The sequence below is a fragment of the Curvibacter lanceolatus ATCC 14669 genome (genome assembly GCF_000381265.1).
GTDB classification, from domain to species: domain Bacteria; phylum Pseudomonadota; class Gammaproteobacteria; order Burkholderiales; family Burkholderiaceae_C; genus Curvibacter; species Curvibacter lanceolatus.
Genome location: NZ_KB906274.1, coordinates 1 through 56,324, shown reverse-complemented (window position 1 = coordinate 56,324; position 56,324 = coordinate 1). Strand labels below are relative to the sequence as shown.

General features: G+C 65.4%; 52 protein-coding genes and 1 pseudogene. 20 read left to right on the top strand and 33 right to left on the bottom strand.

Translation table 11 applies throughout. From position 1 onward, the window contains the following. Positions 1–285 precede the first annotated feature (285 nt). Positions 286–1,383 (bottom strand): GGDEF domain-containing protein, encoded by a 1,098-nt coding sequence (locus F624_RS0125960; protein ID WP_019577307.1) that lies wholly within the window; start codon positions 1,381–1,383, stop codon positions 286–288. A 378-nt stretch (positions 1,384–1,761) separates the two neighbouring features. On the opposite strand from F624_RS0125960, the gene F624_RS0125955 reads away from it, so the two are divergent. After that, entirely contained in the window at positions 1,762–2,313 is a 552-nt protein-coding gene (locus F624_RS0125955; RefSeq protein WP_051107520.1) for a hemerythrin domain-containing protein, read from the top strand. Between the two features lie 152 nt (positions 2,314–2,465). Here the strand turns inward: F624_RS0125955 and F624_RS0125950 are convergent, their stop codons facing one another. Then, positions 2,466–3,164, bottom strand: coding sequence for a PepSY-associated TM helix domain-containing protein (locus F624_RS0125950; protein WP_019577305.1), 699 nt, complete (start codon positions 3,162–3,164; stop codon positions 2,466–2,468). A 318-nt stretch (positions 3,165–3,482) separates the two neighbouring features. On the opposite strand from F624_RS0125950, the gene F624_RS0125945 reads away from it, so the two are divergent. The 8 genes from F624_RS0125945 (at position 3,483) to F624_RS33685 (ending at position 11,714) form a co-directional block, all read left to right on the top strand. Continuing rightward, positions 3,483–5,672 carry a TonB-dependent hemoglobin/transferrin/lactoferrin family receptor gene (locus F624_RS0125945; RefSeq protein WP_019577304.1) on the top strand — a complete coding sequence of 730 codons (2,190 nt, stop codon included), beginning with the start codon at positions 3,483–3,485 and terminating at the stop codon, positions 5,670–5,672. Positions 5,673–5,686: 14 nt separating this feature from the next. Then, positions 5,687–6,250, top strand: coding sequence for a HugZ family pyridoxamine 5'-phosphate oxidase (locus F624_RS0125940; RefSeq protein ID WP_211224182.1), 564 nt, complete (start codon positions 5,687–5,689; stop codon positions 6,248–6,250). 100 nt (positions 6,251–6,350) lie between these two features. Beyond that, positions 6,351–7,433, top strand: coding sequence for a hemin-degrading factor (locus tag F624_RS0125935; protein ID WP_019577302.1), 1,083 nt, complete (start codon positions 6,351–6,353; stop codon positions 7,431–7,433). Further along, positions 7,421–8,329 (top strand): heme/hemin ABC transporter substrate-binding protein, encoded by a 909-nt coding sequence (locus F624_RS0125930; RefSeq protein ID WP_157443644.1) that lies wholly within the window; start codon positions 7,421–7,423, stop codon positions 8,327–8,329. Before F624_RS0125935 ends, F624_RS0125930 begins: the two co-directional genes overlap by 13 nt. Then, the gene (locus F624_RS0125925; protein ID WP_019577300.1) at positions 8,326–9,414 is read left to right on the top strand and encodes a FecCD family ABC transporter permease; all 1,089 of its coding nucleotides are present in this window, start codon (positions 8,326–8,328) and stop codon (positions 9,412–9,414) included. The genes F624_RS0125930 and F624_RS0125925 overlap by 4 nt, the downstream gene beginning before the upstream one ends. After that, complete coding sequence (locus F624_RS0125920) at positions 9,411–10,229, top strand: ABC transporter ATP-binding protein (protein ID WP_019577299.1); 819 nt, start codon at positions 9,411–9,413, stop codon at positions 10,227–10,229. The genes F624_RS0125925 and F624_RS0125920 overlap by 4 nt, the downstream gene beginning before the upstream one ends. After that, positions 10,226–10,954 carry an energy transducer TonB gene (locus F624_RS33690; protein WP_157443643.1) on the top strand — a complete coding sequence of 243 codons (729 nt, stop codon included), beginning with the start codon at positions 10,226–10,228 and terminating at the stop codon, positions 10,952–10,954. The genes F624_RS0125920 and F624_RS33690 overlap by 4 nt, the downstream gene beginning before the upstream one ends. A 124-nt stretch (positions 10,955–11,078) precedes the next feature. After that, entirely contained in the window at positions 11,079–11,714 is a 636-nt protein-coding gene (locus F624_RS33685; RefSeq protein ID WP_019577297.1) for a Spy/CpxP family protein refolding chaperone, read from the top strand. Between the two features lie 29 nt (positions 11,715–11,743). Here F624_RS33685 and ccoG read toward each other — a convergent pair whose 3' ends face one another. Beyond that, positions 11,744–13,204, bottom strand: a complete 1,461-nt coding sequence (ccoG, locus tag F624_RS0125905; protein ID WP_019577296.1) for a cytochrome c oxidase accessory protein CcoG — start codon at positions 13,202–13,204, stop codon at positions 11,744–11,746. 71 nt (positions 13,205–13,275) lie between these two features. Beyond that, positions 13,276–13,716: a MarR family winged helix-turn-helix transcriptional regulator gene (locus F624_RS0125900; protein WP_019577295.1), complete on the bottom strand. Its 441-nt coding sequence runs from the start codon at positions 13,714–13,716 to the stop codon at positions 13,276–13,278. Positions 13,717–13,807: 91 nt separating this feature from the next. Between F624_RS0125900 and F624_RS0125895 the strand changes: the two genes are divergently transcribed. Next, complete coding sequence (locus tag F624_RS0125895) at positions 13,808–15,004, top strand: HPP family protein (protein ID WP_019577294.1); 1,197 nt, start codon at positions 13,808–13,810, stop codon at positions 15,002–15,004. Positions 15,005–15,028: 24 nt separating this feature from the next. Here F624_RS0125895 and F624_RS0125890 read toward each other — a convergent pair whose 3' ends face one another. Then, positions 15,029–15,934 carry a LysR family transcriptional regulator gene (locus F624_RS0125890; protein WP_019577293.1) on the bottom strand — a complete coding sequence of 302 codons (906 nt, stop codon included), beginning with the start codon at positions 15,932–15,934 and terminating at the stop codon, positions 15,029–15,031. 159 nt (positions 15,935–16,093) lie between these two features. On the opposite strand from F624_RS0125890, the gene F624_RS0125885 reads away from it, so the two are divergent. Continuing rightward, positions 16,094–16,996: an amino acid ABC transporter substrate-binding protein gene (locus F624_RS0125885; protein WP_019577292.1), complete on the top strand. Its 903-nt coding sequence runs from the start codon at positions 16,094–16,096 to the stop codon at positions 16,994–16,996. A 2-nt stretch (positions 16,997–16,998) separates the two neighbouring features. Continuing rightward, positions 16,999–18,336, top strand: coding sequence for an aminotransferase class V-fold PLP-dependent enzyme (locus tag F624_RS0125880; protein ID WP_019577291.1), 1,338 nt, complete (start codon positions 16,999–17,001; stop codon positions 18,334–18,336). A 70-nt stretch (positions 18,337–18,406) separates the two neighbouring features. Here F624_RS0125880 and F624_RS0125875 read toward each other — a convergent pair whose 3' ends face one another. The 4 genes from F624_RS0125875 to F624_RS0125860 all read right to left on the bottom strand — a co-directional run bounded on the left by F624_RS0125875 (position 18,407) and on the right by F624_RS0125860 (position 22,231). After that, positions 18,407–19,399 (bottom strand): Bug family tripartite tricarboxylate transporter substrate binding protein, encoded by a 993-nt coding sequence (locus F624_RS0125875; RefSeq protein ID WP_019577290.1) that lies wholly within the window; start codon positions 19,397–19,399, stop codon positions 18,407–18,409. A gap of 39 nt (positions 19,400–19,438) precedes the next feature. Beyond that, on the bottom strand, positions 19,439–20,332 hold the full coding sequence (locus F624_RS32855; RefSeq protein ID WP_019577289.1) for an isocitrate lyase/PEP mutase family protein: 894 nt from the start codon (positions 20,330–20,332) through the stop codon (positions 19,439–19,441). Positions 20,333–20,396: 64 nt separating this feature from the next. Then, entirely contained in the window at positions 20,397–20,954 is a 558-nt protein-coding gene (locus tag F624_RS0125865; protein WP_019577288.1) for a LeuD/DmdB family oxidoreductase small subunit, read from the bottom strand. Next, the gene (locus F624_RS0125860; protein WP_245573740.1) at positions 20,951–22,231 is read right to left on the bottom strand and encodes a 3-isopropylmalate dehydratase large subunit; all 1,281 of its coding nucleotides are present in this window, start codon (positions 22,229–22,231) and stop codon (positions 20,951–20,953) included. The genes F624_RS0125865 and F624_RS0125860 overlap by 4 nt, the downstream gene beginning before the upstream one ends. Before the next feature lie 130 nt (positions 22,232–22,361). On the opposite strand from F624_RS0125860, the gene F624_RS0125855 reads away from it, so the two are divergent. From F624_RS0125855 to F624_RS0125840, 3 genes are all read left to right on the top strand, one after another. Continuing rightward, positions 22,362–23,219 carry an IclR family transcriptional regulator gene (locus tag F624_RS0125855; protein WP_019577286.1) on the top strand — a complete coding sequence of 286 codons (858 nt, stop codon included), beginning with the start codon at positions 22,362–22,364 and terminating at the stop codon, positions 23,217–23,219. Between the two features lie 307 nt (positions 23,220–23,526). Then, complete coding sequence (locus F624_RS0125845) at positions 23,527–25,056, top strand: methyl-accepting chemotaxis protein (RefSeq protein WP_019577284.1); 1,530 nt, start codon at positions 23,527–23,529, stop codon at positions 25,054–25,056. A gap of 43 nt (positions 25,057–25,099) precedes the next feature. After that, the gene (locus F624_RS0125840; protein WP_019577283.1) at positions 25,100–25,507 is read left to right on the top strand and encodes a bacteriohemerythrin; all 408 of its coding nucleotides are present in this window, start codon (positions 25,100–25,102) and stop codon (positions 25,505–25,507) included. A gap of 71 nt (positions 25,508–25,578) precedes the next feature. On the opposite strand, the pseudogene F624_RS34400 reads toward F624_RS0125840, so the two are convergent. The 16 genes and pseudogenes from F624_RS34400 to F624_RS0125765 all read right to left on the bottom strand — a co-directional run. Continuing rightward, positions 25,579–25,836 (bottom strand): annotated as a pseudogene (locus F624_RS34400) (HigA family addiction module antitoxin); the annotation flags it as partial. 79 nt (positions 25,837–25,915) lie between these two features. Further along, on the bottom strand, positions 25,916–26,245 hold the full coding sequence (locus tag F624_RS32850; RefSeq protein ID WP_043426743.1) for a type II toxin-antitoxin system YafQ family toxin: 330 nt from the start codon (positions 26,243–26,245) through the stop codon (positions 25,916–25,918). After that, positions 26,217–26,498 (bottom strand): type II toxin-antitoxin system RelB/DinJ family antitoxin, encoded by a 282-nt coding sequence (locus tag F624_RS0125830; protein WP_019577281.1) that lies wholly within the window; start codon positions 26,496–26,498, stop codon positions 26,217–26,219. The genes F624_RS32850 and F624_RS0125830 overlap by 29 nt, the downstream gene beginning before the upstream one ends. 122 nt (positions 26,499–26,620) lie before the next feature. Then, positions 26,621–27,418 carry a peptidylprolyl isomerase gene (locus F624_RS0125825; RefSeq protein WP_019577280.1) on the bottom strand — a complete coding sequence of 266 codons (798 nt, stop codon included), beginning with the start codon at positions 27,416–27,418 and terminating at the stop codon, positions 26,621–26,623. A gap of 30 nt (positions 27,419–27,448) precedes the next feature. Beyond that, positions 27,449–28,144 (bottom strand): respiratory nitrate reductase subunit gamma, encoded by a 696-nt coding sequence (narI, locus tag F624_RS0125820; RefSeq protein WP_019577279.1) that lies wholly within the window; start codon positions 28,142–28,144, stop codon positions 27,449–27,451. Next, on the bottom strand, positions 28,141–28,854 hold the full coding sequence (narJ, locus tag F624_RS0125815; protein ID WP_019577278.1) for a nitrate reductase molybdenum cofactor assembly chaperone: 714 nt from the start codon (positions 28,852–28,854) through the stop codon (positions 28,141–28,143). The genes narI and narJ overlap by 4 nt, the downstream gene beginning before the upstream one ends. After that, entirely contained in the window at positions 28,851–30,374 is a 1,524-nt protein-coding gene (gene narH, locus F624_RS0125810) for a nitrate reductase subunit beta (protein WP_031256300.1), read from the bottom strand. The genes narJ and narH overlap by 4 nt, the downstream gene beginning before the upstream one ends. After that, positions 30,371–34,261 (bottom strand): nitrate reductase subunit alpha, encoded by a 3,891-nt coding sequence (locus tag F624_RS0125805; protein WP_019577276.1) that lies wholly within the window; start codon positions 34,259–34,261, stop codon positions 30,371–30,373. The genes narH and F624_RS0125805 overlap by 4 nt, the downstream gene beginning before the upstream one ends. Before the next feature lie 46 nt (positions 34,262–34,307). Beyond that, positions 34,308–35,756 (bottom strand): NarK family nitrate/nitrite MFS transporter, encoded by a 1,449-nt coding sequence (locus F624_RS0125800; RefSeq protein ID WP_019577275.1) that lies wholly within the window; start codon positions 35,754–35,756, stop codon positions 34,308–34,310. A gap of 38 nt (positions 35,757–35,794) precedes the next feature. Further along, positions 35,795–37,033, bottom strand: a complete 1,239-nt coding sequence (locus tag F624_RS0125795; protein WP_019577274.1) for an MFS transporter — start codon at positions 37,031–37,033, stop codon at positions 35,795–35,797. A gap of 103 nt (positions 37,034–37,136) precedes the next feature. Further along, positions 37,137–37,871: a response regulator gene (locus F624_RS0125790; RefSeq protein WP_031256299.1), complete on the bottom strand. Its 735-nt coding sequence runs from the start codon at positions 37,869–37,871 to the stop codon at positions 37,137–37,139. Further along, on the bottom strand, positions 37,868–39,922 hold the full coding sequence (locus F624_RS0125785; RefSeq protein WP_245573739.1) for a type IV pili methyl-accepting chemotaxis transducer N-terminal domain-containing protein: 2,055 nt from the start codon (positions 39,920–39,922) through the stop codon (positions 37,868–37,870). The genes F624_RS0125790 and F624_RS0125785 overlap by 4 nt, the downstream gene beginning before the upstream one ends. 58 nt (positions 39,923–39,980) lie before the next feature. Further along, positions 39,981–40,979: a GTP 3',8-cyclase MoaA gene (gene moaA / locus F624_RS0125780; protein WP_031256298.1), complete on the bottom strand. Its 999-nt coding sequence runs from the start codon at positions 40,977–40,979 to the stop codon at positions 39,981–39,983. Positions 40,980–41,157: 178 nt separating this feature from the next. After that, positions 41,158–41,904, bottom strand: coding sequence for a Crp/Fnr family transcriptional regulator (locus F624_RS0125775; RefSeq protein ID WP_019577270.1), 747 nt, complete (start codon positions 41,902–41,904; stop codon positions 41,158–41,160). 122 nt (positions 41,905–42,026) lie between these two features. Then, entirely contained in the window at positions 42,027–42,377 is a 351-nt protein-coding gene (locus tag F624_RS0125770; RefSeq protein ID WP_027474359.1) for an RNA recognition motif domain-containing protein, read from the bottom strand. A gap of 119 nt (positions 42,378–42,496) precedes the next feature. Then, positions 42,497–42,736 carry a hypothetical protein gene (locus F624_RS0125765; RefSeq protein ID WP_019577268.1) on the bottom strand — a complete coding sequence of 80 codons (240 nt, stop codon included), beginning with the start codon at positions 42,734–42,736 and terminating at the stop codon, positions 42,497–42,499. Positions 42,737–43,123: 387 nt separating this feature from the next. Between F624_RS0125765 and F624_RS0125760 the strand changes: the two genes are divergently transcribed. Together F624_RS0125760 and F624_RS0125755 are read left to right on the top strand one after the other, a co-directional pair. Then, positions 43,124–43,534 carry a PRC-barrel domain-containing protein gene (locus F624_RS0125760; RefSeq protein WP_211224181.1) on the top strand — a complete coding sequence of 137 codons (411 nt, stop codon included), beginning with the start codon at positions 43,124–43,126 and terminating at the stop codon, positions 43,532–43,534. 235 nt (positions 43,535–43,769) lie between these two features. Beyond that, positions 43,770–44,792 carry an extracellular catalytic domain type 1 short-chain-length polyhydroxyalkanoate depolymerase gene (locus tag F624_RS0125755; RefSeq protein WP_019577266.1) on the top strand — a complete coding sequence of 341 codons (1,023 nt, stop codon included), beginning with the start codon at positions 43,770–43,772 and terminating at the stop codon, positions 44,790–44,792. Between the two features lie 35 nt (positions 44,793–44,827). On the opposite strand, the gene F624_RS0125750 is transcribed toward F624_RS0125755, so the two are convergent. Genes F624_RS0125750 through F624_RS0125740 form a run of 3 tightly spaced genes read right to left on the bottom strand, consistent with a single transcriptional unit; the run spans position 44,828 to position 47,948 of the window. Further along, the gene (locus F624_RS0125750) at positions 44,828–45,880 is read right to left on the bottom strand and encodes a Bug family tripartite tricarboxylate transporter substrate binding protein (RefSeq protein ID WP_019577265.1); all 1,053 of its coding nucleotides are present in this window, start codon (positions 45,878–45,880) and stop codon (positions 44,828–44,830) included. A gap of 42 nt (positions 45,881–45,922) precedes the next feature. Continuing rightward, positions 45,923–46,879, bottom strand: a complete 957-nt coding sequence (locus F624_RS0125745; protein WP_019577264.1) for a PDR/VanB family oxidoreductase — start codon at positions 46,877–46,879, stop codon at positions 45,923–45,925. Between the two features lie 7 nt (positions 46,880–46,886). Continuing rightward, positions 46,887–47,948, bottom strand: a complete 1,062-nt coding sequence (locus F624_RS0125740; protein WP_019577263.1) for an aromatic ring-hydroxylating dioxygenase subunit alpha — start codon at positions 47,946–47,948, stop codon at positions 46,887–46,889. 99 nt (positions 47,949–48,047) lie between these two features. Between F624_RS0125740 and F624_RS0125735 the strand changes: the two genes are divergently transcribed. Both F624_RS0125735 and F624_RS0125730 read left to right on the top strand, forming a co-directional pair. Then, a complete protein-coding gene (locus tag F624_RS0125735; RefSeq protein ID WP_031256296.1) occupies positions 48,048–49,031 on the top strand; it encodes a LysR family transcriptional regulator in 984 nt (327 codons plus the stop codon). Positions 49,032–49,104: 73 nt separating this feature from the next. Next, positions 49,105–49,578, top strand: coding sequence for a GNAT family N-acetyltransferase (locus tag F624_RS0125730; protein ID WP_019577261.1), 474 nt, complete (start codon positions 49,105–49,107; stop codon positions 49,576–49,578). Between the two features lie 318 nt (positions 49,579–49,896). Here the strand turns inward: F624_RS0125730 and F624_RS0125725 are convergent, their stop codons facing one another. The 5 genes from F624_RS0125725 to F624_RS0125700 form a co-directional block, all read right to left on the bottom strand. Continuing rightward, the gene (locus F624_RS0125725) at positions 49,897–51,759 is read right to left on the bottom strand and encodes a DUF262 domain-containing protein (RefSeq protein ID WP_019577260.1); all 1,863 of its coding nucleotides are present in this window, start codon (positions 51,757–51,759) and stop codon (positions 49,897–49,899) included. Between the two features lie 935 nt (positions 51,760–52,694). Continuing rightward, the gene (locus tag F624_RS34395) at positions 52,695–53,105 is read right to left on the bottom strand and encodes a hypothetical protein (RefSeq protein WP_084679681.1); all 411 of its coding nucleotides are present in this window, start codon (positions 53,103–53,105) and stop codon (positions 52,695–52,697) included. A 3-nt stretch (positions 53,106–53,108) separates the two neighbouring features. Then, positions 53,109–53,828 carry an HNH endonuclease gene (locus F624_RS34390; protein ID WP_245573738.1) on the bottom strand — a complete coding sequence of 240 codons (720 nt, stop codon included), beginning with the start codon at positions 53,826–53,828 and terminating at the stop codon, positions 53,109–53,111. Positions 53,829–54,225: 397 nt separating this feature from the next. Further along, positions 54,226–55,017: a hypothetical protein gene (locus F624_RS0125710; protein ID WP_019577257.1), complete on the bottom strand. Its 792-nt coding sequence runs from the start codon at positions 55,015–55,017 to the stop codon at positions 54,226–54,228. Positions 55,018–55,484: 467 nt separating this feature from the next. Then, complete coding sequence (locus F624_RS0125700; RefSeq protein ID WP_281170955.1) at positions 55,485–56,030, bottom strand: GTPase domain-containing protein; 546 nt, start codon at positions 56,028–56,030, stop codon at positions 55,485–55,487. Between the two features lie 61 nt (positions 56,031–56,091). On the opposite strand from F624_RS0125700, the gene F624_RS0125695 reads away from it, so the two are divergent. Then, a partial coding sequence (locus tag F624_RS0125695) for a DUF1153 domain-containing protein (protein ID WP_019577254.1) occupies positions 56,092–56,324 on the top strand: 233 nt, incomplete at its 3' end.

Below are 56,324 nucleotides of genomic sequence, written 5' to 3'. Positions count from 1 at the left end.
GGGGCGGAAATCCCTGTCGACCAGGCCGCACCCAGCCCACGCCCGGCCACCCGTTGAAGGGGGCGCTGCGCGAATCGGGTCAGTTCTTGTCTCCAGGAAATTCAGGGCCACGCCAGGCGCAGCCGCCTTCTGTTTTGCACGGAGCGTGCCAGTCCTTGCCGGGCCCAAGAGGCTTGATTTGAAAGGGGAATTTCAGACCCAGTCAGCGATGGCGGTCGGATTTCCGAATCCGCTGCCCCGGGAGCGTTCGGAAATCCGAATGCTGCCAGCCCTGCAGGTTCAGGCTCAGGGCAGACTGGTGACCCTGTTTCGACCCGCGGCCTTGGCCTGGTACATGGCACTGTCGGCGCGTTGCTGGAGGGTTTGCAGGTCGACATGGCCGTCAGGGCTGTGGGCCACGCCGATGCTGGCCGTGATCAGCAGCGAACGGCCGCCCACGTCGATCGACAACTGCTCGATGCTGCGTCGCAGGTGCTCGGCCACCCGCAAGGCCTGGCTCAGGTCGGTCTGCGGCAACAGCACGCCGAACTCCTCACCGCCAATGCGGCCCACGATGTCGTTGTGCCTGACGCCCATTTGCAATGTCTTGGCCGCGGCCTGCAGCACCTTGTCGCCTGCCGCGTGGCCATGTTCATCGTTGACGCGCTTGAAATGGTCCAGATCCACGAAAAGCACGGAGTAGCCATGCCCGGCCCCGGCACCGCCCTGGATCGTGGCCTCACTCTGGGCCAGGTAGGCGCGGGCGTTGTACACGCCCGTCAGCGCGTCGCGGGAGGCGATCCTGAGCAGCTTGATGTTGTACTTGCGCATGCGCGAAAAGTACGACACCGAGCGATCGCCAAACACATGGAACATCACACTCATATACAGCACCGCCAGCAGCAAGGTGGCTTGTGCGATGCCGGAATAGGGGCGGGCCAGCCAGGGGTTCAAGCCCAGCACAATCACAAGCGAGAGCCCCGTCATGGCCCAGCCGCTGCGCGGCCCCAGCAAAATGAAGACGCCCGGGATGTTCACCATGAACCACAGCAGGCGCAACTCATCAGCAGGCACGAAAACCAAGGCCGAGGTGTATTCCAGCATGCAGATCGCCTCATAGGTCCAGGCCACGGCGAGAAAACGCTCGGGCCGTGAGCGCAATGCGCCCCAGCAAGCCAGGGCCAGCACGGTGAAAACCGTCATCGAATAGACGTGGGGGCCTTCCAGCGGGTTGATTCTGAGCCCATGGGCTGCCACCAGCGCGGCGGTGAACGCCGCCGCCGTCAGCATCAGCGCCAGCAGAAATTTGTACTGGAACTCGCGCAGCTCCTCACTTTCCTGGAACTGGACACGACCAAAGACAAAGCGGGCGAGCGCGGATTTCAGAGCGGTCAAGTCAGTCATGGTGCAGGGCTGTGTGGGGTGTTCGCGCTGAACGGTTGCGTGTACAGGAGACCTTTGAAGGGATCGCGGACCGGACTCAGGCGCCGCGCGCCACGTCCAGCCGCGTGAGCAGCCCGGACCCTGTCGGCGGCTTGTTCTGCAGGGGGACCGTCAATCGGAACAGCGTCGGGAGCGTCTTTGCTTTGTCACGGAAGTGGCCGTCGGGGAGATGGGGATGATTATCCGATGGCGCGCCAATCCAGGCCTCGCGTTGGGTCCGCCCCGGGGCGGTATCGCCCCGAGAGCGACCGCGTGCTCAGGGGGGGGCACTGCATCAGCGCTGTCTGTCGGCCCGTGTTTGCCGCATGATGAGCCCTCTTGTTGCATGATCTGCCTGCCATGAGCTCCTCTGTCCGACTCGCCAACCCCTCTTTGCTGCCCGGCCGCCCCGGGCCAGACGCCGGCTTTGCCGCCCCTTACGAGATGCTGGCCGCCTGCCATGACAAGGTGCAGCGCATGCTCGACCTGCTGGAGCGCCTGCAGGCCCACCTGCGTGAGCAGGGGCCTGACAGCCAGGCTGCGCAGGCGGCACGCGACGTGATGCGCTACTTTGACCTGGCCGCGCCGCTGCACCATGAAGACGAGGAGCGGCATGTGTTCCCGCTGCTGTTGCACAGCGGCAACCCGGCCTGGGTGGCTCTGGCTGGGCGATTGCAGCAGGAGCACCGCGACATGGCCCCGGCCTGGGCGGCGCTGCGCCAACAGCTTGAACGGGTGGCTGCGGGTCAGGGCCAGTCGCTGCAGGCTGAGGGCTTTGCCAGCCTGTACCGCGCCCACCTGCGGGCCGAAGACGAACTGGCCTACCCGGCCGCTCTCCGCCTGGGCAACGCGGTATTGAGCGCTGAAATGGGCCGCGACATGATGCAGCGGCGGGGCTGGCCTGGGGTTTGAGACACCCGGTCATCCCGGTCACGTGGGTGAATAAAAACAGGCCCGCCTCGCGTGGGTGGAGTCATGTCTGTCAGCTTTTGAGAAACTGAAAGAAGAGGCTGTCAGGCATGAGACGAGGCAGGCCCCTGAAACTGGGCCGAGCGCGTGCCGGCTTACAGGCGGGCCAGGACCATGCCCAGCGCCGTCAGCACCGAGACGCTGAAGATGCCCACCCCCACAGCCCGCCGGCGGTTCATCTGCACCCACAGGATCACGCCCGAGATCGACAGAAAGACCATGCTGCCCGCGATCGTGTCGACCAGCAGGATCCAGGGCACGGTCATGCCCGTGCCCTTGTGCAGATTGGTCAGCGCAGCGATGAAGCCGTGCTGTGTGGTGTTGATGCCGACCGAGCGGTTGCCCTTCCAGTACTCGACCTGCACGGTCTCGTGCGGGCCGCCGAAGTTGAACACCCAGCGCTCCGGCTGGCGCGGTGTCTCACCCTGGTTGGCGCCTTTTTCGGCCCAGGGCAGGGCTTTGGCGGGGTCGATGCGCACGCTATTGGGCGGGCCCGATAAGCCCAGCGCGGGGGCCAGCCATTGGCCCATGGCCTCGGGGGTGTTGGGGGGCGGGTCGGCCAGCGCCATCTGGGCATGGCTTTTCTGCTGGTTCAAGGGCAGCTTGAGCACGGCCCGGTGGTTCAGCCAGATGCCGCTCAGGCCAAAGACCAGGCCCAGCAAGGCGCCCCACAGCCCTATCCAGCCGTGGGTCTTGCGCACCCAATGCACAAAGCGCGAGTAGGTCTGGTGGCGGCGTTTGGCGCGGGCGGCGTCTGTCGGCGGGTTCTTGGCGCTGGCTTCTTGGGTTGTCATGGCAACAGGGCGTGGGTGGGGTGGGGCCTGGCTCGGTGCGTTCCTGTCAAGGGGGCAGAGTACCGTTCAAGCATCAAATGATAACTATTATCATCTAATGAAAAGACCCATGAGAGAGAAGTGTCCTTTTTGAATGTGTCGCAAATAAGAATAAATCTCATCTAGAATGCAAACAACGCCGCTGCAAAAGCCCGGCGCCAAGCCCCTCGCACCTGCGCCCGCCCGGCCGTTGTGAGCCACCGGGGCTTTGAATCGTCACACCCTCTGCACCAGCAAGCGCTTGCCAGCCAGTGCCTAAATTCAGTTTTAGGAACCACCATGCTGCGCAAGAAGAAGATCGCGCTGGCGCTGGGCCTGGTCTGGGGCTCGGCCCCGACCCTGCTGCTGGCCCAGTCCACTCCGCCGACACCGGCCGAGACCACCCGCCTCGATGAGGTCACCGTCAGTGCCACCCGCTCGGAGCGCCGGGTGGACAAGGTGCCCGCCACCGTGACCGTCACCCCGGCCGCCCAGATCGAGCAGAGCGGCGCCCGCGACATCAAGGATGTGTTCCGTGATGAGCTCGATGTGTCCGTGCGGGCCGCGCCCACCCGCTTCACCGCCGCAGGGGCTTCCACCGGGCGGGCCGGCAACGAGGGCATCAACATCCGGGGGCTGGAGGGCAACCAGGTGCTGATGCTGGTCGATGGCATCCGCGTGCCCAACAGCTTCTCCTTCGGCTCGTTTGCCTCCGGCCGGGGTGACTACCTCGATGTGGATGGCATCAAGACCGTCGAAGTGCTGCGGGGCCCGGCGTCCACCCAGTTCGGCAGCGATGGACTGGCCGGTGCGGTCAGCTTTCGCACCCTCGACCCGGGCGATCTGCTCAAGCCGGGGCAGGCCGTGGGGGGCTTTGCGCGCTCCAGCTATGCGTCGGTGGACCGGTCCTGGTCCAACACGCTGGGCGTGGCCGGCGCCGATGAGCGTTGGCAGGGCATGCTGCTGGGCAGCTACCGCCAGGGCCACGAGGTGGGCAACCAGGGCAGCAACGGTGCCTTGAACGCCAACCGCACCACCCCCAACCCGGTGGACTACAACAACCGCTACCTGCTGGGCAAGGCGTCTCTGAAGATCGACCCGACCCAGCAACTGGGCTTCACCTTCGAAACCCAGAAGCGCAAGCAGGACACCGAGGTCTACTCGGCCCGGGCCGTGCCGCCGCTGAGCTCGACCAGCGTCATCGATCTGGACGCGCGCGACCACATCGAACGCAACCGCCTCTCGCTGGAGCACAGCTTCAACGACCTCAACGCCCTGGGCATTCAGCGCGCCGAAACCCGCCTCTACTGGCAAGACGCCAAGGTCAGCCAGTACGGCGCCGAAGACCGCTACACCGCAGCCGACCGAACCCGTGACACCCGCTACCGCAGCAAGGTGGCCGGCTTCTCGACCCTGCTCGAAAGCAATCTCACGGGCTGGCTCAACCAGCGCCTCACCTATGGTGCGGATTGGAGCCGCAGCAAGATCAGCGGCGTGCGCGATGGCACGGTGCCGCCCTTTGGCGAAAGCTTTCCGACCAAGCCCTTCCCGGACACCGACCACGTGCTGGCCGGCGCCTTTGTGCAAAGCGAGATCCAGGCCGGGGCGTTCAGCATCGTCCCGGGCCTGCGCTTCGATCACTACAAGCTCTCTCCGTCCACCGCGGGCTACAGCGGCACGGCGGTCAGCCTGTCCGGCCAGGCCGTCACGCCGCGCCTGGGGGTGGTGTGGCAATGGGCGCCTGCCTTCGCGCCTTATGGCCAGTGGGCCAAAGGCTTTCGGGCCCCCACGCCAGACCAGGTCAACAACGGTTTCAGCAACCTGGCGTCGGGCTACACCACTGTCGGCAATGCGAATCTGAAAGCCGAGCACGCCGACAGCCTGGAGCTGGGCTTTCGCGGGCGGCTGGAGCGGGTGCGCTACTCGGTGGCGGCCTTTGACAACCGCTACCGCGACTTCATCAGCCAGCAGGCTGTGGGGGGCGCCGGCACGGCGGCCAACCCGACGGTGTTCCAGTACATCAACCTGGCCAATGCCCGCATCCATGGGCTGGAGGCGCGCTCGGAGTGGGCCCTGGACCGGGGCTGGACGGCCACCGCCGGCTTCGCCTACGCCAAGGGCCACAGCGAAGCCAAGGGCGTGAAGACCCCGCTGGACACGGTGCAGCCCTTCAAACTGGCCCTGGGGCTGCGCCACGAGCAGGCCACCTGGGGGGCGCGTGCCCAACTGGTGCACAGCGCCGGCAAGGCCAGCAGCGACATCTCCACCGGTGCAGCGCAGTTCTCCCCACCGGCCTACAACGTGCTGGACCTGGGCTGGCACTGGAAGCTGCGGCCCCAGGTGACCCTGAACGCCAACCTCAACAACGTCTTCAACGCGAAGTACTGGCGCTGGTCCGATGCCAGCGGCCTGGCCGCCAGCAGCACGGTGGCCGATGCCTACACCGCACCCGGGCGCAATGCCCAGGTCTCCGTTCGTTACGACTTCTGAAGAAAGGACGCGCCGTGTCTCAAACCATGCCTCAGCCCACCGACCTTTTGGCCGTGATGGACGAATGCCGCCGTTTCCCCGGCCTGTTCCAGAGCCTGCACCTGGCCACCTGCAACGCCGACGGCGAGCCCGAAGCCAGCTACGCGGCCTATGTGGAGCACCAGGGCTGTTACTACGTCTACACCAGCGAGCTTTCGGCCCACACCGCCAACCTGGCGGCCCGTGGCCGCTGTTCGGTGCTGTTCATCGAGAGCGAGGCCCAGGCCAAGCACCTGTTCGCTCGGCGTCGCCTGACCCTGCAGTGCGCCGCCGCTGAGTGCCCACGGGGCAGCGCCGAGTTCGACCTGATCCTGGACCGGTTTGTGCAGCAGTTCGGCGGTTTCATGGCGATGCTGCGCAAGCTGAGCGACTTCCACCTGTACCGCTTGCGGCCACTCAGTGGCGCGTATGTCGCGGGCTTTGCCCAGGCCTACACCCTGGGGGGCGAAGGCCTGAGCGAGATCCGGCACCGGCGCGAGCAAGGCCACCGCAGCCCCGATCAGGCCACGGCCGTGGCCCTGGACGCAGCGGCGCAGTGACGCCCGCAGCCCTTGCATCTCTGGCATCCCCCGCATTCCTCCCATTCCTCCCATTCGGCACTGCATTCACAGCACCTCGGCCCACTCTTCAGGAGCTTTCATGAACGCTTCCCCCCAGTCCCTCCGGGATTCATTTCACCTGCTGCGCGGCGACGGCAAGGCCCGACACCGCGACATCGCCCAGCAACTGCGGGTGTCCGAGGGCGCGTTGATCGCGGCGCACACCGGCACGCCGCCCGACGACCCGCAGACCCTGCTTCAGGCCACGCGCCTGCGCCCCCAGTGGCCCGCCATCGTGCAGGCCTTGCCGAGCCTGGGCGAGGTCATGGCCCTGACCCGCAACGCCTCTTGCGTGCATGAGAAGACCGGCTGCTACCGGCAGCCGAGCTTGCATGAGCAGGTGGGCCTGGTGTTGGGCCCTGACATCGACCTGCGCCTGTTCTACTCGGCCTGGGCCCACGGCTTTGCCGTGCAGGAGCGCACGGGCCAGGGCCTGCAGCGCAGCCTGCAATTCTTTGATGCCACCGGCATGGCCCTGCACAAGGTGTTTCTGCGGCCTGCCAGCGATGTGGCGGCCTACGCCGAGCTGGTGCAGGCCTGGGCCGACCCCGACCAGACGGCCCGCCTGGGCATGCAGGCATCGGCGCCACGCGAGCCCGAGCGGGCCGATGCCGACATCGACGTGACCGGCCTGCGCCAGGCTTGGGGCGCCTTGCGCGACACCCACGATTTTGCGGGCCTGCTCAAGGCCTTCGGCACCACCCGCACCCAGGCCCTGCGCCTGGCCGAGCCTCGCTTCGCCCAGGCCGTGCAGCCCGAAGACTGCCAGGGCCTGCTGCAAGCCGCGGCGGCACAAGGCGTGGCGATCATGGTCTTTGTGGGCAATCCGGGGGCCATTCAGATCCACACCGGCCCGGTGCGCCAGGTGGCGGTCATGGGCCCCTGGCTCAATGTGCTCGACCCGGGCTTCAACCTGCACCTGCGCGAAGACCACATTGCCAGCGCCTGGGTGGTCAGAAAGCCCACTGTCGACGGGCTGGTGAGCTCGCTGGAGCTGTTCGACAGCCAGGGCGACACCCTCGCCATGCTGTTCGGTGCCCGCAAGCCTGGGCAGCCCGAGGCCTGCGACTGGCGCGCCCTGCTCGACACACTGACTGAGGAGCGCCGCCCATGTCTGGTGTGATGTTGCCGAATGCAGGTGCTGGTGTGGACGCGGCCCGGCGCCGCCATGGCCTGCAAGCGGGCCTGCTCGCGGCGGCCTGGCTGACGTGGCCCGCGCACGCAGCCCCGGCCCGGCAGCGCATCGTCAGTGTGGGCGGGGCGCTGACCGAGATCGTGTATGCCCTGCAGGCCCAGGCCGATCTGGTGGGGGTGGACACCACCTCGCTGTTCCCGGAGGCGGCACAAAAGCTGCCCAGCGTGGGCTATGCCCGCACGCTGTCGGCCGAGGGGGTGCTGGCGCTGGCGCCCACCCGGGTCATCGCCACCGAAGATGCAGGCCCCCCGGGCGTGATCCGCCAGCTGGCGAGTGCCGGCGTCGAGGTGTCGGTGCTGCCAGCCAGGCACCGCTTCGAGGGCCTGTGCGAGCGCGTCCAGCGCGTGGGCGAGCTGACCGGCCGGGTGGCCGAAGCCCGGGCGCTGCAGCAAAGCCTGGTGCAGCAGTGGGCCCGCGCGCAGGCACAGGTGGCCGGGCGGGCCGGCAAGCCGCCCCGGGTCTTGTTTGTGCTGGCCCATGCGCCCAACCAGATCATGGTGGCCGGGGCCGACACCAGTGCCCAGGCCATGCTCGACTACGTGGGCGCGCGCAACGTCATCAGCGGCTTCAGTGGCTACAAGCCCCTGACGCCCGAGGCGGTCATCGCGGCGCAACCCGAGCTGGTGCTGTTGACCGATCAGGGTCTGAGTGCCGCGGGCGGGGTGGACGGCATTCTCCGGCTGCCGGGCCTGGCCCACACCCCGGCGGGGCAGCAGCGCCGCGTGCTGGCCATGGAGGCCATGTTTCTGTTGGGTTTCGGGCCCCGGCTGCCGGCCGCGGTGGCGGCCCTGGATGCGGCCCTGGCCCGGGCCATGAAGGCATGAGCGCGCCCGCTGTGTGGGGCGCCCATGCTGGGGCGGGCAGGCGGGCCTCGCCCGCACTGCTGTTGGCGGCAGCGCTGTTACTGGCCGGGGTGCTGGCCGTTCAAGCTGGCGCTGTGCCGGTGGCCGGGCGTGACTGGTGGGCCCTGCTGGGGCCCTCGGCTTCTGCTCCCGATGCGTCCCTGGATGCGCCGGCCGGCCTGAGTGGGGGCGCCTATGTGCTGTGGCACATCCGCCTGCCCAGGGCGGTGTTTGCCATGCTGGTCGGAGCCAGCATGGGGCTGGCCGGGGCCTTGACGCAAGGCCTGTTTCGCAACCCGCTGGCCGACCCCGGTTTGCTGGGCGTGAGTGCGGGGGCGGCCTGTGCCGCGGCGCTCACCATCGTGCTGGTGTCGGGGCCTGTGCTGGCCCTGCCGCAGGCCTGGCGGGTGTGGGCCCTGCCGGTGGCGGCCTTTGCTGGGGCGCTGGGCGTGTGCTTCACGCTCGACCGTGTGGCGCGCTGGATCACGCCCGGGTCCATCTCGGGTCTGTTGCTCACCGGGGTGGCGCTGAACGCGCTGGCCGCCGCCGTCATCGGCCTGTGCACCTACCTGGCCACCGACGAGCAGTTGCGCAGCCTGTCGTTCTGGACTTTGGGTTCACTGGCTGGCGCCCAGTGGGGCCTGGTGCTGCTGATGGGGGCCTTGCTGCTGGTGGCTGTCTGGCCCTTGCGGCAGATCGTGCGCTCCCTGAATGCCCTGGCCCTGGGCGAGGCCGCAGCGGCCCATGTGGGGGTGGATGTGCAGCGCCTGCGCGGCCGGGTCATTGTGTTGGTGGCGGTATTGGCAGGTTTCTCGGTGGCCTGGTGCGGCATGATCGGCTTCATCGGTCTGATCGCCCCGCACCTGGTGCGCGTGTGGGTGGGGGGTGATCAGCGCCGGGTCTTGCCGCTGTCCTTGCTGATGGGCGGCCTGCTGCTGCTGGTGGCCGACACCCTGGCCCGCACCGTGGCCATCCCGGCGGAGATCCCGGTGGGCATCTTCACGGCCCTGCTGGGCAGCCCGTTCTTTCTGTTCTTGCTGCGCGGGGCGCGGGGGCGGATCGCATGAGCCCCCTGTTGACCCTGGAGGCCGCCACCCTCGAGGTGGGCGGCCAGTGCTTCGGCCCGTTTTCGTTGCAGGTGACCGCAGGCGAGCGCATCGCCGTGCTGGGGCCCAGCGGGGCGGGCAAATCCACCTTGCTCAAGCTCATGTCGGGTGAGCGTCGGCCCGCCCAGGGGCAGGTGCTGTTCCAGCAGCGGGCCACGGCCGATTGGCCACTGGCCGCGCTCAGCCAGCACCGTGCGGTGCTGCCCCAGGGCGGCGACGTGGCCTTTGGGCTGCCCACCGAACTGGTGATCGGCCTGGGCCGGGTGGCCCGGGCGCACGACCCGCATTGGGCCAGCATCGTGCGGGACGCCGCCAGTCTGGCCCATGCCGGCCACCTGCTGGGGCGGCGCTTCGATACCTTGTCGGGGGGCGAGCAGGCGCGGGTGCAACTGGCCCGCATCTTTGCCCAGTTGTGGGACACCCGGCAAGGCCTGGTGCTGGTGGATGAACCCCTGGCAGCGCTGGACCCGGGCCTGCAGTGCGAGCTGCTGGACAGCCTGGACCACTACGCCAGCACCCGACAGCACGCCCTGGTGGCCATTCTTCACGACATCAACCAGGCCCTGGCGGGCTTTGACTGGCTGCTGCTGATCCGCCAGGGCCGGCTGGTGGCCGATCTGCCCGCCACGGCGCAGTCGCTGCCGGCGCTGGAGTCGCTGTACGGCGTCAGCCTGAGCTGCTTCACTGATTGCCACGGGGCGCTGGTGGTGGCCCCCTTGCGCCCGCCCCGGGGCAAGGCGCCAGCGCTCGCCCAGCCTGGAGAGGCGCTGGCATGAGGCCCAGCCGATCGAGTCGCGGCTGGCGGGTGGCCTGCCTGAGCCTGCTGCTGCATGGGCTGGCGCTGCTGGGCCTGCTGCAGCTTGGGGGGCGGGCCGCGCCGGCCGATCGCCCACGCGGCGCGCCCCCGCTGGCGCTGGTCTGGGTGGCACACCCGCCGGCCCCGGTCCCGGTCAGCCACGCTGCCTCGGACCCCGTGCCCCACCCCCTCAGGCCGCCGACACGCCCCGTCCGCGCTTCCAGCGCTGCTCAGTGGGCGCCGCAGCGCGTGGCGAACCGTGAGCCGTCCTCGCAGCCATCACCGCAGGTCGAGGCCATGCCTGAGGCGCCGGTTTCCAGCCCCCTGGCCCTGGCGGGGCAGGGCGCGCCGGCCGCCCCGGCGGCAAGCACCCGTGTCACCTCCAGCGCCACAGTGGCCGCCCCTGCAACCCCTGCCGCTGAACCCCAGGTCGGCGCCCGCCCCGACTACGCCTACAACCCCCCGCCCGACTACCCGCTGGCGCTGCGCGAGCAGGGGATTGGTGGCGTGGTCTGGTTGCGGGTCTGGGTGGATGGCGACGGTCGCCCTGGCGAAATCCGCCTGGCCCGGGGCAGCGGCTACCGCCTGCTCGACGATGCCGCCATGCTGGTGGTCCGGCACTGGCGCTTTGTGCCGGCCCGAAGTGGCAACCAGACCCTGGCCAGCTGGGTCGAGTTTCCGATCCGCTTTGCGCTGAGCGGCTGAGGGCGCACAGGCCCTGTTTCTGCGCCATTGCGAGCCCGATACCTGATCGTGTGCAAGCGTTTACGCCCTGGTAACACGAGGCCACTAAGCTGGGAACCCAGTACCTTTTTCAGGGAGTTTGAAGATGTTGTCGATTCGAAGAAGCAGCCCGCTGCTGCTGGCACTGGGCACGGCCCTGTGGATGAACCTTGCGCCGGCTCAGGCCCAAAACGCCCCTGGCGCCGATGCGGTGCCCACGTTTGGCCCGGTGCCAGCCCTGCAGCCCCAGCGCCGCGATGCCCTGCAGCACGCCCAGTTCCGCCTGAACGAGTTGCAGCGCAAGCTGAGCCTGTCGCCCGATCAAAAAGGCGCCTGGGACACCTGGTCTTCAGCCGAGCTGCAGGCCCTGAAGCAAGGCATCGAGCAGCATCAGGCCTGGCAGGCCGCCCACACCTCGCAAGGACCGCAAGGCCAGCCACCGGCCGAGCTGAGCGCGCCGCAGCGCATGGCCCAGGCCATTGCCCACCTGCGCGACCACAAATACCTGCTGGATCAGCACCTGCAGCAACTCGAGGCCCGCCAGGTGCGCACCCAGGCTTTTTACGACACGCTGGACGCCAAGCAAAAAACCATTTTTGACCTGCTGGTGCACCCTGGCCCCCCCGGCCCGGGCCCCCACGGCATGGGCGGCCCCGGCGGCCCTGGGGCGCATGAACCCGGCGCGGGCTTTCGCGTGGGCCCGGGCCCTGGCGCCCCGATGAAGTCGCCCCGCAAGCCCTGAGTACCCGACAGGGCCCGGCGTGGCCGGGCTCAGCGGGGCACCACGAAAGTGGTCTTCTCGGTGATGGCGGTTTCGACCGCGCCCTGATCCCCCGGATCGCGCTCCCGGGTGATGCGCAATTGCAGCGGCAACACCTGCCCCCGCTGGCTCTCGGCCTCGCTGGCCGCCAGCGTGAGGCTCAGCGCCAGCGTGCCGATGCCGGTGGCGGGCACGCTCAGCCCCGGCTCGCTGGCCAGGGCGAGCCCGGGCGGGCCCAGCACCTCCACCTTGAAGCGGTGGGCCTGCTCGGTGCTGTTGATCACCTGCAGTCGGTACACGTTCTCGATGCCGCCACGCCCCACCTGGCGTGCCAGGGTGCCGCGGTCCTTGATCACGTTCACGGCAAAGTCGTGGCGCTGCACCAGGCTCAGCGCAAAGCCCAGGCAGGTCAGCGACAGCAGGCCCGCGTAGATCAGCACCCGGGGGCGCAGCACGCGGCGCAGCAAGGCGGCGCGGGGCAGTTGCTGCTCCATGGCGTGGCCCGAGCTGTAGCGGATCAGCCCGGGCGGGTAGCCCATCTTGCCCATCACGTCGTCACACACATCGATGCAGGCCGCGCAGGCAATGCATTCGTTTTGCAGGCCCTGGCGAATGTCGATGCCCGTGGGGCAGACCTGCACGCACAGGGTGCAGTCGATGCAACTGCCCAGGCCCAGGCTGGCCGGGTCGGCCTTGCGTGGCCGTGAGCCCCGCGGCTCGCCGCGCCGGGTGTCATAGGCAATCACCAGGGAGTCCATGTCGATCAGGGCGCTCTGGAAGCGGGCATAGGGGCACATGTACTTGCAGATCTGCTCGCGCATGTAGCCCGCATTGCCATAGGTGGCCAGGCCATAGAACAGCACCCAGAACCACTCCCAGGGCGAGAACGCGCCCAGCGCCAGTTCATGGCTCAACTCCCGGATCGGGGTGAAGTAACCCACAAAGCTGAAGCCCGTGAACAGCGCCACGCCCAGCCACAAGGCCTGCTTGAGCGCCTTGCGGCCCAGCTTGCGGGCCGACCAGGGCGCCGCGTCCAGGCGCATGCGGGCCTGGCGGTCGCCTTCCACCCGCCGCTCTATCCACAGAAAGACCTCGGTGTACACCGTCTGCGGGCAGGCGTAGCCACACCACAGGCGCCCGGCCACCGCCGTGAAAAAGAACAGCGACAGGGCCGCAATCACCAGCAGCGCAGCCAGGTAGATGAAGTCTTGCGGCTGCATCACCAGGCCCAGGATGTAGAAGCGCCGCTCGCCCAGGTCAAACAGCACGGCCTGGCGGCCGTTCCAGTTCAGCCAGGGCAGGCCATAGAAGAACAACTGGGTCAGCCACACCATCACCCAGCGCCAGCGCGCAAAGCGCCCGCTGACAGAACGCGGGTACACCTTGGCCTGGCTGGCGTACAGCGAGACCATCTCCGGGCCATCGTCTTGGGCCGGTTCGGGCTGGATCGGGATCACACGGGGGCTGTTCATGCGGGCACCTGCTGGTTGTGCATTTCAAATGCATTAAAAATGCAACTTAAAGATCAAAAAAAGGGCCGGCTTCAGCCGGCCTGGTGGTCGTTGAAGGCGGAGATGTTGGCCACCTGGAACACCCCGGACAGCGATTGCAACTCGGCCCGATGGCGCCCGGCCAGGCGCTCCAGGCATTGCTCGCCGGCCTCGCTCAGGTGCACCTCGACCTGGCGGCGGTCGGTTTCGCTGGGCTGGCGCAGCACCAGGCCCGCCGACTCGCAGCGCGACACCAGGGCCACCACGGCGTGGTGCACGGTCTGCAGGCGCTCGGCCAGTTCACCCACCGTGGCCCAGCTGCGGCCAGGGGTGCCCTTCACGTGCAGCATCAGCAGGTATTGCTGGGGCGTGAGGCCTTCGGATTGCGCGGCGTCTTCGCTGAAGCGCAGAAAACGCCTGAGCTGGTAGCGGAATTCAGACAGCGATTCATAGTCGCGCTTTTGAAGCGGGGCGGGGCGGGGGGCGTGGGGCATGGAGATCGAAGGACCGTCGGGCTGCTTGAAATTATATATCGTGACGTGATGTAATTCGCGCCCTGACTCTCACCCCAGCCCTGCTCACTCCATGTCCACCCACCTCATCAGCTGGCTGCAGCGCCAATGGCCCACGCCATCCCCGGTCAACCCGATAGAACGCCTGCGCGCCAGTGCCGGTGCCTTGATCGGGATCTTGCTCACCGGCCTGGTCAGCGCCTGGGCCTTGGGGCCGGGTGCGGGGGCCTTGTGGCTGGCGGCGCCCATGGGGGCCTCGGCCGTGCTCTTGTTTGCGGTGCCATCCAGCCCGTTGGCCCAGCCCTGGTCCATGGTGGGCGGCAACCTGCTGGGGGCGCTGGTCGGGGTGACCTGCGCACGCTTCATCGAGGCGCCGGTGCTGGCCGCGGCGCTGGCCATTGCCTTGGCCATTGCGGCCATGTTTGCGCTGCGCTGCATCCACCCACCCTCGGGGGCGGTGGCGCTCACGGCCGTGCTGGGCGGCGCGCCGGTGCACCAGGCGGGCTATGGTTTTGTGCTCACCCCCGTGGGGCTGAACACCGCCTTGCTGCTGCTGATTGCCGTGCTCTACAACAAGGCGGTGGGCCGCCGCTACCCGCACACGGCCCTGCCCGATGCCCGCAGCGTGCACCACACCGACGACCTGCGCCCTTCGGCCCGCCTGGGCTTCCGGCCCGAAGACCTGGCCCGCGTGATGCTGGACTACAACCAGGTGCTCGACATCAGCCGTGACGACCTGGCCGATCTGTTCCTGCAGACCGAGATGAAGGCCTTCCGCCGCCGCTTCGGCTCGGTGACCTGCGGGCAGATCATGTCGCGCGATGTGGTGTCGGTGGTGTTTGCCACCGAGCTGGGCCAGGCCTGGCGCCTGATGGAGCGCCATGCCCTGCCGGCCCTGCCCGTGCTGGATCGGGTGCGGCGGGTGCAGGGTATCGTCACCCGGGCCGACTTTCTGGCCCATGCCCAACCCCGGCGCTACCCGGGCCTGAGCCGGCGCCTGCAGCGCCTGCTGCAGGCCTCGCCGTTCAGCCACAGCGCCAAGGCCGAAGTGGTGGGCCAGATCATGAGCCCCCAGGTGCGCACTGTGCTGGACACTCAGCCCATGGTCGAGCTGGTGCCCCTGATGTCGGACCAGGGCCTGCACCAGGTGCCCGTGGTGAACGCCGAGCGCCGCCTGGTGGGCATGGTCACGCAAAGCGATCTGGTGGCCGCGCTGTACGAGGCCAGCCTGGCGCACCTGGATGACGGCGCGCACAAGCCCTCGACCTGATGTCAACGAGCGATGGCCGGGCGCTCAGGCCGGCGCCGTCTGAAACGCCCGCGAGAAATCGCAGCACGACTGGGCCAGCATGATCAGCGCCGAGGTCAGCGTGCTGCGCACCTCGCCCTTGTACAGGGCCACATACGGCACGGGGGGCAGGGCGGGCTCCACATCGATGACCGCCAGCATGCCCAGCGACACCAGCGGGGCCATGCACTGGCGTGGCAGGTAGCTGGCGCCAAAGCCCGACAGGGTCAGGCTGGTGAGGGCGATCAGGTTGCTGACCACGATCGCATCGGTGGTCTCGATGCCCTGCTCGCGCAGCCAGGCGTCGTACAGGCGGCCGGTGCCCGAGCTGTCGCCCTGCACCAGCAAGGGCACCCGGGCCAGCTCGTGCAGGCGCGTGGTGCCCGCGGGCACCAGGCCGGGCTTGGCCATCCAGGCGCTGTCGACCTGGCCCACCACCTTGGATCGCAGCCGGGTGTCGGCAAATGCGTCGGGTACCAGGATCAGGTCAAGCTCATCGGCCAACAGCTTCTCGCGCAGTGGCAGGCTGCCGTCGACATCGGGCTCCAGCTTCACCTTGGGGTAGTGTTCTTGTACCAGGGCCACCAGGCGGGGCAGCCAAGTCATGGCGGTGAGCTCGGTCACGCCGATGCGCAGGCGCCGCTCGATCACCTCGGGCTTGGCAAACTGCTCCACCGCCAGGTCCCGCTCGCGCAGCAGCTTGCGCGCCAGCAAGAACATCTCTTCGCCCTTTTCGGTCAGGCGGGCCGTGCGCTGGCTGCGGTCAAACAGCGGGGTGTCGAACACCTGCTCCAGCTCATGCACCCGCTTGGACACCGCCGACTGCGAGGTGTGCAGCTTCTGCGCGGCCGGGGCAAAGCCCCCCAGCTGGACAATCCAGTACAGGGCCTCGAGTTGCTTGAAGGTCATCATGGTGCATCTTCCAATCGCTTTATGGAATGTTAAAGCACAACAAAAAATCGCTTTTTTTGAATTGAGGGGCGCTCCAGAATTCAGCCATCCCCCATCAGCACCGTTGCCGGGGGCCGAACCGATCACCCCGCCAGTCCCCTCAAATGGAGTCTCAGCACCATGAAACGCCTTGCCAAATTGCCGCTTGCCCTGCTGCTCGGTGCAGCCCTTGTGTCCCAGATCGCTTCGGCGCAAGACATCGACACGCTGCGCAAGATCAAGGACAGCGGGGTCATCCGCATCGGCAGCCGCGACAGCTCCATCCCGTTCTCGTATGTGGCCAAGGGCGGCAGCGACCCGATCGGGTTCTCGAATGACATCTGCCTCAAGATCGTCGACGCCGTGAAGGCCAAGCTGGGCCTGCCCGCGCTGCGCGTGGAGTACACCACCCTGACCTCGCTCAACCGCATGCCCCTGATGCAGAACGGCACGGTCGATCTGGATTGCGCCACCACCACCAACTCGGTGGCGCGCCAACAACTGGTGGCCTTTGCCCCCAGCCATTTTGTGGCGGGCATCACGGTGGCCGTCAAAAAGGACTCGGGCATCAACAGCCTGGCCGCCCTGACGGGCAAGACGGTGGCCACCGTGGCCGGCAGCACCTCGATCCAGCTGCTGCGCGCCTACAAGCGCGCCGAGAACGTGGAGGTGCAGGAGATCACCGGCAAGGACACGGCCGACGCCTTCTTGCTGCTGGCCAGCGGGCGCGCCGTGGCCTATGTGCTGGACGATGTGCAACTGGCCGGCCTGATTGCCACCTCACCGCGCCCGGGCGACTTCCGCATGCTGCACGACGTGGTGCTGCGCCAGGAGCCCTACGGCATCATGTACCGCAAGAACGACCCGGCCTTCCAGGCCGTGGTGGACGACACCGTCACCCAGTTGATGAAGTCGGGCGAGATCGAGCGCCTGTATGCCCGCTGGTTCACCCAGCCCATCCCGCCGAGCAACATCAACCTGAACTTCCCGATGACCGAAGGCATTCGCGAGGCCTACCGCAACCCCAGCAAGAAGGGGGTCTGAGCATGGCAAGCATTGCCTCAACCTACCCGCAGGGCCTGCTGTTTCCGCCCGCTCTGATGCAGGCGGTGCGCGAGCGCTTTTTGCAGATCGAGCACGACCACCAGGGCCGCCCGCGCCTGTACTTTGACAACGCCGGGGGCTCGTTCCGGCTCAAGGCGGCGGTCGAGCGCTTTGCGCTGATCGACGCCGTGCCCGACAACACCGAGCGCATCCACCCGGTGGCGCGTGAGCTGCAGGCCATCCAGGCCGCCGGCACGGCCGACTTCCGCATGATGCTCCATGCCGAGGGCGGCAGCGTCTTCGCCGCCCTGACCGCCTCGGCCGCCATGTTCGACATGGTGCGGGCCATCGCGCAGAACGTGCCCGGCCGCAACCTGGTCACCACCGCACTGGAGCACCCCTCGTCGTACGACGCCATGGAGCGCTATGCCCGCGAAACCGGGCGCGAACTGCGGGTGGCCCCCAGCAACCCGCAGACCGGTGGGGTGGATGTGGAGGCCATCGTGCGCCTGGTGGATGCCGACACGGTGCTGCTCAACGTGATCTATGCCTCCAACATCTCGGGCGCCAAGCTCGATCTGGAGCAGATCGTGGCCCGGGCGCGGGCCATCAAGCCCGATCTCTACATCGTGGTCGATGCCGTGCAGCATGCGCCCCACGGGCTCATCGACCTGCGCAAGACCCCGGTGGACGGCATCAACCTCGCGCCCTACAAGTTCTTTGGCTGCCGCGGCTCGGGCCTGGCCTGGCTGTCGGAGCGCGCCGCTTTGCTGCCCCACCACAAGCTGGCAGGCAAGAGCGCCAACTTCTGGGACCTCGGCAGCTCGTCACCCTGGCAGTTTGCCGTGCTGCAAGAGGTGGCCGACTACGTGTGCTGGCTGGGCCAGCAGGCCGGGCTTGAGTTGCCCGGCCTGTGGCCCTCTGCAGAGGCCGCGGCGTCACGCCGTGCGCTGTTCGAGGCCGGCATGGAGCGCATTGCCCTGCATGAACGGGCCCTGCTGGCGCGGCTGCTGAACGGCAGCGCGGCCCAGCCCGGCCTGCGTGCCCTGCCGGGCGTGCAGGTCTACCTGGACCACGACGACCTGGCCAGCCGCGACCTCATCATCGCGCTGGGGGTGGACGGGCTGGACTGCACCCAGGCCGTGCACGAGTACGGCCTGCGCGGCGTGACCGTGTACGAACGCAGCGTGGCCAGCCTCTACTCGCGCCGCATGCTCGAATCCCTGGGCCTGCAAGGCGCGGTGCGTGTATCGCCCCTGCACTGCAACAGCCCGGCCGAGGTGGATGCGTTCTTGCGCATCACGCAGGAGCTGGCCCAGGCGCAGCTTGCGGCAGCCTGAGGCCGCCGCGGCCACTGACCCAGCGTTGGGTGCCTGAGGGGCGACGATCGTCCAAGGCACGCCGGGCGTTTCAGTCAAGCTGCAAGCCAGCCTCTTTGGCGGCTTTGGGCAGCACGGCCAGCTCGCGTTGCAAGACGTTGGCAAAGGCCTCCGGGCTGTTGCCCGTCGCAGGCGCCACGCCACCCAGGTCCAGCAGGCGCTGGCGGAAGGCCGGCTCGGCCGTGATCTTGGCGATCTTTTCGCCCAGCAGTTTGACCATGGCGGGCGGGGTCCGGGCCGGCGCCACCACGCCGAACCACACGTCAAAATCCACGCCGCCCAGCACGCCTTGTTCGGTCAGTGTCGGGATGTCGGGCCACAGCTCTGAGCGGCCTTGGCGCAACTGGCCCAGGGCCTTGAGCTTGCCGGCCTGGATGAAGCTGCGCACATCGCCCGTGCCCAGCAGGCCCCAGGCCACTTCATTGGCCATCAAGGCCTGCACCAGCGGCGCGCCGCCCTTGTAGGGCACGTGCGTGAAGTTGCTGGCGGCATGGCTGTTGACCAGCTCCGAGGCCAGGTGCGACAGGCCGCCTGCGCCGGCCGAGCCATAGGCCAGGCCCCCTTTGCCGGCCTTCTTGCCGGCTTCCAGCAGTTCCTTCACGTTTTTGTAGGGTGACTTTTCGGGCACCACCAGAATCAGCGGCGCCAGCGAGACGCGCGCCACGGGCACAAAGTCCGAGGCGTCAAAGCCCGGCGTCTTGTAAATCACCGGGTTGATCGACAGCATGCCGGTCAGCGTCATGGCCAGCGAGTAGCCATCGGGGGCGCTCTGCGCCACGTTGCTCATGGCGATGTTGCCGCCGGCGCCGGGGCGGTTCTCCACGATGATGGTCTGGCCCAGCTCTTCTTGCAGGCGCGGCTGCAGGGTGCGCGCCGCCACATCGGTGGCGCCCCCGGCCGGGTAAGGCACGACCAGGCGGATCGGCTTGCTGGGGTAGGCGTTCTGGGCCAGGGCGGCCGAGGCCAGGCCCAGCGACACGGCGCCTGCCACGAAGAGGCGGCTGATGAGGTTGATCGACTTCACGGTAGGGGTCTCCTGTTTTCTTGAGGGAATGAGGGGGGCTCAGCAGCTTGGCTCGGCCGCCACGTCGGCTTCGTAATGCGCCTGGCGCTCTTCCAGCGCATGCCAGCCGATCAGCTCTTTGAAGGCAGCCATCGTCGTCTGCTCGAAAGGCAGGTTCGCGAAATCGCCCGAGCGGCGCCGCGCCAGTTCGGCCAGGTTGGCCTGCACCGCATGCACGCTGGTCAGCAGGCTGGCGATGGGGTAGGCCGCAAAGGCCGCCACGCTTTCGATCTGCACCCGCGTGAGGGAGGTCATCCAGGTGCCTGCCATCAGCTGCAGCGCCAGGCGGCGGCCGCAGACCTCGCGCAGCTGCACCAGTTGCTCATAGCGGTTGAAGGTGCGCGAGATGGGCTGGATCAGGTCGGCGCCGGCTTCGGCATAGTGTGCGGCACGGTCCAGCGCCTCGCTCGGGTCCATGGCGTCGGTGCGGGCCACGATCAGCAGGTCGGGGTCTTGCCGTGCATCGAGCGCGGCCTTGATGCGGGCCGTCGCATCCTTCACCGAGACCAGGGTCGAGCTGGTGGCGGCGGCCGGGCAGCGCTTGGGGCTGATCTGGTCTTCGATCTGCAACGCGGCTGCGCCGGCCTTCTCGAACTCCCGCACGGCGCGGCCCATGTTGAGCACGTTGCCATAGCCGGTGTCGGCGTCCACAAAAATAGGCTTCTTCACCACGTTGGCCATGCGGTTCACGGTGGCCACGTTCTCGCTGAGGGTGTAAAGCTCCATGTCGGGCTGCCCCAGCAGCGCGGCCGAAATGCCAAAGCCGGTGCTGAAGATGCCGTCGAAATCGGACTGGTCCACCAGCAGGGCCGACAGCGCATCTTGTGCGCCGCCGAACCAGAGGGTGGATCCATCCTGGATGCGCTGGCGCAGCGCCTGGCGGGTAGTGGTCATGGGGGGCTCCGTCTCAAGTGGCGCAGCCGGGTGCTGCGCCGTCGGTGGTCAGAAATGAATGGGTTCAGGTGGTTTGGGGCGCGGTGGTGGGTGGGTTCGGTGTCTGGGCCTGGGCCAGCGCCATGCGGCGCTTGAGGTAGGGGATCAGGCCGCCCGCCTCGAGCATGCCGCGCTCGGAGGCAGAGAACGCCTGCAGCGCCAGCGTCTGGCCGGTACGCAGGTTCGTCACTTCGCTGGTAGCCCAGTTCACCGTCAGCTCGTCGCCGCGTGCCGCCGCGGCACGGATGCCCGGGCAGCTCACCAACGGAAAGCCCATGCTCATCTCACCGCGAAAAAAGCCGGGCGAGAAGGACTCGGCAATCACGGCCGAAATGCCCAGGTGCCGCATGGCGCGCATGGCCGGGTAGTGCGGGTGGCCGTAGCCGAAGTTCTCGCCACCCACCAGCAGGTCGCCTGGGCGCACGGTGGCGGCAAAGCCCGGCGTGTAGTCAGCCATGGCCAGCGCCGCCAGCTCTTGCACATCGGTGATCTTGATGTTGCGCACCCCGACGATCAGGTCGATGTCGTAGTCGTCTTCCTCGAAGACCCAGGCCACGCGGCCTTGCAGCTTGTTCAGGCTCATGCTGCGGCCCCCGTGGGCTGGGCCAAGGCCTCGGCCAGGTAGGGCCGGGGGTCGGCAATGCGCCCTTCGAGCGCCGAGGCCGCCAACACCGCGGCGTTGCAAATGTAGATCTCTGAATCCACACTGCCCATGCGGCCCGGCGTGTTCAGCGTGCCGGTGGAGACGGCGCGCTGCCCGTCGCTCATGGTGGCGATGCGACCAAAGCAGTAATCGCAACTGGGCGAGCTGATGAAGGCGCCGGCCTCCACCAGCGTCTCGATCAGGCCCTCGCGCGCTGCGGCGGCCATGATGGCCTTCGAGGTGGGCACCACATGCAGCTGAAAGCCCGGCTGAATGTGCCGCCCGCGCAGGATCTGGGCCGCGATGCGCAGGTCTTCCAGCCGGCCACTGGCGCAAGAGCCCAGGTAGCCGGTGTGCACCTCCAGGCCGGTGTAGTCGGTGAGGTTGCGCGTGTTGGCGGGGCTGGGGGGCACCACCACAATGGGTTCAAGCTCGGAGATGTCGATGCGCACGACGCGCTCGTAGACGGCGTCGGCATCGGGGTAGACCGGTGCCAGCGCGATCCTGGAGCGGCCTGTCGTGTAGTCCAGGGTCTTGGCATCGGGCGCGATCAGCATGGTGGTGGCGCCCAGGAACATGGCCTGACCACACAGCACCTGTCGGCCTTCGATGCTCATGGCGTCGATCACCGGGCCGCACAACTCCACCACCTTGAAGCGGCACGAGGCGGGGCCCATCACGCGCACCATGTGGTGGAACACGTCGCGCGCCATCACGCCGGCTTGCATCGTGCCCGTCAATTCCACCTTGATGGTGGCCGGCACCGTCATGGTGATGTTCTCGGTGGCAAAGGCCTCCACCACGCCCTTGCGAGCGCCGAAGGCAAAGGTGCCGAACGCACCCAGCTGGCTCACATGGCCATCGAAATGCACGGCAAAGGCCCCCGGCGTGGCGTAGCCCAGCTCGGCGGACACCTGGTGGCCGATGCCCTCGCGCTCGTGCACCGGCACCCCCTGTTCCTTGCCCCAGGCGCGGGTGATCTTGTGCAGCTCCTCCTCCTTGGGCGAGGTGGCCGGCACCATGTGGTCGATGAAGAGCACGAAGCGCTCGGGGCTGGACACCTTCTCCACGCCGAAGTCCTCGCGGGTCTCCTTGAAGAACACATCGGTGTAGCCGGGGAAGTCGTAGCTGATCACGAAGTCTGGCCGGGCCGTGATCTCCTGGCCGGGCGACACGCAAGCCTGGCCCGAGGCGCGGGCCAGGATTTTTTCAGTCATGGTCTGGGGTGTCTGCATCTGGTTCTCCATTCAACTTCCACGATGTGGTTGTCGATTTGTCGTCATGCAGCCGATTACAGTGGGGGCAGATCAAGGCCTGTTCAGGTGCAACCCCAATTACTGCCACACTGTGGAAACTAAACGAAAGCCCCGAAGCACCGCCCCGGCGGACACGGCCCTGGCCGAAGGCGCCTCGCGCACCGGCACCCAGAGCATTGAACGTGTTGTCGGCATGCTGCGCGTGGTGGCCTCGCGCGGGCGGCGCGGCATGCGCATCGCCGATGTGGTCAGCGTCAGCGGCCTGCCCATGTCCACCTGTTTTCGCATGCTGCAGCGGCTGGAGCTGGAGGGCCTGGTGGTGCGTGACGCCATGACGCGCAAGTACCACCTGGGCCCGCTGCTGTACGAGCTGGGTCTGCTGGCGCAGCCACCCTTTCGCCTGGCCGACCTGTGCGAGCAGGCCATGCAGGCCATCGCCGACGAGACGCAAGACACGGTCTACCTCAGCGAGCGCCGCGGCGTGGAGGCCATCTGCACCAGCCGGGTGCTGGGCGACTACCCGATCAAGGCCCTGACCCTGGACGTGGGCATCCGCCGCCCCATGGGCGTGGGTGCGGGGGGGCTGGCGATCCTGAGTGCGCTGCCCGAAGCCGAGGTGGCGCAGATCGTCGAGGCCAATGACGCGCGCTATGCCCGGTTCGGTACCTTCGAGCCCGGCTTCGTGCAGCGGGCCGTGGCCGACACCCAGGCCCAGGGCTATGCCTTTCTGGACAGCGCGGCAACGCCTGGCACGGCGGCTGTGGGCGTTGCCTTCCCACCCGACAACCCGATCGCCGCCATCAGCGTGGCCGCCATTTCAAGCCGGCTGGGGCCGGCCCGCCGCGCGCTGGTGGCCAAGGTCATCCAGCAGCAGGTGCAGCTGATCTGCGTGAAATTGCCCAGTGCGGGCTCCGGGGCTTTTTCACTCTCGCGTCGCAAGTCGAGGTGAGGTGAGGTGTGGGCCTGTATGCCCAGGCCGTCACGCCCCGCTCACCTTGTCATGGGCCGCAGCTGCCCTGGGCTGAACCGATGGGGCAGCAGTGCATTTCAAGCGCCATGTCCATCGGGTCTCGCCTGGCCGGCCAGGCCGGGGGCGCCTTGGATTTGATTTGCCTCAAATTTTGATCAGGCAGCGCATCCCCCTAGTTCCAATGGAGGAGGGTCAAACGACCCGGCCTTGCCTACCATCTGCCCCATGGTTGCGGGGTGTCCCGCGCCGACTCTGACAGGGGAACGGCATGCGCAGGTTCAGTGATATGAGGATTGGGGTTCGCCTGAGTCTGGGCTTTGGCCTGCTCATCGCGATGATGTTGGGCATGGCCCTGATCGGCGGCTGGCGCTTTGCCCAGGTTCGCGACATCAATCAGCGCCTGGTGGACAAGGACTGGGCCAAGGTGGAGGCCATCCACGCGGTGGATGTGGGCACCCGGGCCAATGCGCGGCGCACCATGGAGTTGGTTCTGGGTGCTGAGGGGCCGCAGCGCGACGCCATCCGCGAACGGATCGAACACAACAAGCGCAGCATCACCGAGGCGCTGGGAGCGCTGGACCGTCTGATTTACCGGCCTGAGGGCCGTGCCCTGATGCAGGAATTGCAGCAGGCCCGTGAGCACTATGTGGCCTCGTTCACACGGGTGATGAAACTGGTCGATGACGGCCAGCACGAGCAGGCGACCGCTTTGCTGCACCGCGAAACCCTGCCTGCCCTCGATGCCTTGCAAGCCCCGATCAACCAGCTCAATCGGCTCCAGAAGTCCTTGGCCGACCACAGTGCCCGGGAGGTGCTGGATGCCAGCAATGAGTCACGGCTGTTGATGGGGGTGCTGGGAGGGCTGGGCCTGCTTTGCGGGATGGGCCTGTCGGCCTGGTTGACGCGCGACATCACGCTGCCCATGGGGCAGGCCCTGCAATGGGCCCGGTGTGTGGCCAAGGGTGATCTGAGCAGCCGGATCGACACGAACCGCCGCGATGAGATCGGCCAGTTGCAGGTGGCGCTGCACGACATGAGTCTGAGCCTGCATCAGGTGGTCAGCCAGGTACGCGGGGGCACGGAGGCGATGGCCACTGCCACGCGTCAGATTGCTGCGGGTAACCTGGACCTGTCGTCGCGGACCGAAGAGCAGGCAAGTGCCCTTGAGCAGACCGCTGCGTCGATGGAGCAATTGGCCGCCACGGTGCGCCAAAACGACGACAGTGGCCTGCGAGCACACCGCCTGGCCGAATCGGCTGCCGAGGTGGCGGTTCAGGGCGGTCAGGTGGTGGCTGAGGTGATTCAGACCATGGAAGCCATCGACCGCTCTTCCAAACGCATCGCCGACATCATCGGCGTGGTTGACGGCATCGCCTTCCAGACCAATCTGCTGGCGCTCAATGCGGCTGTCGAGGCTGCTCGGGCAGGCGAGCAGGGGCGCGGCTTTGCCGTGGTGGCCAGCGAAGTGCGGCAACTGGCCGGTCGCGCTGCCGAGGCTGCCCGCGAGATCCGGCAACTGATCGATGCTTCGGTGGTGCATGTGGGCGCTGGCTGCGCTCAGGTCGAGCGCGCCGGCAGCACGCTCGATGAAACCGTGGTCAGCGTGCGCCGGGTGGCTGACCTGATGCGCGAGATCGCCATGGCCAGCCGGGAGCAGAGTACCGGTATCGACCAGGTCAGTCAGGCTGTGGGCCAGATGGACCAGGTCACCCAGCAGAACGCGGCACTGGTCGAAGAGGCTGCTGCCGCCACCCAGGCACTGGAGCAACAGGCCCAGTCGCTGGACGGCACTGTGCGCTTCTTCAAACTCGCCTGAAGGCCAGGCGCTGGCCCCTTGCGATCCAACACGGAGTCCTTGCATGGCTTACTTTGAATGGGCCGACGATCTGGTGATCGACCACGGCCCCATCGATCAGGACCACCGGCACCTGGTCGATCTGGTCAACCAACTGCACACCGCCACCAGCCAGGGGCGGGGGCGCGAGGTGGTGAGCCGCGTGCTGGGTGAGTTGCTGGCCTACGCCCGCGATCACCTGAGCCGCGAAGAGGCGCTGATGCGCGAGGTGGGCTTTCCGCGCCTGGAGCAGCACCAGATCGGCCACGCCCATTTCATCGGCCAGCTCGAAGAGCTCAAGCGCCAGTACGAGGCCGGCAGCATCACGGTGGCCTCGCAGCTGTCCAGCGTGCTGCGCGACTGGCTGTCGCTGCACATCCGCCGCTCCGACAAGGAGGCGCGGGCGTTTGTGCAGAAGAAGTCAGGGGGCTGAGGGCGCGGAATCAGAAAGACAGGGCAGAAAGACAGGGGCTGGCCCTGGCCAGCCCTTGCGCTGTCATCCGCTATGTGGGGGCGCTTCGTTTTGCTGGCTTGGTGCAGGTCGTACTGCATCTGCATACCGGCCCACAGTTCAGGGCTGGTGCCCAATGCGCTGGCCAGGCGATAGGCCATGTCGGGAGAGACCCCGGCACGCCCGCTGATGATGCGTGTCAACGTGACGCGATGCACGCCGAGCTGCTGCGCTGCGTCAGTCACCGTGATGTCGCCCAGGTAGTCGCGCAGCACTTCGCCGGGGTGGGGAGGGTTGTGCATTTTGCTCATCTCGATCTATCAGTGGTCATCAAGGTAGTCGACCAAAATCCTGTCCGTGTCTTGAATGTCTACAGAAGCGACCGCGCGGTCAAGAAAACAGATCCGCGTGGCTGCCGCAGCGTACAAACACGATGACCTCGCCAGGGCCAGAAGCAGCCAGCGCATAAATCAGCAGAAAGTCGCCTCCCACATGGCATTCTCGGTGGCCTGCCCAGGGCCCCTGCAGCTCATGATCCAACCATTCAGGCGGCATGGGCCCATCATGGGCCAACAGCAGCAGCATGGCCTCTTTCAGCCGCTTCATGTCATAACGACCCGAGTGGGTCAGGCGCTGCCAATCCTTGAGGAATTGCCGCGTGTAATCCGATTGGCGCGGAAGAGAGGTTCGCTTACTCGCGGCTGGCTTCTTGGAGTTCATTCAGCAGCGCCTCGGGGTCGGAGAACCGTGCCCGATGGCTGGCGATGATTTCCTCGGCTTCAGCGATCGCGGCTTGGCTGCTGGGGTTGGGTGCCTTGAGTGCAAAAGGCAAGGCCTGATCGGCCACCACGCGTGTCAGAAAAACCCGAATGGCATCCGAAACGGTCAGCCCCATGGTGGCCAGCGTTTCGGCGGCCTGGGTCTTGAGTTGTTCATCCAAACGAACGTGAACCATGGTGGTGTTGGCGGGCATATGGCTTGGAGCTCAGGCTGTTTGAGTTACATCGTATCTCAATTGCACATTCCCCAGCAGGGGAGTGCCAGATTGCCACGCCACCCCTGGCTCCGTGCCGCCGCACCGCCCTCCGCACATCCTCACTGCATCAGCGGCGACTCGGCCTGCTCCAGCGCCACGCCTTGCACGGGCCAGCGGGCGGCCAGCACCAGCAGTTGCTGGCGCAGGGCGGTGATCCAGGCGCTTTGGCGCATGGCCTGGGCCACGGCGTTGCGCACCTGTTCGAACTCGGGGTGCTGACCGGGCTCGCGGGCCAGCACCTCCACCACATGCAGGCCGAAGCGCGAGTGCACCAGGCGCGGCAGCACCCCCACATGGGCGCGGTCTGCGTCCTGGCCCAGCAGTTCGCGGGCCAGTTCGGGCGCGCAGTCGGCCTCGCCCAGCCAGCCCAGTTCACCGCCTTGGGCGCCGCTGGGGCAGTTGGACAGGGCGGCGGCCTGCTCGGCAAAGCGCTGGGGTTCGGCGCGCAGGCTCAGCAAGGCCTGTTCGGCGCGGCCGCGCAGCGCCTTCACGTCGGTGCCCGGGGTCACGGCAAACAGGATGTGGCGCGCCTGCACGCGCTCGCCCACGGCGTAGCGGGCGCGGTGCGCCGCGTGGTAGCGGCGGCAGGCGGTCTCATCCGGCTCGGGCACCTGCAGGTGCTGCGCCAGCCACAGGTCGATGGCATCGGCCGCAGCCTCGCTGAGCACGCCGTCGTGCGGCGCCGGGTCGCTGTCGGGCAGCAGGCCATCGTGGATGGCGGCCAGACGCAGCAGGGCCAGGCGGGCGCGCTGGTGGCGCTCGCCCTCGCTGAGGTCGCTGCGGTCTTCGTCCAGGCGTTGGCCGGCCACGCTCAGAGTGGCCTGTGTGGGGGTGGGCCGGATGGGGTTGGGTGTCATGGGGTGTTTCTCTTTCAGAAGCGTGCCGGCTCAGAGGCCGATCTTGCGACTGCGCACGATCTGCCAGGGTCGGGCCACATAGCCCGCTGCGGCAAAGCCGCTCCACACATGCACCAGGCGGGTGAAGGGGAAGATGGCAAACAGGCTCATGCCCATGAACATGTGCAGCTTGAACACCGGCGACACGCCCGCGATCAGGCTGGCCGCGTCCCCCTGGAAAGTGACGATGTGGCGCGCCCAGGCCATCAGCAGCAGCATGGTGGTGCCATCGCTGTGCTGCAGCGACAACGGCACGGTGGACAGGCCCAGCAGCAGGGTGGCCAGCAGCCAGAACAGCACCACGAAGTCCCGCTTGTGCGAGGTGGCGCGCACCCGGGCGTTGCCCAGGCGGCGGCGGATCAGCAGCAGCAGGCCGATCAGGCCCAGGCCGCCCAGGGTGCCGCCGGCCACCACGGCCAGCAGTTGCTTCTGCGCCGGGCTCACGCCCAGGGCGTGCACGATCTCGGGCGGCGTCAGCATGCCGAACAGGTGGCCGAAGAACAGGCCGATCACACCCACATGGAACAGGTTGGAGCCCCAGCGCAGGCTGCCCGAGGCCAGCATCTGGCTCGACTCGCTGCGCCAGCTGTACTGCTCTCGGTCGAAGCGGATCAGGCTGCCCAGCAGAAAGATCACACCGCAGAGGTAGGGGTAGATGCCGAAGATGAATTGATGGCTGAGGCTCATGACAGGGCTCCTCGTGGCTGGGCTGCCCCGGCAAGGGGCATGAAGTGGATGGGCTGGCTCTGGCCGGGGTTTTGCTGGCCTGGGCTGCTGCAACCGGCAAAGGCTTCGGGCTCGGCCCAGCTTTCATCCATGGCGGGCTCGGCCACCAGGGGGCGCACCACCAGGGCCTGGCCGCCCAGTGCCAGCACAGCGGCCAGGGCGACGGCATAGGGGCTTTGCCGGTGGTTCAGCGCGTCGTGAACGCTGTTCAGGATGTGGGCGAACTCGCCGATGAAATCGCGGCAGGCCTGGGGCGCCAGCGTGGAGGCGAACTCCAGCACCACTGGCAGGTGGTCGGGCAGTTCGCCATCGGTGCGGGCCGGGTCCAGGTACAGGCCGCCTTGCTCGTAGGTCTGCAGCAAGTCGATCATGGCCGGGCCGCGGTCACGCGAATCGCCGTGCACGTGCTCGAACAGGTGCAGCGAGGTGGCCCGCCCGCGGTCGAACAGGTCGACGTAGTCACCCTCGACCTCGAGCGGGTCCCTGCTCTGCAGGGCCTGCGTCAGCGCCAGCAGGCCGGCGCGGTGTTCGGCCGACAGCGCGGCCTCCTGCTGCAGTGCCGCCTCGATCTCGGGCAGCACCTGGCGCAGCGCGGCATCCGGGTAGGTCAGCAGGTGGGCCAGGGCGCGCAGGCTGCGCGCGGGGGTGTTGTGTGCCGTGCTCATGGTCATTCCTCCGCCTTGATCGGGATGGTGCGCTTCTTCTTGGCCCCGAACAGGCTGGGCTCGCTGGCACCGTCCGAGCAGCCGTTGCCGAACGAGAAGCCGCAGCCGCCGCGCACGTCGAAGGTGTTCTCAGCGTATTCGCGGTGGGTGCTGGGGATGACGAAGCGGTCTTCGTAGTTGGCAATGGCCATGATGTCGTACATGTCCTGCACCGTGGCCGCGTCCAGGCCCACCTGGTTCAGCACCGCGGTGTTCTCGACCTGGTCCACGTGGCGCGAACGCATGTAGGCGCGCATGGCCAGCATGCGCTCCAGCGCCCGCATCACGGGGCCGGTGTCGCCAGCGGTCAGCAGGTTGGCCAGGTACTGCACGGGGATGCGCAGCTGGTTCACGTCGGGGATCTCGCCATTCACGCCCAGGTCGCCCGAGTTGGCGGCGGCCTGGATGGGCGACAGCGGTGGCACATACCAGACCATGGGCAGCGTGCGGTACTCGGGGTGTAGGGGCAGGGCAACCTTCCAGTCCACCGCCATCTTGTAGACCGGGCTGTTGCGCGCGGCGGTCAGCCAGGCTTCGGGCACGCCGTCGCGCCGGGCCTGTTCGATCACGGACGGGTCGTGCGGATCCAGGAACACATCGAGCTGGGCCTGGTACAGGTCGCGGTCGTGCTCGGTCTGGGCGGCCTGCTCGATGCGGTCGGCGTCATACAGCAGCACGCCCAGGTAGCGGATGCGGCCCACGCAGGTTTCGGAGCACACGGTGGGCTGGCCGGCCTCGATGCGGGGGTAGCAGAAGATGCACTTCTCGGCCTTGCCGCTTTGCCAGTTGTAGTAGATTTTCTTGTAGGGGCAGCCGGACACGCACATGCGCCAGCCGCGGCACTTGTCCTGGTCGATCAGCACGATGCCGTCTTCCTCGCGCTTGTAGATCGAGCCTGAGGGGCAGCTGGCCACGCAGGTCGGGTTCAGGCAGTGCTCGCACAGGCGCGGCAGGTACATCATGAAGGTGTTCTCGAACTGGCCGTAGATGTCCTTCTGGATGTCTTCGAAGTTCTTGTCCTTGCTGCGCTTGCTGAACTCGCCGCCCAGGATCTCCTCCCAGTTCGGGCCCCATTCGATTTTCTCCATGCGCTGGCCGGTGATCAGGCTGCGCGGGCGCGCCGTGGGCGGCGCCTTCGACTTGGGCGCGCTCTGCAGGTGCTCGTAGTCGAAGGTGAAGGGCTCGTAGTAGTCGTCGATCTCGGGCAGGTTGGGGTTGGCAAACAGGCGCATCAGCAGCTTGAGCTTGCCGCCCTGGCGCGGCTCGATGCGGCCGTCGCTCTTGCGCACCCAGCCACCGTTCCACTTGTCCTGGTTCTCCCATTCCTTGGGGTAGCCGATGCCGGGCTTGGTCTCGACGTTGTTGAACCAGGCGTATTCCACGCCGGGGCGGTTGGTCCAGACGTTCTTGCAGGTCACCGAACAGGTGTGGCAGCCGATGCATTTGTCCAGATTCAGGACCATGCCGATTTGGGCTCGGATCTTCATGCGTGTGCTCCTTGGGTGTGGGCGCCTGGGGTGGCTTCGCCGTCGAGCCAGTCGACCCGGGCCATCTTGCGCACCACCACGAACTCGTCGCGATTGGTGCCTATCGTTCCGTAGTAGTTGAAGCCGTAGCTGAGCTGGGCGTAGCCACCGATCATGTGGGTGGGTTTGAGCACGATGCGGGTCACCGAGTTGTGGATGCCGCCGCGTGTGCCCGTGATCTCCGAGCCCGGTGTGTTGATGATCTTTTCCTGGGCGTGGTACATCATCACCATGCCGTTCTTCACCCGCTGGCTCACCACCGCGCGGGCCGCGATGGCGCCATTGGCGTTGAACAGCTCCACCCAGTCGTTGTCCACGATGCCGGCGCTTTGGGCGTCGTCCTCGCTGAGCCAGACCACCGGGCCGCCGCGGTTCAGCGTCAGCATCAGCAGGTTGTCGGTGTAGGTCGAATGGATGCCCCACTTCTGGTGCGGGGTGATGAAGTTCAGCGCGATCTCGCGGTGCCCGTTGGGCTTCAGGCCCTGCACCTCGGCCAGGGTCTTCAGGTCCACCGGTGGGCGGTAGCTCACAAAGCCCTCGCCAAAGGCGCGCATCCACGGGTGGTCCTGGTAGAACTGTTGGCGCCCGGTCAGGGTGCGCCATGGGATCAGCTCATGCACATTGGTGTAGCCCGCGTTGTAGCTGACCTTTTCACTCTCCAGCCCCGACCAGGTGGGCGAGGAGATGATCTTGCGCGGCTGGGCCTGGATGTCGCGGAAGCGGATCTTCTCGTCTTCGCGGTGCAGGGCCAGGTGGGCGTGTTCGCGCCCGGTCTGCTTGGACAGGGCCTGCCATGCCTTCACGGCCACCTGGCCGTTGGTCTCGGGGGCCAGCATCATCACCACCTCGGCGGCGTCGATATCGGTGTCGATGCAGGGGCGGCCCTGGCTCACACCGGCCTCGCGCACCGTGCCATTGAGCTCACCCAACTGGCGCACCTCGTCCTGGGTGTTCCAGCCGATGCCCTTGCCGCCATTGCCCAGCTTGTCCATCAGCGGGCCCAGGGCGGTGAAGCGGCGGTAGGTGTTGGGGTAATCGCGCTCAACCACCGTGATCTGCGGTGCCGTGCGGCCCGGGATCAGATCCACCTCGCCGCGCTTCCAGTCCTTCACGTCGAAGGGTTGGGCCATCTCGCCCGGGGTGTCGTGCATGATCGGCGTCAGCACCACTTCTTTCTCGACCCCCAGGTGGCCCACGCACACCTCGGAGAACTTCTTGGCGAAGCCTTTGTAGATGTCCCAGTCCGAGCGCGCCTCCCAGGCCGGGTCCACGGCGGTGGACAGCGGGTGGATGAAGGGGTGCATGTCGCTGGTGTTGAGGTCGTTCTTCTCATACCAGGTGGCGGTGGGCAGCACGATGTCCGAGTACAGGCAGGTGGTGCTCATGCGGAAGTCCAGCGTCACCAGCAGATCCAGCTTGCCCTGGGGGGCTTCGGCGTGCCAGCGCACCTCTTGCGGCTTGGCTGAGAAGCCGGCGCCGGGCCGCCCCAAGCCGGCTGCCCCCTGGGGGGAGGCGCCAGGCGCCTCGGGGGGGGCCTGTTCACCCAGGGCCTTGCCCTGCACGCCGTGGGTGGTGCCCAGCAGGTGCTTGAGAAAGTACTCATGCCCCTTGCCGCTGGAGCCCAGGATGTTGGAGCGCCAGACAAACATGTTGCGCGGCCAGTTGGCCGGGTCATCCGGGTCTTCACAAGACATCTGCAGCGAGCCGTTCTTCAGCGCATCGACCACATGGTCCTTGGCGTCCAGGCCCTGGGCGCTGGCGTCGCGGCACACCTGCAGCGGGTTGGTCTTGAGCTGCGGGGCGCTGGGCAGCCAGCCCATGCGTTCGGCGCGCACGTTGTAGTCGATCATGCTGCCGCCAAACTGGGCCTTGTCGGCCAGGGGCGAGAGCACCTCTTCCACCCCCAGTTTCTCGTAGCGCCACTGGTCGGTGTGGGCATAGAAGAAGCTGGTCGAGTTCTGCTGGCGCGGCGGGCGTGACCAGTCCAGGGCAAAGGCCAGGGCGGTCCAGCCGGTCTGCGGGCGCAGCTTCTCCTGACCCACATAGTGGGCCCAGCCGCCCCCGGATTGGCCGATGCAGCCGCACATCATCAGCATGTTGATGATGCCGCGGTAGTTCATGTCGCTGTGGTACCAGTGGTTCATGGCCGCGCCGATGATGACCATGGACTTGCCCCGGGTCTTGTCGGCGTTGTCGGCGAACTGGCGCGCCACCGTCAGCACCTGGCTGCGCGGCACGCCGGTGATCTGCTCCTGCCAGGCCGGGGTGTAGGGCAGGTTGTCGTCATAGGAGAGCGCGCCGTCGTCCACCAGATCGCCCGCAGCATTGCGCAGGCCGCGGTGCACGCCGTAGCTGGCCACCTGCAGGTCGAACACCGTGGCCACCCAGACTTCGCGTGGCGCGCCGTCCTGCTGCACCAGCAGTCGTTGCATGGGCACGTTGCGCAGCAGCACATCGCCTTGCTTGTTGGCCGTGAACTGGGGCGACTCGATGCCGCCGAAGTAGGGGAAGGCCACCTTGTTCACACTGGTCATGGCCGGGGTGCCGCCACCGGCGCCCTCCAGCACCGAGAGCTTGAGCTGCACCGGGCGGCCGTCCACGGCCTCCTTGCTCTCCAGGTTCCAGCGGCCCTGGTCGGGCCGGCCCTCGGCGCCCCAGCGAAAGCCGATCGAACCCTGGGGCTGTACCACCTGGCCTTGCTCGTCCCAGGCCAGGGTCTTCCAGTCGGCATTGGCGGTGGTGGCCTCGGCGACCAGGTCGCTGGCGCGCAGGTAGCGGCCGGGCACCAGCGCGCGGCCGGCCGGGGTGTCCTGCTCCTGCAGCATCACCAGCATGGGCAGGTCGGTGTAGCGGCGGGCATAGTCGTCAAAGTAGACGCTGCGTTTGTCGAAGTAGAACTCTTTCAGGATCACATGGCCCATGGCCATGGCCACGGCCGCATCGGTGCCTTGCTTGGGGTGCATCCACAGATCGGCCAGCTTGGAGATCTCGGCGTAGTCGGGGGTCACTGCCACCGTTTTGGCGCCCTTGTAGCGCACCTCGGTGAAGAAGTGGGCGTCGGGTGTGCGCGTCTGCGGCACATTGGAGCCCCAGGCGATGATGAAGGTCGAGTTGTACCAGTCGGCCGACTCGGGCACATCGGTCTGCTCGCCCCAGACCTGGGGGCTGGCGGGCGGCAGGTCGCAGTACCAGTCGTAGAAGCTCATGCACACGCCCCCGATCAGGCTCAGGTAGCGGCTGCCGGCGGCATACGACACCATCGACATGGCCGGGATCGGCGAGAAGCCGATGATGCGGTCGGGCCCGTGGGCCTTGATGGTGTGCACATTGGCCGAGGCGATGATCTCGTTGACCTCGTCCCAGCTGCTGCGCACAAAGCCGCCCAGGCCGCGCTGGGTCTGCCAGCTGCGGCGGATCTCGTCATTGGCCATCAGGGTGGCCCAGGCATCGACCGGGCTCTTGGCCACGGTGCGGGCGGCGCGCCAGTGCTTGAGCAATTCGCCGCGCACCATGGGGTGCTTGACGCGGTTGGCGCTGTACAGGTACCACGAGTAGCTGGCGCCGCGGGCGCAGCCGCGCGGCTCGTGGTTGGGCAGGTCAGGGCGGGTGCGCGGGTAGTCGGTCTGCTGGGTTTCCCAGGTCACGATGCCGCCCTTGACGTAGATCTTCCACGAGCACGAGCCCGTGCAGTTCACGCCATGGGTGGAGCGCACGATCTTGTCGTGCTGCCAGCGGTTGCGGTAGGCGTCCTCCCAGGTGCGGTCTTCACCGGTGGTGACGCCGTGGCCGTTGGCAAAGGGTTCGCGGGCCTGGGCAAAAAAGCTCAGTCGGTCCAGAAAATGACTCATGGGGTGGCTCCGTTGAATTCGGTTCGGTAAGGCTGCGCGGGCGGGTTCAGCACGGCACGTCGGCGTCGCGGCGGGCGTAGAACCACCAGGTGGCCACGATGCACAGCAGGTAGAAGGCGATGAAGGTCAGCAGGGCCAACTCGGGGCCGCCGGTGCTGGCGATCGATGAGCCATAGCTTTTGGGGATGAAGAAGCCGCCGTAGGCCGCCACTGCGGCGCTGAAGCCCAGCACGGCGGCCGACTCGGTGTTGCCCTCCTTGACCGCCTGGGCCTGGGCCAGCTCGTCGTTGCGCGGGGCGGGGCGGGTCTTCAGGTCGATGAAGATCACCGGGATCATGCGAAAGGTCGAGCCATTGCCGACGCCGGTGGTGAAGAACAGCACCAGGAACATCAAAAAGAAGCCCGTGAAGCTCCCCTCGGCCGGGCCCCAGGGCAGGGCGAAGGCGCTGCCCGCCCCCTTGGGCAGGAAGAACAGCACACCGACCACGGCCAGGGCCATCACCACGAAGTTCCACAGCGTGACGCGGGCGCCGCCCAGCTTGTCGGCCAGCCAGCCACCCACGGGGCGGATCAGCGCGCCCACCAGCGGGCCCAGCCAGGCATAGGCCAGCGGGTTCACATCCTTGAACTGCGACTTGATCAGCAGCGGAAAGCCCGCCGCATACCCGATGAAGGAGCCGAAGGTGCCCAGGTACAGCAGGCACATCACCCAGTTGTGCTTGTTGCGGAAGATGGCGGCCTGGGCAGCGAACGAGGCCTTGGCGTCGGCGATGTCGTTCATGAAGAGCCAGGCGGCCACGGCGGTCAGGGCAATCCAGGGCACCCACACGAAGGCGGCATTCTGGGCCCATACCTCGCTCACCTGACCGGCCTTGCTGATGTGCTGGGGCTCGCCGCCCAGCACACCGAACACGCCCACCGAGATGATGATGGGGCTCAGAAACTGCACCACCGACACGCCCAGGTTGCCCAGGCCGGCGTTCACGCCCAGGGCCGAGCCCTTGCGCTCCTTCGGAAAGAAGAAGCTGATATTGGCCATCGACGAGGAGAAATTGCCACCGCCCAGGCCGCACAGCAGGGCCAGCATCAGCATGGTGGGGTAGGGCGTGTTGGCGTCTTGTACCGCAAAGCCGATGCCGATGGCGGGCAGCAGCAGCGAGGCGGTGGAGATGGCGGTCCAGCGCCGCCCGCCCACCAGGGGCACCATGAACGAGTAGAAGATGCGCAGCGTGGCGCCCGACAGGGCCGGTGCCGAGGCCAGCCAGAACAGCTGGTTGGTGGAGTACTTGAAGCCCATCAAGGGCAGGTTGACGGCCACCACGCTCCACAGCTGCCAGATGGCAAAGGCCAGGAAGAGGGCCGGCACCGACAGCCACAGGTTGAGCTTGGCGATGGCCTGGCCCTGCGAGGCCCAGAAGGCCTTGTCTTCCGGCGTCCAGACCGCCAGGGTCTTGCCGGGGCGGGCGCGCTCGGGCGCCACGATCTTGCTTGACATGGGGATTCCTTTTGAAAGGGTTGTGTCGGAGGGGCCGCTCAGACGGTATTGCCGCGCAGCACGTCGCGGGTGCGCACTTCGGTGAAGTACATCCAGAACAGCGAGACCCAGACCACGCCATACAGCAGCATGAAAGCGCTGGACCGCACGCCCGTGAGGTCGAGCAGCACGCCGAACAGGATGGGCAGCACGAAGCCGCCCAGGCCACCGGCCAGGCCCACCACGCCCGAGATGGCGCCGATGTTGCCGGGGTAGTCGTCGCTGATGTACTTGAACACGCTGGCCTTGCCGAAGGCAAAGGCAATGCCCAGGGTGAACATCAGGGTCGTGAAGCCATACACATTGAGCCCGATGTGGAAGCTGCGCGCCCCGTTGACGGTGGTGATGCTGAAATCGGTTTGCGGGTAGCTCAGCAGAAACAGGCAGATCCAGCTCACCCACAGCACCCACCAGGTGACCTGGTGCGCGCCGTGCTTGTCGGACAGGTAGCCGCCAATGGCGCGCAGCACGCCCCCGGGCAGCGAGAAGCAGGCGGCCAGCAGGGCGGCCCAGCGGATGTCCAGACCGTATTCGCCCACGTAGTACTGCACCATCCACAGGCTCAGGCCCACATAGCCCCCGAACACGATGCTGTAGTACTGGCAGTACTTGAGCACGCGCGGGTCCTTCAGCGTCTTGAGCTGGTCGCCCCAGCTGCTCTTGCTGGCCACCCGATGGCTCGGGTCGCTGGCGCTGCCAAACCAGAACAGCACGGCCACGCCCAGCATGATGGCGGCGTACACCTGGGGCACCACCGCCCAGCCAAAGGCCACGATCAGGGCCGGGGCTACAAATTTGTTGACTGCAGCGCCCGAGTTGCCGGCGCCGAACACGCCCATGGCAAAGCCTTGCTGGTGCTTGGGGAACCAGCGCGCCACATACGGCGTGCCCACCGAGAACACGCCGCCGGCCAGGCCCACGAACAGGCCCAGCACCAGAAACTGCCAGTACTGGGTGGCGTAGCGCATGAGCCAGATCGGCAGCACGCAGGCCAGCAGGGTGCCCATCATCACGATGCGGCCGCCGTAGCGGTCGGTCCACACGCCCAGGGGCACGCGCACCAGTGAGCCGGTGAGCACCGGCATGGCCGTCAACAAGCCGAACTCGGTGGCGTTGAGGCCCAGGGTCTTGCGGATCGGGATGCCGATCACGCCGAACATCATCCAGACCATGAAGCACACCGTGAAGGCGAGCGTGCTGACGGTCAATACCGACAAGGCTTTGCCGCGCGAAGACATGGGAGAACCTCCTTTTAAGTGGTCCCCAGTGTCAAAAAATCAGTGCGCCCTGAACATCCTGCATCCGGGCAGGCACCATCCTCCTAAAGGAGTAGTCCGCGCCTCAAGCTTGATCTGGATCAGTCACGGCGTACACCGCGGCCTGCACCCGCGAGCTCAGGTTGAGCTTGCGGAAGATGTGCTGCACGTGGATCTTGACCGTGGTCTCGGCGATCTTGAGGGTGCGCGCGATCTCCTTGTTGCTGGCGCCACGCGCAATCTCGCGCAGGATCTCGCGCTCGCGGGGCGACAGCTTGGAGGCTGCCAGGCCAGGCTCAGGTGGGCGCGCTGGCGCCTCGGTGGGCAAGGCCTCGGGCGCCGCTTCGGCCGCCTGCACGGGCTCGGGCATGGGGGCTGAGGCCACGGCCTGGCGGTAAGCCGCAAACAGCTTGCCCGTCATCTCGGGCGAGACCACCGACTGGCCCTCGCGCACGCGCCGTATCGAGGCCACCAGCTCGTCGCCATCCACCGTCTTGAGCAGGTAGCCGCTGGCGCCGCGGGCCAGGGCCTGTGACAGGTCTTCGGCATCCTCGCTCACCGTGAGCATGATGACCTGGGGCGCGGGCACCAGCGCCATCAACTGGGGCAGCGCATCCACCCCGTGCACGCCGGGCAGGTGGTTGTCCAGCAGCACCACCTCGGGCGCGTGCTGGGCCGCCAGCTTCAGGGCCTCGCCTGCATCGGTGGCTTCGGCCACCACCTGCAGGCAGGCCTGCTGGCTGAGCAGGGCCACCAGCCCGCGGCGGAACAGCTTGTGGTCGTCCACCACCAGGAGTCGGATTGGAGCGGGCAGGGTCATGGCGCAGTGGCTTCTGTTGTCTGGGCCGCCGTCGGCGGCGGATGCTGGGGCAGGCGCAGGGTCACGCAGGTGCCCTGCGGGCCTGAATCAAGGCTCAGTTGGGCGCCGATGCGTTCGGCGCGTTCGCGCATGATGCGCAGCCCCACGTGGGTGCCGTCGGGTGGGCCGCCCCGGGCGTCAAAGCCCAGGCCGTCGTCGCGGATGGTGACCTGCCACTGCGGGTGGGTGTCCACGCGCAGCTCGACCTGGCGGGCGTGGGCGTGCTTGCGGATGTTGGACAGGGCCTCCTGCACGATGTGCAGCACCTGCACCTGCACATCGGGCGCGATCGGCAGGCCTTCGCCGTGGATGGCCAGGCTGGGCCGGATGCCGGCCTGCAGCTCGAACTTGGACAGGGTCTCGCGCAGGGCGGGCTCCATGTCTTCGGCGTGGGTGTTGGTGCGAAAGTGCAGCAGCAGCTCGCGCACATCGCTGTAGCTCTCGCGGATGCCCGCGTCCAGCTCGTCGAGTGTGGCCTCGACGGCGGCCGGGCGCGCGTCGCTCATGGCGCTGCGCAGCAGCTGCATCTGGATCTTCAGAAAGGCCAGCGACTGGGCGATGGAGTCGTGCAGTTCGCGGGCCAGCATCTGGCGCTCGTCGGCCACGGCCGATTCGCGGGCCAGCGCCGCGCTGCGCAGGTTCTCCATGGCGCCGGCCAGGTGGCTGGCCAGGGCCTCGAACAGGCTGCGCTCCTCGGCGCTCAGCGCGGTGTCGTGGCGGTAGAACAGCTCGATCTCGCCCAGCACGCGCTGGTGCCAGGTCAGGCTCACCGTCACCAGGGTGCGGAAGCCGGCGCGTTCGCAATGCTGCTGCACGCGCTGGCTGGTGCCGTCTGGAGGGGCCTGCCGTGCGGCATCCAGGATCGGGATCACCTTCAAGGGCTGGGCCAGGGCGCGCTCGGATGAGGCGCCACACAGGCAGTCGCCGGTGAGCACGCAGTGCTCCTCCTCCACCATCACCTTGGGCAGGCAATCACTGGCCAGCAGCACGTAGCGCTGGTTGGCCTCGTCCGACCAGCGTATGGCCACGGCGTCGGCCCCGGCAATGCTGCGCAACTGGCGTGAAAACCCCTGGGCCAGGGTTTGCAAGGTGTCGGCCTGGGCCACAAAGGTGGCGGTTTCGTACAGGGTGCGCAGGCGTTGCTGCTCCAGTTGCAGGCGCGCCGTCTTCTCGCGCACCTTGCCCTCCAGTCCGCTGTACAGGTCTTGCAGGCGTTCGGCCATGCGGTTGAAGCCCTCGGCCAGGGCGCCCAGTTCATCGTGGCTGACCACCTGCACCCGGGTGCCGAAGTCGCCCTGCTCGATGCGGCCCAGGCTGCGCTGCAGGCGGCGCACCGGGTCCAGCACCAGCACATGGCCCACGTACAGCAGCACCAGGGCGCTGAGCAGGGCCAGCGACATCATCACCAGCTGCAGGGTGCGCAGCAGGGTGGTCCATTGCGCCAGGTGCAGTTCGATGGCCGAGACGAAGTTGTCCACCTCGTGCACGAAGTCGTCCACCTGCAGGCCCAGCGCGGGCCCGGGCCCCGGGCGCCCGCTTTGTTGCAGGGCCTGTTGCCGGGCCAGCTCGCGCAGGGGTTGCCAGCGCCGCTGCACCAGGTCGAAATGCGCCCGGGTGGCCTGGTCCCAGGGCACGGCCAGGGGCCGGGCGGGGTCGCCGTCGCGCAGCAGGCTCAGGCTGGCGTCAAAGTCCTGCAGTTGCCGCTCGACCTGCTGGTTCAGCGCGGCCTGGCCCACCGGCTGGGCCGGGGTTTGCAGGCGCAGGGCCAGGCGGTAGCTCTGCATGCGCATGCGCCCGGCCTCGTTGACGGCGGCGGCGCCGCCCTCCAGCTGCCAGGTCACCCACAGCGTGAGCCCGACCGAGGCCAGGGCCAGCACCAGAAACAGGCCGCCGATGCCCATCAGCTTGGAGGCCAGGCCCAGGCCTGACAGGCGGGCGCGCAGCCGGGCGTGCGCCGGTCCGGCAGACGGCAGCATCGGTTCAGCCGGCAAGGGCTTGGGCGGCAGACTCAATCCAATTCCCCATTGTTTGAAGCGTGGATTGTGCGCTTTTGGGTGTTGTCGATGCCCTTCATCCACCAGTTTGCGCCATGAATCGCATTACATGCTGAGGTTGCTCTTGGAAGACATGGCGTTCGGGCTTGGCCGCGATGCCGGCGTGCAGGGCCTGCAACAGTTCGGCATCGCTGGCGCCGGCGCGCAGCATCGGGCCCAGCGGCACCCGGTCGTTCTGGCCCAGGCACAGGTAGAGCGTGCCATCCACCCCCAGGCGCACGCGGTTGCAGGCGGCGCAGAAGTGCTGCGACATCGGGGTGATCACGCCCAGGCTGGCGCGGCCATCGGGCCCGGCCCAGTAGCGCGCCGGGCCGCTGCCCTGGCCCATCACGCAGGGCAGCAGGCCATGCTGCTGGGCCAGGCGCTGCCCCAGGGCGCTGAGGTCGGGAGCCGCCACGGCTTGGCCGGTGCTGCCCATGGGCATGGGTTCGATCAGCCGCAGCACATGCCCGTGGGTCATGGCAAAGGCCAGCACGCTCTCGACCTCGTCCAGGTTCACGCCCGGCTGCACCACCATGTTGAGTTTGATAGGGTTGAAGCCCACGGCCTGGGCGGCCTGCAGGCCGCTCAGCACGCTGTCCAGTGCGTCGCGGCCGGTGATGCGGGCGAAGCAGCGCCGGTCCAGGGTGTCCAGGCTGATGTTGAGCCGCTGCAGGCCGGCGTCGCGCAATTCGGCGGCCAGGCGGGCCAGTTGGGTGCCGTTGCTCGACAGGGACAGGTCACGCAGCCCCGGCAGCGCCGCGATGCCGCGCACCAGCCCGGTCAGGCCGCCCCGCAGCAGGGGCTCGCCCCCGGTGAGGCGCACCTTGGCCACGCCGCTGCGCACAAACAGGCCCAGCAGGCGCAGCAACTCGGGCGGGCGCAGCCAGTGGGCCGGCTCTTCATAGCCCTTGAAGCCTTTGGGCAGGCAGTAGGTGCAGCGCAGGTCGCAGCGGTCGGTGATCGACACGCGCAGGTAATCGATGCGTCGCCCGAAGGGGTCGATCAGCGTTGGCAAGGCATTGGTGGCAGACATGGGCAGCACTGTAGGCAGACCCGGTTCATGGCGCCATCGTTCTGAAGGAGGATGGGGCCTCGGGGCCTGTGTCGCTCAAGGCATCCATTCAGGCGTGTTGTCACGGGTCGAGCTGCTGTGAACACCCGCGATCACTTGCCCAGTTGCCAGATGACCCCTGCGCACCCAGGGTCGACCTTCAGGTACCGGCCTTTGGCGTGCTCGGTTGCGGCATCAAGTGCTCGCATTCCTGTTTGACGGCCAGGTAGCACTCACAAACGCGCTCTTCCAGGAGCGGGCGATCCACCAGGCTGATGACGCCGCGCGATCTTTCGATCATGCCGTCCTTTTGCAGCGCCGCTGCTGCCATCGTGATGCTTTCACGGCGCACCCCCAGCATGAGCGAGATCCGCTCCTGGGTGATGGCCATCTTGTTGCTCTGCAGCCGGTCCATGCTCATCAGAATCCAACGGGCCAATCGCTGCTCGACGGTGTGGTGCTGGTTGCACACTGCCATTTGCGAGGTCTGCACAATCAGGGCCTGGGTGTAGAGCAGGGCCAGCCGCTGCAACTGGCCACCCAGGGCAAACTCATGCTTCATCACCTTGCGGCTCAGCCGATAGGCCTGGCCGGCGCATTGCACCTCGGTGCTGCTGGGCAGGCTCTCACCTCCCATGTAGATGGAGATGCCGATCAAGCCCTCGTTGCCGACCAACGCGATCTCGCTCGATGCCCCATCCTCCAGTGCGTAGACCAAAGACACGATGCCCGAGGTGGGAAAGTGCAGGTGCGTCACATGGTCACCCGACTCTGACATCGTCCAGCCGCGCGGCATGTCCACCAGTTCGAGGTCTGGCCGCAAGCGGGCGTAGTCAGCGGCGGGCAGCGCCGCGAGGATCTGGTTGAGGCGTGGGTCGGGCGGGGTGGTGGGATGGGGTTTGGTCAAGGTGTCCTGGGGAGCGTGGCAGGCCGCTGAGGTATGGGGTGCAGGCTCCTGCCCTTGAGGCTGCCCGGATGAAAAAAAAGGCCGGCTCAAATGAGCAGGCCTTTGACTGGACTGGGCGGAGATCAGTAGCGTCCGCCGCCGTACCCGCCCGTGCCATAGCCCACGTCTTTGCGTTGGGTGGCGGTGTAACCGGCTGCGCTGTAGCCGCCGGACTTGTTGCTGTCTTCGCGCGGACGGGCCAGGTTGACCACAATCGAGCGGCCATCGACCGACATGCCGTGCAGGCCGGTGATGGCGGCCTGGGCCACCTCAAGGGAGGCCATTTCCACAAAGCCGAAGCCCTTGGAGCGGCCCGTTTCGCGGTCCATCATCACCTTGGCGGATGAAACGCTGCCGAACTCAGAAAAATTGCTTTTCAGGCTGGCGTCGTCGACAGAGTAGGGCAGGTTGCCCACGTAGATTTTGGTGCTCATGTTGGAGCCTTTCTGGATTGCGGTGCGCAGCTTGTGGCACCCATTCATGATGCTGGCGGGCGCCACGAAGGCGCTTTGCAGCTCGGGGGGATTGGATCGGATCTGGCTGAAGCGAGTCGTCAGCAAACGGGAGGCGATGCCATGCACGTTTGCAACCAGCCCTGCGTCACGGCAAAGAGCCGGGCCGCCTCGCGCGAGGCGAAGGCCTTGTCAAAGCGGAAAACGCGGCAGTAGCTGCCGTTGCCGAGAGAGCGGTGGACCGAAAAAGAGGCGCGGAAGCGGCCGCAATCGGTCGGGTGTGTCGTGGGCGAAACGACGTACTGGCCCATGGAAATGGAGGTCTTTGAAATCTGATTCATTCAGAAACGCAGGCTTGCATCAAGCTGCGTGAGCATGGTGGACTCTGTTGGCTGCAGCTCTACAAACCAACTGGAGGGCCCGCCTCGAATGAGGTGGCACTCTCTTTGTGTGTGACACCGGGGGCTTGCCAAGCTGGCTACCATCGCGATGTCACCCGCCGAATATAACAGCAATTTATATTGAACAATTGATTTATTTCATTTGGTTCTAAAAGAGTGCTCTTGGGGCCACGCCCCACGCCGGCCACAGTGGGGGCCCGGCTCCGTTGGCTTGAGCACAGACCCTGTGTGATCTGCGCGATACCGTGCATCAGGCGTTCATCTGCGCTGTCAATGTGGGCAGTCAGGTGGATCCCGATGGCGCTTATGCCAACACCAGGAATGAACATGACAAGCAATTACGTGACTCGCGACAACTTCGGCATGTATGCCAAGAACGCCGACGGCCCTGGCCCTGCCATCATGGGTGCCGACACCTTGCTGGGCAATGATGTCTACAACCGTGAAGGCGAGAAGCTTGGTGACATCAAGGAGTTCATGGTCGTCATGGCCACCGGGCAGATCGACTATGCGGTGCTGTCTTTTGGCGGCCTGCTGGGCCTGGGCGACAAGCTGTTCGCCGTGCCTTGGGCGGCCCTGTCGCTGGACACCCACAACAAGCGCTTCACGCTGAACACGCCCAAGGATGTGCTCAAGAACGCACCCGGCTTCGACAAGGGCCACTGGCCTGCGATTGCCGACAAGGCCTGGGCCGGAAGCATCCACAAGTTCTACGGCACGCCCTACAGCGAGGTGTGAATGCATGGCGTTCACCGAGGCCTGCGCCGAGGACTGACGCCATCCACGCTGCAAGCGCCCGGAAGGCTTCGCGCACTTGGCGGGGGCTTTGGCATGCAAGGGCGGCTAGGCCCCCCATGGCGTTCTGTTCGGACGGATCGCTCCCCAGGCCACTGGGCGTGATGCCAGCAGCGCTGGGTGCTCTTGATGCACCGGCCTGGCACCGAAATCCGAGCCTGATCATGGAGCCACTGAAATGAAAAAGCGCTTGCGCACAGCGCGTTGGGCCAAGGCGTTTGCGCGGGGCGCCATGACCCTGGCACGCATGACCACCCGCATGGCCAGCGCCTCTGCCGGCCGCGCAATGAAGCAGGCACGCCGCAAAGCCGCAGCACCACGGCCCGGTGTACGCGCCAGCGCCGGCACCTGGACACGGGGCCTGGCCATGGGCGTGGATGGCGCCCTGCGCTATCGCCTCTATGCCCCGCCCGACCTTCAGCCCGGCGAACAACTGGCGCTCATGGTGATGCTGCATGGCTGCGGCCAGGATGCCGAGGGCTTTGCGATGTGCACCGGCATGAACCGGGTTGCGGCCAGGAAGCGATTCCTGGTGCTGTACCCGGAGCAAGACCCCCTGTCCAACCCGCAGCGATGCTGGAACTGGTTTGCCACCCTCCACGGCCGTGCCTACGCAGAGGCAGAACTCATCCTGAAGGCGATCGATCAGGTGTGCACACTGAACCCGGTGGACCCCAGGCAGGTCGCCATGGCAGGCTTGTCGGCCGGGGCCAGCATGGCGGCCCTGCTGGTCACCCGCCACTCGAGCCGGTTCAAGGCATTGGTCATGCATTCGGGGGTGGCGCCCGGAACCGCAAACACCACCATGACCGCGTTCAGCGCCATGCGCGGACGCCGCCCGACCCTGCCATTGAGCGCCACCCCGAACACCATGGCGGCAGATTGGCCCGCGCTGCTGGTCATTCATGGCGATGCGGACACCACAGTCTCGCCGGCCAATGCCGAGGCCGCTGCCCAGAGCTGGGCGCAGGCGGCCTCCGCGCGCTCCGGCCAGGTTCGGCGATTGCAGCGCGGCAAGCGCTACCCCATGGCCGTGACCGACTTCAAGAACCGAGGCCGCCTGGTGGCCAGGCTGATGCTTGTGGCCGGCCTGGGCCACGCCTGGAGCGGGGGCGCTGCCAAGCAGGCCTTTGCCGATGTGCGCGGGCCCGATGCGTCAAGCCTGGCCTGGACGTTTGCGGCGCAGCAGTTCGGGGGGTGATCCACTTGGCCAGACTTCGCCCCCTGGCCAGCGCGTCACTGGGGCTGAACCCCCAACTCCCTGATTTTGCGGGTCACCACCTCGAACTCGGGCTTGAAATCTTCTGCAAACTGCTCCGGTGTCGAGTTCATCACCTCGAAGCCCCGGCCATTGAGCAGTTGGCTCATATCGGGTGCGCCCACAATGGCCCGCACCTCGCGTGCCAGCCGGTCGATGACCGGGGCGGGGGTCTTGGCGGGGGCCAGCAGGCCGATCCAGACGCTGGTGTCGTAGATCGGGTCGGCCATGCCCAGTTCGCGCATCGTGGGCACCTGCGGCAGTGAGGTGGAGCGCTGCCGTCCCATGACCGCCAAGGGAATCAGCTTGCCGTTGGGCACATGCTGCATGGCACTGCCCACGGAGGAATAGCCCAGCACCACCGTGCCGGCCAGCAGATCTGAAATCACGGGGGCTTCGCCCCGTTGGGCCACATGCACCATGCCGGCGTTCAGGCTGCGGCTCAGGGTTTCGCCTTGCAGATGGCCCAGGCCGCCAATGCCCCACGAGGCATAGCTGAACGACAGGCTGCCGCTGGCCGCTTTGGCCTTCAGATCTGCCATGTTTTTGATGCCCGAGCCGGGGTGGGTGGAGAGCAGCGTGGGGCTGCGCACCAGTTGGGTGATGGGGATGAAGTCTTTGAGGGGGTCGTAGCTGAGGCTTTTGAACAAGGCGGTGTTGTTGACCTGTGAGTCGGTGATGGTCATGAGCAAGGTGTAGCCATCGGCCTTGGCCCGCGCCACCTCGGCAGCCCCGATGGCGCCGGCTGCGCCGCTTTTGTTGTCGACGACGATGGCCTGGCCCATGGATTTGGCGAGTCCTTCACCCACCTTGCGCGCCACAAAATCGGTGGCGCCCCCTGCCGCATAGGGCACCACGATGCGGATCGGGCGTGACGGATAGCTGTCCTGGGCCTGTGCCGGCGCGGCCAGGGCTGAAAACAGTGCGGCGATGGCGCCGATGAGGCGCATGGCCTTGGGCGAAGTCTGGGTGGAGGGGGTGGAGGGGGTGGAGGGGGTGGAGGGGGTGATGTAGGTGGTGTGGGTGTTCATGGTTTTGTCTCCAATTCATTTTCTTTTTCAACAGGTCTGGGCTCAGAGGTCCAGTACCAACTCAGGGCTCAGCGATCGGGATACACAAGGCAGCAGGCAGCGCTGGGCCAGGCGTTCGTGCTCGCTCAACACGTGATCGCGGTGCTCGGCCTGGCCGCTGACAATGCCCACTTCGCAACTGCGGCAGAGCCCTTCACGGCAGGCAGAGGGGATCAGCACCCCGTGCTGCTCCAGCGCATCGAGCAGGCTCACGTCAGGTGGCACCGGCACGCGCAGGCCCGAGCGGTGCAGCACGGCCGTGAAGGCCTGCCGGCCTTGGGTCGACCCCGCTGCCGGGCCCTGTGCCGTGAAGCGCTCAAAATGGACTTGCGCCTGCGCGAAGCCGGCCTGGTGCGCGGCGGCCTCCACGGCACTCATCAAACCTGAGGGGCCGCAGCAATAGACATGCACCCCTGGCGCGGCGGGGCCCAGAAACTCCGACAGGTCGGGGGGCTGCCCGCCGGCTTCTTCGTCGACGTGCAAGAGGATGTGCCTGCCTCCAAGCTGGGCCAGCGGCCAGGCATACGCAGCTTTGGCCCGTGAGCGCACGCAATACAGCAAGCGCCAGGGCTGCCCCCGGGCCTGGCAGGCCGCCATCATGCTGAGGATCGGGGTGATGCCGATGCCCCCCGCCACAAACAGGTGCTGATGGGCGGCGTCTGACAGGCCGAACAAGCACCGGGGTGCCCCCACCTTCAGCCGCTGCCCTACCTGCAACTGGTGGTGGATGAAGGCGGATCCGCCGCGGCTGTCGGGGGCCAGGCCCACGCCCAGCACATAGCGGTGCCGCTCCTCAGGGGCGTTGGCGATGGAGTACTGCCGGCACAGCCCATGGGGCAGGTGCACGTCGACATGGGCGCCGGCCGTGAAGGGGGCCAGGGCCTCGCCCGAAGGCGCTCTGAGCTCCAGCCCCAGCACGTCCTGGGCCTCGTGGGTGATCTGGCTGACGATCAGTTCCATGGCGGCCTCAAGCCTTGGCCCTGGGCACGGGCTGGCCGCCGGCCAGCTCTTGGGCTTCTTCTTCCAGGCGGCGCGCCACCACCCATCGGAACTGGTTGAGCGCGGCATCGATGCCAAAGGGCACCATCTTGAAGTCGGGCGCCAGGGCCAGGCTGCGCTGCTGGGCCGTGATGATGGCGCGGTCTTCGTCAAAGGCCGTCACCACGGCCTGGTGAATCGACCGGGTCACCTCGGGCTGGTCGATCGAGAAGTTGTGCGGGTGCGCGAAAAAGTAATGGGTGGAGTTTTCGGTTTCGGGTGTGATCGCCTGGCACCCTCTGAACTCAAGGGCCTCCACGCGCTGGCCTTCAGGCGCGCCCGTGCCGGTGGGGGCCATGCCCGAATCCATCAGCAAGGTGGCTGGCAAGGTGAAGTTGTAGATGTTCCAGCGGTCCACCTTGCCGCTCCATGTCTTGACGGCGGTGGCAAAGGGCGGCGCTTCGGTCCCGATGGCCCAACGGGTGATGCGGACACCGTTGTCCAGGCGCTCCACCTTGGCAGGGGCCGATGCGTAATCGGGGCTGCCACCCAGCGTGGAAGGGTGCACAAAGGGCAGATGCGAAAAATCCAGCAGGTTGTCGCAGATCAGCAGGTAGTTGACGTCGTAGTGGATGTAGCCATCCTCGCTTCGCCAATCCGGGTGATCCAGCCACTGGGTATCCGGGATCAAGTCAGGGTCGGCCCGCTCCGGGTCGCCCATCCAGACCCACACCCAGCGGTGGCGCTGAACCACCGGCAGGGTGCGCACCTTGGCCTGCGGCGGGATCCTGGCCTGGGCCGGGGCCTCGGTGCATTGCCCGGTCGCATCAAATTTGAGGCCGTGGTACATGCACCGCACACAGTCGCCCTCACGCCGGCCCACCGACAAGGGTGCCCCGCGGTGGCAGCAGCGGTCTTCCATGGCCACCACCTGGCCCTCTTGCGTGCGGTACATCAGCACAGGCAGACCGATGATGGTGCGGCTGAACAGGCCTTCCTGGGTGACTTCATGGTCCCAGGCGGCTACATACCAAAGGTTTTTGATGAACATCGCTTGTCTCCGTTGTTGACCAAGTGCTTCTCGACTTGATGTTCATCAATCCTAGGTTTGGCATGAAAATGCGTAAACATCATTCCAATCATTGAAAGAATGCACAGTGTTCATATGGATGAGCTGGACCTGAACCTGCTGGCCGTGTTCGACGCGCTGTTTCGCGAGCGCAGCGTCACCCAGGCGGCCCACGCGCTGGGCATGACCCAGAGCGCCACCAGCCACGCGGTGAACCGGTTGCGGGCCTTTTTTGACGACCCCCTTTTCGTCAAGACCAAAGAGGGCATGACACCCACCCGCAAGGCCGAGTCATTGAGGGCCTCGGTGCTGGATGTGATGGCCACGGTGCGGCAGGACATCCTGGCCGCCGCCCGATTCGACCCGGCGGCCGCACGCAGGGTGTTCACCCTGTGCATGACCGACATGGGCGAGCTGGTCTTTCTGCCCCCGTTGCTGAAACAGCTCAGAACCCTGGCGCCGGGGTGCTCAGTGCGAACCTTGCAAGTGCCTGTGGAACAGATCGAATCCCTGCTGGGGTCGGGCGAGGCCGATCTGGCCATCGGCTCGATCCGGGCTGTGCCCGAAGGCCTGTTTCAGCAGCGCCTGTTTCTGCATTCCTTCGTGACCGTGCTGCACCGCGACAACCCGGTGCCCGGCCCCCGGCTCAGCCCGCAAGAGTTCGAAGCCATGCCGCAGATTGCGGTCTCGCTCACGGGGCACACGGCCGAGGCCTACGACAACGTGGTCGAACAACAAGGCCTGCAGCGCAAGATCGCCGTCACCACGCCGCATTTTCTGACCGTGCCCTTCTTGATCAAACACAACCCCGAGCTGGTGGCCACCGTGCCCTTGGAGCTGGCGCGTGCCTTTGACGAGTACGGCTTCTTGCGCACGATCGAGGTGCCCTTCTCATTGCCGCCGTTTGCGCTGCACCAGCACTGGCACCCCCGCTTTCACAAAGATCCCGCCATCGTCTGGCTGCGCGAGTTGATCAAGTCGATGTTTGAAAACTACCCGGACGTGGTTTTTCGAGAGCCAGCGCTGGCTGGCGGCACGGGCGTTGATGGTGGTTTGAGGGTTTGAAAGGCGCAGCGCCAGGGTGGCCCGCCCATGCGTTGCACCGATCCTGCTATCTTGGGCTGGTACAGGGGGGCGCATGCAGATTCGAAGGTTCAGGCCCGGCGACGAGGCCGCGCTGTTTCAGGTGTTTTTCTCGGCTGTCCACGGCGTGGCCAGCCGCGACTACTCGCCCGAGCAAATCAAGGCCTGGGCCCCGGCCGACCTCGACCAGGCCCTGTGGGCCCAGCGCATTCAAGCCCTCAAGCCCTTCGTGCTTGAACTGGGCGGCCAGGTTGTCGCCTATGCCGACCTGCAGCACAAGGGCTACATCGACCACTTCTACGTCGCAGGCACCCACCCGCGCCAAGGCCTGGGCACCCACCTGATGGCCCACCTGCTGGCCGAGGCCAAATCACTGGACCTGGGCGATTTGACGGCCGATGTGAGCGTGACGGCCGAGCCCTTCTTTGCCCGCCATGGCTTCACGGTGGTGGAGCGGCGAATGCCGGTGCGCCGGGGGGTGACGCTGGCGAATGCGTTGATGTGCAGGCGGGGGGAGGTGGGGGAATAGCGGGCGCTTGATTGGCTTTTGATGAGTTCAGGGTGGCCCTTCAGGTGCTTGATGTGGTTGTCTGGGGGGTGTTGGCATCTTTATGCTGGGCGACGTGCTGTCGGGCGGGTTGGTGAATGAGATTCAGTGGATGGAGGGGATTCGACTGGTTGGGTGTGGCGCCGCTGGCGGGCGTTCGGGGCTGGAATTGATGGGTGGGGTATCAGTTGGGGATGTCTGGTATGCAGCGGTTGCCGTCGATCACAGACGAGCGTCAGTTGGCAGCTATTGGGCCAGAAGCGGACAGCTGCCAATGGTTGGTTCGTGATCAGGCAAAGCCTAGCCCCGCGGCCACAGCTTAAGCGCCCGAGAAAGCAGGTCGCGGCCGCGCCGCTCAATCGCTTCTTCGTCCCACGTTTCAGCGCTCCTCAGTTGGAGGTTGATTGGCAGCAAGCTATTCGCCTCAATTGCGGCTCGCTTGGTTGCCCAGGCGCCATTCGAGATTGAGCTGTTCAGACTGCCTGTGATCAAGGTGAGGTTGCCGAACGTTTGGACGATGGCGCTTCGAGCGCGTGTCGCAAGTGCCTGGGGATCATCTGCCGGAACAGACCATGGATTGTCGACGCCTCTGCTTCCATCCGACAGCAGCCAGTGAGCGAACCAGGCCTGGGGCATCAGATGTTCGACCGTAAGCTGCCCAGTTACTTTCAGCTGTTCGGTTTTGGAATTTCGGTAGGTTTCACTCAGCTTGCTCAGGATGTAGACGATCCTCCCGTTGTTGAGCGCCGAGTAAGCGTGCCCCGTCATCCATGCCTCGGTGAATCGTTCGTCGCTCGGCCACGCATCGGTGGCGCTCTGGAGGCCGACCAGGTGCGAACGAACAACTGCGGCGGTCGCCCCGTCTCGGCGAATCGCCCGCGTAAGGCCCATAAAGACACGGTTGTACGCCTTGGTATCCGACAGGCAGACCGTACGACGAAGGAGGTAGCTCTCGAGGACACTTGCAGTCTCGCGCATCTCATCGTCGCTCGCCCCGAGATCAAGCATGGCCAGAAGAGGCGGGAAGACGGTACTTATATCGAACGTCTCGAGGAAGTGGGCGAGTGGCCCGAGCGCATCGGCCTCACTACGACCGACGAGGCGTCTGAAGTCGTTGCCTTGCTTCGCTAGCGCCGCGAGCTCTGCCTCGACCGTCTTGTAGGGAGCACTGCGTTCGACCCAATATTTGTACTCGACGAACAAGTGCTTGATTGGGATATCTCTGGCTTGCTTGCTCGCAAGAAAGTGCTGAATGAATAGGTCACTGCGTGGACGCAACAGGCGCCCCTGCACGACCTCCTTGCGCCAGAAAGGCTCATCGAAGGCTGCCCAATACTTCTTGTACAGTGCCTCTTGTTCCTCGTTCTGCCGAGCAGCCCGAAGGAAGATGAAGTTCCGGAGAAGATCGGCCGGCAGAAGCGGCTCGCCACGGGCGTTGAGCGTCTCAAAGATGACCTGAGCGTCGTCGTCGCGGTCAAGGTCGATTGCCACCACCTTCAGCGCCGTCTTTAGGGCTTCAAAGCACTCTTCAACGCGATCAGCCAACGGCTTGTTGGCCGCCAGCGGCGGCTCGGTCGTGCTTCCCTTGAAGAACTCAGCAAGACTGTCGTAAAAGAAGAAATAGGCCTCCACCATTCGTGGGCGCGGCTCGAACTTCCGCGAATACTTGCGTCGCGTCAACGGATGAAGCTGCTCAAGAGCAGCTCGTGACCCCGCATCCACGACGTCAATGAACTGCTGTCGGTCGCTCAGCGTTGGCCAAACCTTGTACTTCTCCACTTCCGGCTCTGCCATCCGACCAGTGTTCACCGTGTATTTCTCACACTCGTCGGCGAAATCGCCCAGACCTTCACATCGGCAAAAGTCGCGAAACGAGGCCAGGAAAATCTGAAGAGTTGTGAGACGCTGTTGACCGTCGATCACACTGCGCCTTTCGACGCGGCCGGTCTGCGTTTGCCGCTGGTCGAGCACCATCGCACCGAGAAAGTGAGCTGGCGCGTCGGTTCGGCCCTCAATGAACTCCACAAATTTGCGCGAGATGTCCTCCCACAGTGGCGCCCACTGGTGCTCCTGCTTCCAGACGTACTGCCGCTGGAACATCGGCACTTCGAGCCGCATCTTCTTCTCAAAGATGTCCAGCAGCGCAATCGCATTCGCGTCCATCGCCCCCCCTGTTTTAACGTGAAAAGCGCGTAGCTTATCGGATCCCCCCAATGGCGGGACAAGGCTCTTCGGAAGGAACTGCGCATACTTCTAATGCAGGGGCGCTACATCCCAATTCTTCGTCGCACGGCACTCGATTTTGTTCCGAACAGCTTGAGCCGAGTACGCGGGGAGTTAAGCACCTCGCTCGAGTTGCAGGAGTCGACCTTTATGTGGGCTCGCTGGATGGAATAAGCCGCACGGCTTGCCCACAAAGCCGCATCCGCTTCGTTAGGATGGAAGCACTTCGGAAGTGCGAGCGTTGGCTTTCGTGAGATGTGAATGCGCGAAGGTGCCCTCTTAGGGTGCGGTAGTCGCTTGAACGTTTACCGTTGCGCATCAGCAACCAGCCTGAAGCGGTCCACGGCAGCGGGAGTTGGCTTTGCAGCGAAAGGCGATATCTGGCTCACTCGCCACGTACGTCTGAATCCGCCACCCGTTGCGGACATAGCCGGATTGGGAAAGCGGTCGTTCAGGAACGCGAATTCACTGGCTTTGCGCAGCATTATGCGCAACGTTCGGTGGAATGATTGGTTAGGCCTCAAACTGAGTTTTTTTGGTGGATTAATTTTATTAATTCTCGATGCCTGTACGAGTTGGTGAGTACGCTCGAATTAATGCCAATATTTTCTTTATGTCTCGACTTTCAATGAGCGTATCAATACGCCCGAGATATTTAACTTGCGCTGTCAATTTGAATGAAAATGACCGCTCAGCCTGCTTTGAGAGCATCGTGATGTGAAGATTTTGAAGTATTGCTTGAAGTTCTCGCTTGCAACTTATCGCGAGAGAACAAGACTCCTTTGAGCGATCATTATGGACCAACAACAAGTCTATGTCGCCGTAATCTGTGCTTCCATTAAAGTACGATCCAAATCCGTACACTTCAACGTAGCTCATGATGCCTGCGACCTTTTCAGCCTTTCCCTTTCATCTGCGTTCATGTACCCCCAATAGTTTGATGTATTAATCGCTGTCATGAATCCTTTTATATCGAATATGCCAACCCTCTCGTGCATCCTAGCAAGCTTCGTCTCAAAATCGTAACCGCACCAATTGGAGTTAATGATTACTGCATTCACAGGGCCGTAATTTTCGACTGTCTCATGGTATGAGGCGTCATCGAAGGCGTAACACTCACAGATGAACACCCTTAATACCCGGCCATCTAACAGATGCACATCATAAAGGCCTGTTTTGATATTTTTAACGCCTCCTACCTTGCTGTGTTCATGCATTCGATCTTCGAAAAACCTGTAGTTTCCATAGTAGCTTAACCAGGGGAAGGTGCTGTTATGCGCGGGCATATTTCATTCTCGAATAAGTGCGTCAAACTCTAATGGAAAACGCTCGACTGCTTGGTATGGAATATCATCGCTAACCCATAACTCATAGCTCTTCGCATGAGAAATGAATTTGCTGACAATAGGTTGCTGGTTATGCGTAAAAAGAATTCTATGATCTCCTAAAAGCTTGGTTATGGCTCTATTGTTAGGAACTATTGTTGATAATCGCTCGGATGTCCACAACTGGTGTAGTGAGTCGCTATTTGGATTTCTCTGTGCAAGGATGGAGTTTGGTCCGTACTTTATCCATGCTTGATGATTGTCAGAAAGCAGCCCTGCTATATGATTTTTGAGTTGTTCGATGGTCATAATTTTTTTCGCCGTAAGCATCGAGATGACCCACTTTTCATGGTTCGATTTTGCATCGATCAACCATCCAACCGAATACTTGCCTTCGTTCTCCGGTTTGTCGATTTCTGTGTGGTGGTTGGGGCAGAGCAGAATTAGATTCTGATAGAGATCCCGCTCGCCATCATTCTGGTTAATGTCATATCTGTTCGAGCCAGGATTCTTTCCCTTAATGTGGGCCATCTCGCCGAGAGTGTATGGTGCAGTGTCTGCCGCTTGCTCTACCGAAAGACGCTTGTCGCAACCTGGAAAAGAACATCTGCCAGCAGCATTGGACCAAAGTAGCTTGATTGATTTTTCGCTTATCGTCATAAGTGCTGTGAATTTTGTTGCCAATTGAATAGTCTGCTTAATTGGGCCTAACATTTATTCAATGGACCTAGGGTCATTTTGCATGCCGACTGCAAGAACGTTTTTTCGAATGACCGGAATGGCGGCAACCTTGAACTGCTGGTTGTGGCGGCAAGCTGCCGCACGGCCTTCGCACGTCGAGCGACCGCCATCAGCCTGATGTCGCCTTTCGCCTGCGGACGTCGGTTCTGCAGCGGTTGCAGTCGGTCGCCGCGGAATACTGACGTCACGGTGTACATCAGGAAGCCAACATTCGACCTTCAACGACGGCGCCGCGCCAGTGACCGATGCCAATATGCTGCAGACGTCACTAAGCACGTGTGCATCGCTCGCACTTGGGATGACCGCTGGTCATGGTTGCTCGACAGTGAAAATGCCGCCATCAGAACTCCACGGTCACGGTCAACTTCAACGCTGTACGTCCTTTCTCCATCGACGTGCGAGCACGATCAAACTCCGCACGTCCCTCGCAGATCTTGCTCATTACCTCAAGCTTGGCCTTCAACGAAGCGTTCAATACCTTCTTGACGTCGGTCGACATGTCGAGCGAGAACTCGTGTTTGAGCAGCGTATTACTGCCGACACTGCGCATGTTGTAGATGCTCTTGAACATCGGCTCCTTGTGCACACCGTATTGACCCAAGATGCGATCTGCAGCCTGAAAGTCTGGTTCTCCACCTGTGGCAGCCACCTTCAACTTCATGATCGATTGACGAACATGCTCACTTTGGCTGGACTCATGGTTCTTGGCGCCGACGTTCAAGGAACCGACACCGCTCTTGCCATTGATATCTGCGCTCACCGATGAGCGCTCCTCAGCTTCCAAGCTGACTTCCTCGATATTTGTGACATCGACCTTCTTGGCACCCAAGGCCACGCACAACTGCAGCCACACATCGAATTTGTTCTTGGCATGGTCGTCAGTGAACTCATCCAAAGTCACAAACTGATCCGTGTAGCCAGGCTTCACGAGCACGCTGCCAGGGCGCACATCAGAGGCGTTTACATGGCGTATCAACTCCGTGGCATCAGAGACCGTCAGCGGCAAAGTGATCACCTTGGTGTCCAGGTCGGGTGCCTCGAATGATTGGAATGACGTGATCGACGCGTGCTTGAGTTCCTCCATGAAAGGCGCGTCAACAAAAATGATCTTTTGGGTGTAGGGCTCAATCATGAAGGGCTCTCTTGCTCTGGAAGACGATATACAAAAAAAGAATCCAACGCGGCAAAGCAAGTAACTGCTTCAGCCGCACCAGGGCCTCTAGTGTTGGTTGATCCAGCTGTCGATTCAAGTAAGTGGGCACAGCGGTCAATGCAGCAGCTCCCAACTTTCGGGAAGGGCTTAGCACATTGAACAAGAGCAAAACGGGCGACACACGGCCACTAGCATCCAGCGTCACTGGCCGAACCGTGATGACGCAGTCGCCCGTCAAGCTCACTCGGCATGTCAAGGCGTTGCCACCGACAGCCCACGCCCTACCTGCGTTTTGGATCTCATCCAACAACTGGCGAACATGTGGTAGCCGTTGATCTGGGATGACCAATTGTTCGCCAACCGCACCGCCGTCGGTAACACGGCAGTAGGCCACGCCTCCCTCGTTGTTCAGGTCCTGCGCGTACAAGTAAGCCTCGCACCTGAGGTCAAGCTTGGAGGTCATCAACAATGCTCTGCAACAAGCGCTTAAAACTGGCGGGGTCGGTGAGATTCGCGGAATAGACATACCCCTTGACACCCTCCATGGATTCATACATCCGCCGAATGACTGGGTCCTCTTGCAGCACGTTGTTCACTTGTGCGACATCGACGGTGTTCCATTTGGATTGATCAACATGGGAGGCAATGATGTTGATGCGCTTTCGGCCCTTGGATGATTTGTTCAAGGCCTCAATGGTTGCCTTGAGGTCTGTACGGACGGCCGCCACATATCCAGCATCATCGGTGCGGGAAATATTGAGGAGGTAAAACACATGATCACCCTTCGCCACCAATTCCCGCCAGTCGTCCAGACGATCATCCGTGCCAGGCATGTCCACGATGCTTTCAACGACGAACTCTGCGGCAAGTCGTAACTTGACGTCCTTGTACGTGACGCGCGATGTGGTTGCCTTTTTCTCGGCTAACTGAACATGCTCTCCACGCAGTTGCGAAATGAATGTCGTCTTGCCCGAATTGGGACGCCCCCAGATAACAAACGTGTATTGACCCAGTGATTTCCTGCTCAGGTGTTATCGTTGAAAGGCAACACAGATGAGCACCCTGATGGAAGACGACATCAAGCGTTGGACGGCCAAGAGAAAGACGGCTTTGGTCCTGGACATCATTCAAGGCAAGACCACGGTCTCAGAGGCCAGCCGTGCCTATGACCTCAACCCATCTGAGGTTGAACAGTGGGTCGATGAAGGCAAGCGCGGCATGGAGAACGCCCTGCGCAGCAAGCCCCTGGAAATCAAAGAGCAGTACGAACGGCAACTCAGTGATTT

Bases quoted from the DNA above. Each gene is read 5' to 3' on its own strand.
- F624_RS0125960 (WP_019577307.1), bottom strand. From the start codon at position 1,383: ATGACTGACTTGACCGCTCTGAAATCCGCGCTCGCCCGCTTTGTCTTT.
- F624_RS0125955 (WP_051107520.1), top strand. From the start codon at position 1,762: ATGAGCTCCTCTGTCCGACTCGCCAACCCCTCTTTGCTGCCCGGCCGC.
- F624_RS0125950 (WP_019577305.1), bottom strand. From the start codon at position 3,164: ATGACAACCCAAGAAGCCAGCGCCAAGAACCCGCCGACAGACGCCGCC.
- F624_RS0125945 (WP_019577304.1), top strand. From the start codon at position 3,483: ATGCTGCGCAAGAAGAAGATCGCGCTGGCGCTGGGCCTGGTCTGGGGC.
- F624_RS0125935 (WP_019577302.1), top strand. From the start codon at position 6,351: ATGAACGCTTCCCCCCAGTCCCTCCGGGATTCATTTCACCTGCTGCGC.
- F624_RS0125930 (WP_157443644.1), top strand. From the start codon at position 7,421: ATGTCTGGTGTGATGTTGCCGAATGCAGGTGCTGGTGTGGACGCGGCC.
- F624_RS0125925 (WP_019577300.1), top strand. From the start codon at position 8,326: ATGAGCGCGCCCGCTGTGTGGGGCGCCCATGCTGGGGCGGGCAGGCGG.
- F624_RS0125920 (WP_019577299.1), top strand. From the start codon at position 9,411: ATGAGCCCCCTGTTGACCCTGGAGGCCGCCACCCTCGAGGTGGGCGGC.
- F624_RS33690 (WP_157443643.1), top strand. From the start codon at position 10,226: ATGAGGCCCAGCCGATCGAGTCGCGGCTGGCGGGTGGCCTGCCTGAGC.
- F624_RS33685 (WP_019577297.1), top strand. From the start codon at position 11,079: ATGTTGTCGATTCGAAGAAGCAGCCCGCTGCTGCTGGCACTGGGCACG.
- ccoG (WP_019577296.1), bottom strand. From the start codon at position 13,204: ATGAACAGCCCCCGTGTGATCCCGATCCAGCCCGAACCGGCCCAAGAC.
- F624_RS0125900 (WP_019577295.1), bottom strand. From the start codon at position 13,716: ATGCCCCACGCCCCCCGCCCCGCCCCGCTTCAAAAGCGCGACTATGAA.
- F624_RS0125895 (WP_019577294.1), top strand. From the start codon at position 13,808: ATGTCCACCCACCTCATCAGCTGGCTGCAGCGCCAATGGCCCACGCCA.
- F624_RS0125890 (WP_019577293.1), bottom strand. From the start codon at position 15,934: ATGATGACCTTCAAGCAACTCGAGGCCCTGTACTGGATTGTCCAGCTG.
- F624_RS0125885 (WP_019577292.1), top strand. From the start codon at position 16,094: ATGAAACGCCTTGCCAAATTGCCGCTTGCCCTGCTGCTCGGTGCAGCC.
- F624_RS0125880 (WP_019577291.1), top strand. From the start codon at position 16,999: ATGGCAAGCATTGCCTCAACCTACCCGCAGGGCCTGCTGTTTCCGCCC.
- F624_RS32855 (WP_019577289.1), bottom strand. From the start codon at position 20,332: ATGACCACTACCCGCCAGGCGCTGCGCCAGCGCATCCAGGATGGATCC.
- F624_RS0125865 (WP_019577288.1), bottom strand. From the start codon at position 20,954: ATGAGCCTGAACAAGCTGCAAGGCCGCGTGGCCTGGGTCTTCGAGGAA.
- F624_RS0125860 (WP_245573740.1), bottom strand. From the start codon at position 22,231: ATGACTGAAAAAATCCTGGCCCGCGCCTCGGGCCAGGCTTGCGTGTCG.
- F624_RS0125845 (WP_019577284.1), top strand. From the start codon at position 23,527: ATGAGGATTGGGGTTCGCCTGAGTCTGGGCTTTGGCCTGCTCATCGCG.
- F624_RS0125840 (WP_019577283.1), top strand. From the start codon at position 25,100: ATGGCTTACTTTGAATGGGCCGACGATCTGGTGATCGACCACGGCCCC.
- F624_RS32850 (WP_043426743.1), bottom strand. From the start codon at position 26,245: ATGAACTCCAAGAAGCCAGCCGCGAGTAAGCGAACCTCTCTTCCGCGC.
- F624_RS0125830 (WP_019577281.1), bottom strand. From the start codon at position 26,498: ATGCCCGCCAACACCACCATGGTTCACGTTCGTTTGGATGAACAACTC.
- F624_RS0125825 (WP_019577280.1), bottom strand. From the start codon at position 27,418: ATGACACCCAACCCCATCCGGCCCACCCCCACACAGGCCACTCTGAGC.
- narI (WP_019577279.1), bottom strand. From the start codon at position 28,144: ATGAGCCTCAGCCATCAATTCATCTTCGGCATCTACCCCTACCTCTGC.
- narJ (WP_019577278.1), bottom strand. From the start codon at position 28,854: ATGACCATGAGCACGGCACACAACACCCCCGCGCGCAGCCTGCGCGCC.
- narH (WP_031256300.1), bottom strand. From the start codon at position 30,374: ATGAAGATCCGAGCCCAAATCGGCATGGTCCTGAATCTGGACAAATGC.
- F624_RS0125805 (WP_019577276.1), bottom strand. From the start codon at position 34,261: ATGAGTCATTTTCTGGACCGACTGAGCTTTTTTGCCCAGGCCCGCGAA.
- F624_RS0125800 (WP_019577275.1), bottom strand. From the start codon at position 35,756: ATGTCAAGCAAGATCGTGGCGCCCGAGCGCGCCCGCCCCGGCAAGACC.
- F624_RS0125795 (WP_019577274.1), bottom strand. From the start codon at position 37,033: ATGTCTTCGCGCGGCAAAGCCTTGTCGGTATTGACCGTCAGCACGCTC.
- F624_RS0125790 (WP_031256299.1), bottom strand. From the start codon at position 37,871: ATGACCCTGCCCGCTCCAATCCGACTCCTGGTGGTGGACGACCACAAG.
- moaA (WP_031256298.1), bottom strand. From the start codon at position 40,979: ATGTCTGCCACCAATGCCTTGCCAACGCTGATCGACCCCTTCGGGCGA.
- F624_RS0125770 (WP_027474359.1), bottom strand. From the start codon at position 42,377: ATGAGCACCAAAATCTACGTGGGCAACCTGCCCTACTCTGTCGACGAC.
- F624_RS0125765 (WP_019577268.1), bottom strand. From the start codon at position 42,736: ATGAATCAGATTTCAAAGACCTCCATTTCCATGGGCCAGTACGTCGTT.
- F624_RS0125760 (WP_211224181.1), top strand. From the start codon at position 43,124: ATGACAAGCAATTACGTGACTCGCGACAACTTCGGCATGTATGCCAAG.
- F624_RS0125755 (WP_019577266.1), top strand. From the start codon at position 43,770: ATGAAAAAGCGCTTGCGCACAGCGCGTTGGGCCAAGGCGTTTGCGCGG.
- F624_RS0125750 (WP_019577265.1), bottom strand. From the start codon at position 45,880: ATGAACACCCACACCACCTACATCACCCCCTCCACCCCCTCCACCCCC.
- F624_RS0125745 (WP_019577264.1), bottom strand. From the start codon at position 46,879: ATGGAACTGATCGTCAGCCAGATCACCCACGAGGCCCAGGACGTGCTG.
- F624_RS0125740 (WP_019577263.1), bottom strand. From the start codon at position 47,948: ATGTTCATCAAAAACCTTTGGTATGTAGCCGCCTGGGACCATGAAGTC.
- F624_RS0125735 (WP_031256296.1), top strand. From the start codon at position 48,048: ATGCACAGTGTTCATATGGATGAGCTGGACCTGAACCTGCTGGCCGTG.
- F624_RS0125730 (WP_019577261.1), top strand. From the start codon at position 49,105: ATGCAGATTCGAAGGTTCAGGCCCGGCGACGAGGCCGCGCTGTTTCAG.
- F624_RS0125725 (WP_019577260.1), bottom strand. From the start codon at position 51,759: ATGGACGCGAATGCGATTGCGCTGCTGGACATCTTTGAGAAGAAGATG.
- F624_RS34395 (WP_084679681.1), bottom strand. From the start codon at position 53,105: ATGCCCGCGCATAACAGCACCTTCCCCTGGTTAAGCTACTATGGAAAC.
- F624_RS0125710 (WP_019577257.1), bottom strand. From the start codon at position 55,017: ATGATTGAGCCCTACACCCAAAAGATCATTTTTGTTGACGCGCCTTTC.